Origin of the sequence: Kineococcus haloalkalitolerans, from assembly GCF_050871905.1 — a bacterium.
Lineage (GTDB): Bacteria > Actinomycetota > Actinomycetes > Actinomycetales > Kineococcaceae > Kineococcus.
Map to the genome: position 1 here is coordinate 1 of NZ_JBJLSH010000015.1, position 56,904 is coordinate 56,904.

The 56,904-nt window shown below is 77.4% G+C and carries 52 protein-coding genes, 4 tRNA genes and 1 other RNA gene (1 of these 57 only partly in view); 42 read left to right on the forward strand and 15 right to left on the reverse strand.

What is annotated here, in order from left to right; genetic code table 11:
* Positions 1 to 136: 136 nt before the first annotated feature.
* Together aceE and fdhD are read right to left on the reverse strand one after the other, a co-directional pair.
* The gene (gene aceE, locus ACRYMY_RS07835; protein ID WP_432546771.1) at positions 137 to 2,842 is read right to left on the reverse strand and encodes a pyruvate dehydrogenase (acetyl-transferring), homodimeric type; all 2,706 of its coding nucleotides are present in this window, start codon (positions 2,840 to 2,842) and stop codon (positions 137 to 139) included.
* Positions 2,843 to 2,949: 107 nt separating this feature from the next.
* Entirely contained in the window at positions 2,950 to 3,822 is an 873-nt protein-coding gene (fdhD, locus tag ACRYMY_RS07840) for a formate dehydrogenase accessory sulfurtransferase FdhD (protein ID WP_432546710.1), read from the reverse strand.
* A 147-nt stretch (positions 3,823 to 3,969) separates the two neighbouring features.
* Between fdhD and ACRYMY_RS07845 the strand changes: the two genes are divergently transcribed.
* The 6 genes from ACRYMY_RS07845 (at position 3,970) to ACRYMY_RS07870 (ending at position 7,913) form a co-directional block, all read left to right on the forward strand.
* Positions 3,970 to 4,398, forward strand: coding sequence for a DUF3052 domain-containing protein (locus ACRYMY_RS07845; protein ID WP_432546711.1), 429 nt, complete (start codon positions 3,970 to 3,972; stop codon positions 4,396 to 4,398).
* Positions 4,395 to 4,904 carry a redoxin domain-containing protein gene (locus ACRYMY_RS07850; protein ID WP_432546772.1) on the forward strand — a complete coding sequence of 170 codons (510 nt, stop codon included), beginning with the start codon at positions 4,395 to 4,397 and terminating at the stop codon, positions 4,902 to 4,904. The genes ACRYMY_RS07845 and ACRYMY_RS07850 overlap by 4 nt, the downstream gene beginning before the upstream one ends.
* A 72-nt stretch (positions 4,905 to 4,976) precedes the next feature.
* Positions 4,977 to 5,049 (forward strand) — tRNA-Val (locus tag ACRYMY_RS07855).
* Positions 5,050 to 5,097: 48 nt separating this feature from the next.
* Positions 5,098 to 6,006, forward strand: a complete 909-nt coding sequence (locus ACRYMY_RS07860) for a Nif3-like dinuclear metal center hexameric protein (RefSeq protein ID WP_432546712.1) — start codon at positions 5,098 to 5,100, stop codon at positions 6,004 to 6,006.
* A 9-nt stretch (positions 6,007 to 6,015) separates the two neighbouring features.
* On the forward strand, positions 6,016 to 6,759 hold the full coding sequence (locus ACRYMY_RS07865) for a zinc ribbon domain-containing protein (protein WP_432546713.1): 744 nt from the start codon (positions 6,016 to 6,018) through the stop codon (positions 6,757 to 6,759).
* Entirely contained in the window at positions 6,756 to 7,913 is a 1,158-nt protein-coding gene (locus ACRYMY_RS07870; protein WP_432546714.1) for a bifunctional RNase H/acid phosphatase, read from the forward strand. Before ACRYMY_RS07865 ends, ACRYMY_RS07870 begins: the two co-directional genes overlap by 4 nt.
* Before the next feature lie 25 nt (positions 7,914 to 7,938).
* Here ACRYMY_RS07870 and ACRYMY_RS07875 read toward each other — a convergent pair whose 3' ends face one another.
* From ACRYMY_RS07875 to ACRYMY_RS07885, 3 genes are all read right to left on the reverse strand, one after another.
* The gene (locus ACRYMY_RS07875) at positions 7,939 to 8,943 is read right to left on the reverse strand and encodes a glycoside hydrolase family 6 protein (protein WP_432546715.1); all 1,005 of its coding nucleotides are present in this window, start codon (positions 8,941 to 8,943) and stop codon (positions 7,939 to 7,941) included.
* A gap of 73 nt (positions 8,944 to 9,016) precedes the next feature.
* The gene (locus tag ACRYMY_RS07880) at positions 9,017 to 10,165 is read right to left on the reverse strand and encodes an SLC13 family permease (protein ID WP_432546716.1); all 1,149 of its coding nucleotides are present in this window, start codon (positions 10,163 to 10,165) and stop codon (positions 9,017 to 9,019) included.
* 19 nt (positions 10,166 to 10,184) lie between these two features.
* The gene (locus tag ACRYMY_RS07885; RefSeq protein WP_432546717.1) at positions 10,185 to 10,928 is read right to left on the reverse strand and encodes a YaaA family protein; all 744 of its coding nucleotides are present in this window, start codon (positions 10,926 to 10,928) and stop codon (positions 10,185 to 10,187) included.
* Between the two features lie 65 nt (positions 10,929 to 10,993).
* Here ACRYMY_RS07885 and rnpB point away from each other — a divergent pair.
* From rnpB to ACRYMY_RS07900, 3 genes are all read left to right on the forward strand, one after another.
* An RNA gene (gene rnpB / locus ACRYMY_RS07890) (RNase P RNA component class A) lies at positions 10,994 to 11,381 on the forward strand.
* 240 nt (positions 11,382 to 11,621) lie between these two features.
* Positions 11,622 to 12,326, forward strand: coding sequence for a sigma-70 family RNA polymerase sigma factor (locus ACRYMY_RS07895; protein ID WP_432546718.1), 705 nt, complete (start codon positions 11,622 to 11,624; stop codon positions 12,324 to 12,326).
* Positions 12,310 to 13,059: a hypothetical protein gene (locus tag ACRYMY_RS07900; RefSeq protein WP_432546719.1), complete on the forward strand. Its 750-nt coding sequence runs from the start codon at positions 12,310 to 12,312 to the stop codon at positions 13,057 to 13,059. The genes ACRYMY_RS07895 and ACRYMY_RS07900 overlap by 17 nt, the downstream gene beginning before the upstream one ends.
* Before the next feature lie 10 nt (positions 13,060 to 13,069).
* On the opposite strand, the gene ACRYMY_RS07905 is transcribed toward ACRYMY_RS07900, so the two are convergent.
* A complete protein-coding gene (locus tag ACRYMY_RS07905) occupies positions 13,070 to 13,699 on the reverse strand; it encodes a DUF6083 domain-containing protein (protein ID WP_432546720.1) in 630 nt (209 codons plus the stop codon).
* A gap of 68 nt (positions 13,700 to 13,767) precedes the next feature.
* Between ACRYMY_RS07905 and ACRYMY_RS07910 the strand changes: the two genes are divergently transcribed.
* From ACRYMY_RS07910 to ACRYMY_RS07925, 4 genes are all read left to right on the forward strand, one after another.
* Positions 13,768 to 14,823 (forward strand): 3-isopropylmalate dehydrogenase, encoded by a 1,056-nt coding sequence (locus ACRYMY_RS07910; protein ID WP_432546721.1) that lies wholly within the window; start codon positions 13,768 to 13,770, stop codon positions 14,821 to 14,823.
* 105 nt (positions 14,824 to 14,928) lie between these two features.
* The gene (locus tag ACRYMY_RS07915) at positions 14,929 to 16,026 is read left to right on the forward strand and encodes a branched-chain amino acid aminotransferase (protein ID WP_432546722.1); all 1,098 of its coding nucleotides are present in this window, start codon (positions 14,929 to 14,931) and stop codon (positions 16,024 to 16,026) included.
* 60 nt (positions 16,027 to 16,086) lie between these two features.
* Positions 16,087 to 17,364: an Nramp family divalent metal transporter gene (locus ACRYMY_RS07920; RefSeq protein ID WP_432546723.1), complete on the forward strand. Its 1,278-nt coding sequence runs from the start codon at positions 16,087 to 16,089 to the stop codon at positions 17,362 to 17,364.
* Positions 17,365 to 17,425: 61 nt separating this feature from the next.
* On the forward strand, positions 17,426 to 18,226 hold the full coding sequence (locus ACRYMY_RS07925; RefSeq protein ID WP_432546724.1) for a fumarylacetoacetate hydrolase family protein: 801 nt from the start codon (positions 17,426 to 17,428) through the stop codon (positions 18,224 to 18,226).
* A 12-nt stretch (positions 18,227 to 18,238) separates the two neighbouring features.
* Here ACRYMY_RS07925 and ACRYMY_RS07930 read toward each other — a convergent pair whose 3' ends face one another.
* A complete protein-coding gene (locus ACRYMY_RS07930) occupies positions 18,239 to 18,928 on the reverse strand; it encodes a hypothetical protein (RefSeq protein ID WP_432546725.1) in 690 nt (229 codons plus the stop codon).
* A gap of 141 nt (positions 18,929 to 19,069) precedes the next feature.
* Here ACRYMY_RS07930 and gltX point away from each other — a divergent pair, with 141 nt between their 5' ends.
* The 4 genes from gltX (at position 19,070) to ACRYMY_RS07950 (ending at position 21,044) form a co-directional block, all read left to right on the forward strand.
* A complete protein-coding gene (gene gltX, locus ACRYMY_RS07935) occupies positions 19,070 to 20,578 on the forward strand; it encodes a glutamate--tRNA ligase (protein WP_432546726.1) in 1,509 nt (502 codons plus the stop codon).
* 130 nt (positions 20,579 to 20,708) lie between these two features.
* Positions 20,709 to 20,780 (forward strand) — tRNA-Gln (locus tag ACRYMY_RS07940).
* A 53-nt stretch (positions 20,781 to 20,833) separates the two neighbouring features.
* Positions 20,834 to 20,906, forward strand: a tRNA-Glu gene (locus ACRYMY_RS07945).
* A gap of 65 nt (positions 20,907 to 20,971) precedes the next feature.
* Positions 20,972 to 21,044: transfer RNA gene (locus ACRYMY_RS07950), tRNA-Glu, on the forward strand.
* Positions 21,045 to 21,096: 52 nt separating this feature from the next.
* Here ACRYMY_RS07950 and ACRYMY_RS07955 read toward each other — a convergent pair.
* Complete coding sequence (locus ACRYMY_RS07955) at positions 21,097 to 21,816, reverse strand: IclR family transcriptional regulator (protein ID WP_432546727.1); 720 nt, start codon at positions 21,814 to 21,816, stop codon at positions 21,097 to 21,099.
* 71 nt (positions 21,817 to 21,887) lie between these two features.
* Here ACRYMY_RS07955 and leuC point away from each other — a divergent pair, with 71 nt between their 5' ends.
* The 3 genes from leuC to ACRYMY_RS07970 all read left to right on the forward strand — a co-directional run bounded on the left by leuC (position 21,888) and on the right by ACRYMY_RS07970 (position 25,060).
* Positions 21,888 to 23,333: a 3-isopropylmalate dehydratase large subunit gene (gene leuC, locus ACRYMY_RS07960; RefSeq protein ID WP_432546728.1), complete on the forward strand. Its 1,446-nt coding sequence runs from the start codon at positions 21,888 to 21,890 to the stop codon at positions 23,331 to 23,333.
* Between the two features lie 25 nt (positions 23,334 to 23,358).
* Entirely contained in the window at positions 23,359 to 23,964 is a 606-nt protein-coding gene (gene leuD, locus ACRYMY_RS07965) for a 3-isopropylmalate dehydratase small subunit (RefSeq protein ID WP_432546729.1), read from the forward strand.
* Positions 23,965 to 24,385: 421 nt separating this feature from the next.
* Positions 24,386 to 25,060 (forward strand): HU family DNA-binding protein, encoded by a 675-nt coding sequence (locus ACRYMY_RS07970; RefSeq protein WP_432546730.1) that lies wholly within the window; start codon positions 24,386 to 24,388, stop codon positions 25,058 to 25,060.
* Between the two features lie 69 nt (positions 25,061 to 25,129).
* Here the strand turns inward: ACRYMY_RS07970 and ACRYMY_RS07975 are convergent, their stop codons facing one another.
* A complete protein-coding gene (locus tag ACRYMY_RS07975; RefSeq protein WP_432546731.1) occupies positions 25,130 to 26,674 on the reverse strand; it encodes a helix-turn-helix domain-containing protein in 1,545 nt (514 codons plus the stop codon).
* Between the two features lie 149 nt (positions 26,675 to 26,823).
* Here ACRYMY_RS07975 and ACRYMY_RS07980 point away from each other — a divergent pair, with 149 nt between their 5' ends.
* Positions 26,824 to 27,867, forward strand: a complete 1,044-nt coding sequence (locus ACRYMY_RS07980; protein WP_432546732.1) for an NAD(P)H-dependent glycerol-3-phosphate dehydrogenase — start codon at positions 26,824 to 26,826, stop codon at positions 27,865 to 27,867.
* Positions 27,868 to 27,892: 25 nt separating this feature from the next.
* On the opposite strand, the gene ACRYMY_RS07985 is transcribed toward ACRYMY_RS07980, so the two are convergent.
* The gene (locus ACRYMY_RS07985; protein ID WP_432546733.1) at positions 27,893 to 29,122 is read right to left on the reverse strand and encodes a trans-sulfuration enzyme family protein; all 1,230 of its coding nucleotides are present in this window, start codon (positions 29,120 to 29,122) and stop codon (positions 27,893 to 27,895) included.
* Between the two features lie 37 nt (positions 29,123 to 29,159).
* On the opposite strand from ACRYMY_RS07985, the gene ACRYMY_RS07990 reads away from it, so the two are divergent.
* Positions 29,160 to 30,308 carry a D-alanine--D-alanine ligase family protein gene (locus ACRYMY_RS07990; protein WP_432546734.1) on the forward strand — a complete coding sequence of 383 codons (1,149 nt, stop codon included), beginning with the start codon at positions 29,160 to 29,162 and terminating at the stop codon, positions 30,306 to 30,308.
* 9 nt (positions 30,309 to 30,317) lie between these two features.
* Here ACRYMY_RS07990 and ACRYMY_RS07995 read toward each other — a convergent pair whose 3' ends face one another.
* On the reverse strand, positions 30,318 to 30,878 hold the full coding sequence (locus tag ACRYMY_RS07995; protein ID WP_432546735.1) for a DUF3515 family protein: 561 nt from the start codon (positions 30,876 to 30,878) through the stop codon (positions 30,318 to 30,320).
* A gap of 8 nt (positions 30,879 to 30,886) precedes the next feature.
* Here ACRYMY_RS07995 and ACRYMY_RS08000 point away from each other — a divergent pair, with 8 nt between their 5' ends.
* Positions 30,887 to 31,897, forward strand: a complete 1,011-nt coding sequence (locus tag ACRYMY_RS08000; protein ID WP_432546773.1) for a thiamine-phosphate kinase — start codon at positions 30,887 to 30,889, stop codon at positions 31,895 to 31,897.
* 75 nt (positions 31,898 to 31,972) lie between these two features.
* On the opposite strand, the gene rpmB is transcribed toward ACRYMY_RS08000, so the two are convergent.
* The gene (rpmB, locus tag ACRYMY_RS08005; protein ID WP_012084282.1) at positions 31,973 to 32,158 is read right to left on the reverse strand and encodes a 50S ribosomal protein L28; all 186 of its coding nucleotides are present in this window, start codon (positions 32,156 to 32,158) and stop codon (positions 31,973 to 31,975) included.
* 179 nt (positions 32,159 to 32,337) lie between these two features.
* On the opposite strand from rpmB, the gene ACRYMY_RS08010 reads away from it, so the two are divergent.
* The 12 genes from ACRYMY_RS08010 (at position 32,338) to ACRYMY_RS08065 (ending at position 43,214) form a co-directional block, all read left to right on the forward strand.
* Entirely contained in the window at positions 32,338 to 33,579 is a 1,242-nt protein-coding gene (locus tag ACRYMY_RS08010) for a GGDEF domain-containing protein (protein WP_432546736.1), read from the forward strand.
* 41 nt (positions 33,580 to 33,620) lie between these two features.
* Positions 33,621 to 35,957, forward strand: coding sequence for an ATP-dependent DNA helicase RecG (locus ACRYMY_RS08015; RefSeq protein WP_432546737.1), 2,337 nt, complete (start codon positions 33,621 to 33,623; stop codon positions 35,955 to 35,957).
* Between the two features lie 38 nt (positions 35,958 to 35,995).
* Positions 35,996 to 36,661 carry an ABC transporter ATP-binding protein gene (locus tag ACRYMY_RS08020; RefSeq protein WP_432546738.1) on the forward strand — a complete coding sequence of 222 codons (666 nt, stop codon included), beginning with the start codon at positions 35,996 to 35,998 and terminating at the stop codon, positions 36,659 to 36,661.
* On the forward strand, positions 36,658 to 38,346 hold the full coding sequence (locus ACRYMY_RS08025) for a DUF6297 family protein (RefSeq protein WP_432546739.1): 1,689 nt from the start codon (positions 36,658 to 36,660) through the stop codon (positions 38,344 to 38,346). Before ACRYMY_RS08020 ends, ACRYMY_RS08025 begins: the two co-directional genes overlap by 4 nt.
* The gene (gene rsmD / locus ACRYMY_RS08030; RefSeq protein ID WP_432546740.1) at positions 38,343 to 38,963 is read left to right on the forward strand and encodes a 16S rRNA (guanine(966)-N(2))-methyltransferase RsmD; all 621 of its coding nucleotides are present in this window, start codon (positions 38,343 to 38,345) and stop codon (positions 38,961 to 38,963) included. Before ACRYMY_RS08025 ends, rsmD begins: the two co-directional genes overlap by 4 nt.
* A gap of 9 nt (positions 38,964 to 38,972) precedes the next feature.
* A complete protein-coding gene (coaD, locus tag ACRYMY_RS08035; protein WP_432546741.1) occupies positions 38,973 to 39,491 on the forward strand; it encodes a pantetheine-phosphate adenylyltransferase in 519 nt (172 codons plus the stop codon).
* Positions 39,492 to 39,563: 72 nt separating this feature from the next.
* Positions 39,564 to 40,163, forward strand: a complete 600-nt coding sequence (locus tag ACRYMY_RS08040) for an ATP synthase subunit B family protein (protein ID WP_432546742.1) — start codon at positions 39,564 to 39,566, stop codon at positions 40,161 to 40,163.
* 174 nt (positions 40,164 to 40,337) lie between these two features.
* Entirely contained in the window at positions 40,338 to 40,919 is a 582-nt protein-coding gene (locus ACRYMY_RS08045) for a YceD family protein (RefSeq protein WP_432546774.1), read from the forward strand.
* A gap of 2 nt (positions 40,920 to 40,921) precedes the next feature.
* Positions 40,922 to 41,125 carry a 50S ribosomal protein L32 gene (gene rpmF, locus ACRYMY_RS08050; protein ID WP_369053995.1) on the forward strand — a complete coding sequence of 68 codons (204 nt, stop codon included), beginning with the start codon at positions 40,922 to 40,924 and terminating at the stop codon, positions 41,123 to 41,125.
* A gap of 16 nt (positions 41,126 to 41,141) precedes the next feature.
* Positions 41,142 to 41,906 carry a ribonuclease III gene (gene rnc / locus ACRYMY_RS08055; protein WP_432546743.1) on the forward strand — a complete coding sequence of 255 codons (765 nt, stop codon included), beginning with the start codon at positions 41,142 to 41,144 and terminating at the stop codon, positions 41,904 to 41,906.
* A gap of 19 nt (positions 41,907 to 41,925) precedes the next feature.
* Entirely contained in the window at positions 41,926 to 42,900 is a 975-nt protein-coding gene (mutM, locus tag ACRYMY_RS08060; RefSeq protein ID WP_432546744.1) for a bifunctional DNA-formamidopyrimidine glycosylase/DNA-(apurinic or apyrimidinic site) lyase, read from the forward strand.
* Positions 42,897 to 43,214, forward strand: a complete 318-nt coding sequence (locus tag ACRYMY_RS08065) for an acylphosphatase (RefSeq protein WP_432546745.1) — start codon at positions 42,897 to 42,899, stop codon at positions 43,212 to 43,214. The genes mutM and ACRYMY_RS08065 overlap by 4 nt, the downstream gene beginning before the upstream one ends.
* 27 nt (positions 43,215 to 43,241) lie before the next feature.
* On the opposite strand, the gene ACRYMY_RS08070 is transcribed toward ACRYMY_RS08065, so the two are convergent.
* Positions 43,242 to 44,558, reverse strand: a complete 1,317-nt coding sequence (locus ACRYMY_RS08070; protein WP_432546746.1) for a multidrug effflux MFS transporter — start codon at positions 44,556 to 44,558, stop codon at positions 43,242 to 43,244.
* A 216-nt stretch (positions 44,559 to 44,774) separates the two neighbouring features.
* Between ACRYMY_RS08070 and smc the strand changes: the two genes are divergently transcribed.
* From smc to ACRYMY_RS08105, 7 genes are all read left to right on the forward strand, one after another.
* On the forward strand, positions 44,775 to 48,377 hold the full coding sequence (gene smc / locus ACRYMY_RS08075) for a chromosome segregation protein SMC (RefSeq protein WP_432546747.1): 3,603 nt from the start codon (positions 44,775 to 44,777) through the stop codon (positions 48,375 to 48,377).
* A 97-nt stretch (positions 48,378 to 48,474) separates the two neighbouring features.
* Entirely contained in the window at positions 48,475 to 48,759 is a 285-nt protein-coding gene (locus ACRYMY_RS08080; RefSeq protein ID WP_432546748.1) for a hypothetical protein, read from the forward strand.
* A gap of 83 nt (positions 48,760 to 48,842) precedes the next feature.
* Positions 48,843 to 50,057 (forward strand): signal recognition particle-docking protein FtsY, encoded by a 1,215-nt coding sequence (ftsY, locus tag ACRYMY_RS08085; protein ID WP_432546775.1) that lies wholly within the window; start codon positions 48,843 to 48,845, stop codon positions 50,055 to 50,057.
* A gap of 219 nt (positions 50,058 to 50,276) precedes the next feature.
* Positions 50,277 to 51,629: an ammonium transporter gene (locus ACRYMY_RS08090; RefSeq protein WP_432546749.1), complete on the forward strand. Its 1,353-nt coding sequence runs from the start codon at positions 50,277 to 50,279 to the stop codon at positions 51,627 to 51,629.
* Positions 51,626 to 51,964, forward strand: a complete 339-nt coding sequence (locus ACRYMY_RS08095; protein ID WP_369054004.1) for a P-II family nitrogen regulator — start codon at positions 51,626 to 51,628, stop codon at positions 51,962 to 51,964. The genes ACRYMY_RS08090 and ACRYMY_RS08095 overlap by 4 nt, the downstream gene beginning before the upstream one ends.
* Before the next feature lie 318 nt (positions 51,965 to 52,282).
* Entirely contained in the window at positions 52,283 to 53,140 is an 858-nt protein-coding gene (locus ACRYMY_RS08100) for an MBL fold metallo-hydrolase (protein WP_432546750.1), read from the forward strand.
* A gap of 18 nt (positions 53,141 to 53,158) precedes the next feature.
* Entirely contained in the window at positions 53,159 to 54,235 is a 1,077-nt protein-coding gene (locus ACRYMY_RS08105; protein WP_432546751.1) for a PLP-dependent cysteine synthase family protein, read from the forward strand.
* Here ACRYMY_RS08105 and ACRYMY_RS08110 read toward each other — a convergent pair.
* Positions 54,148 to 56,469, reverse strand: coding sequence for a bifunctional diguanylate cyclase/phosphodiesterase (locus ACRYMY_RS08110; RefSeq protein WP_432546752.1), 2,322 nt, complete (start codon positions 56,467 to 56,469; stop codon positions 54,148 to 54,150). The two genes, ACRYMY_RS08105 and ACRYMY_RS08110, sit on opposite strands and share 88 nt — an antisense overlap.
* 133 nt (positions 56,470 to 56,602) lie before the next feature.
* On the reverse strand, positions 56,603 to 56,904 hold the 3' portion of the coding sequence (locus ACRYMY_RS08115; protein ID WP_432546753.1) for an OsmC family protein. The gene runs 139 nt beyond the window's last position; 302 of the gene's 441 nt are visible here — the last part of the coding sequence; the start codon falls outside the window, past its right edge — the gene reads right to left on this strand; it ends in the stop codon at positions 56,603 to 56,605.

The window sequence follows — 56,904 nt, forward strand, 5'->3', positions numbered from 1 at the left end:
GCCGCCCGGGCGGGTGGCCGGCCCCCCCCGCCCGCCCCCCCCCCCCGCCCCCCCGCCCCCCCCCGGCCCGCCCGGCCCCGCACCCGGGACGGGTGCGGGGCCTCGCGCGGAGGTGGGGAGGGGTGTCCCCGGAGCCTCAGGCCTCCCCGCCGGCGTTGCCGCTGCGGCCGGCGCGCACGTCGTGCAGGCGGTACTTGTCGATCGCCTGGCCCGGCGCGCGCCAGTCGACCTCGCCCTTGCGGGCGAGCATCTCCAGCGCCCGCACGGCCACCGACGGGCCGTCGATGTGGAAGTACCGGCGCGCCGCCGCGCGGGTGTCGGACAGGCCGAACCCGTCGGCGCCCAGCGAGGCGAACTCGCCCGGCACCCACTGGCGCACCTGGTCGGGCACCGCGCGCATCCAGTCGCTGACCGCGACGACCGGGCCGGGGGCGTCCTTCAGCTTCTGCGTGATGAACGGCACCTTCGACTCGTCGCCGGGGTTGAGGAACGCGTGCTCGTCGCAGGCCAGGCCGTCGCGGCGCAGCTCGTTCCAGCTCGTCACCGACCACACGTCGGCCACCACGCCGAAGTCGTCGCGCAGCAGCTGCTGGGCCTCCAGCGCCCACGCCACCCCGACGCCCGAGGCGAGCAGCTGGGTGCGCGGGCCGTCGCCGGAACCCTCCGAGACCCGGTGCAGGCCGCGCACGATGCCCTCGACGTCCACGCCCTCCGGCTCGGCCGGCTGGACCATCGGCTCGTTGTAGACCGTCAGGTAGTACATGACGTTCTCGGGCTTCTCGCCGTACATGCGGCGCAGGCCGTCCTTGACGATGTGCCCGATCTCGTACGCGTAGGCCGGGTCGTAGGAGACGACCGCCGGGTTCGTCGAGGCCAGCAGCAGCGAGTGCCCGTCGGCGTGCTGCAGGCCCTCGCCCGTCAGGGTCGTGCGCCCCGCCGTCGCGCCGATCATGAAGCCGCGGGCCATCTGGTCGCCGGCCGCCCAGATGTTGTCGCCGGTCCGCTGGAACCCGAACATCGAGTAGAAGATGTAGATCGGGATCATCGGCTCGCCCTGCGTGGCGTAGGACGTGCCGGCGGCCGTGAAGGCGGCCATCGAACCGCCCTCGTTGATGCCCACGTGCAGGATCTGCCCCTGCTCGGACTCCTTGTACGACAGCATCAGGTCGCGGTCGACCGACGTGTAGTTCTGCCCGTGCGGGTTGTAGATCTTCAGCGTCGGGAAGAGGGAGTCCATCCCGAAGGTGCGCGCCTCGTCCGGGATGATCGGCACGATCCGCTTGCCGAACTCCTTGTCCCGCATGAGGTCCTTGAGCAGGCGGACGAACGCCATCGTCGTGGCGACCTCCTGCTTGCCCGACCCCTTGGCGGCGACCTTGTAGGACTCGTCGCCGGGCAGGTGGACGGGGGCGTGCTGCACCCGCCGCTGCGGCACCGGGCCGCCGAGGTCGGCGCGGCGCTTGCGCAGGTACTGCACCGCCTCGTCGGACTCGCCCGGGTGGTAGTACGGCGGGCGGTACGGGTCGCGCTCGAGCTCCTCGTCGGAGATCGGGATGCGCTGGGAGTCGCGCAGGAGCTTGAGGTCCTCCAGCGTGAGCTTCTTCATCTGGTGCGTGGCGTTGCGGCCGGCGAAGTGCGGGCCCAGGCCGTAGCCCTTGATGGTCTTGGCGAGGATCACCGTGGGCTGGCCGGTGTGCGCCAGCGCGGCCTTGTACGCCGCGTACACCTTGCGGTAGTCGTGCCCGCCGCGCTTGAGGCTCCAGATCTGGTCGTCGCTCATGTCCGCGACGAGCTTGGCCGTGCGCTCGTCCCGGCCGAAGAAGTGGTCGCGGACGAACTTGCCGTTCTCGGCCTTGTACGTCTGGTAGTCCCCGTCGGGGGTGGCGTTCATGAGGTTCACGAGCGCGCCCTGCGAGTCCGCCGCCAGCAGCGGGTCCCAGTCGCGGCCCCACAGGACCTTGACGACGTTCCAGCCCGCGCCGCGGAAGAACGCCTCCAGCTCCTGGATGATCTTGCCGTTGCCGCGGACCGGGCCGTCCAGGCGCTGCAGGTTGCAGTTGACGACGAAGGTGAGGTTGTCGAGCTCCTCGTAGGCGGCCAGCTGCGCGAACCCGCGCGACTCCGGCTCGTCCATCTCCCCGTCGCCCAGGAACGCCCACACGTGCTGCTGCGAGGTGTCGCGCAGGCCCCGGTTGTGCAGGTACTTGTTGAACTGCGCCTGGTAGATCGCGTTCGCCGGGCCCAGGCCCATCGAGACGGTCGGGAACTCCCAGAAGTCCGGCATCAGCCGCGGGTGCGGGTAGGAGGACAGCCCGTTCGGCGCCGCCGAGACCTCCTGGCGGAAGCCGTCCAGCTGCTCGGCGGACAGCCGGCCCTCGAGGAAGGCGCGCGCGTACACGCCGGGGGAGGCGTGTCCCTGGATGAAGACCTGGTCGCCGCCGCCCGCGTGGTCCTTGCCGCGGAAGAAGTGGTTGAAGCCGACCTCGTACAGCGTCGCCGAGGAGGCGTACGTCGAGATGTGACCGCCGACACCGATGTCCGGCCGCTGCGCGCGGTGCACCATGACCGCGGCGTTCCAGCGGATCCAGGCGCGGTAGCGGCGCTCGACCTCCTCGTCACCGGGGAACCACGGCTCCTGCTCGGGGCCGATGGTGTTGATGTAGTCGGTCGCGGTGAGGCTGGGGACGCCCACCTGCTTCTCGCGGGCGCGCTGCAGCAGCTGGAGCATGAGGTAGCGCGCCCGGTTCTGTCCGCGCTCGTCGACGACCGCGTCCAGGGACGCGAGCCACTCCGAGGTCTCCTCGGGGTCGATGTCGGGCAGCTGGCTGGGCAGCCCGTTCATGATGGGGCCGAGCCCGGCGGGGCCGTTCCCCGCGTCGTCGCGTCTGGCCACGGTGGTGGTCCTCCCGCTGGGTCGAGGAGCCCGCGGTCAGCGGGCACCCCCCCAGGCTATTCCGAGCCGGCGCGGGCCACCTCCCCCGCCCCGGCGCCCCAGCGCAGGCGGTGGCCGCCGGCGTAGACGTTGGCGGTGGGCGGGCGCAGGAAGCCCACCAGCGTCATCCCCGCCCCGCGCGCCAGCGACACCGCCAGCGAGGAGGGCGCCGAGACGGCCGCCAGGACGGGCACGCCGGCCATCGCGGCCTTCTGCACCAGCTCGAAGGAGGCGCGGCCGCTGACGACGAGGACCCGCCCGCGCAGCGGCAGCAGCCCCTCGCGCAGCGCCCAGCCGACCACCTTGTCCACGGCGTTGTGCCGGCCGACGTCCTCGCGCAGGCACAGCAGCTCCCCGTCGGCGCTGAACAGGCCCGCCGCGTGCAGGCCGCCGGTGCGCTCGAACGCCGCCTGCGCCGCGCGCAGCGCCTCCGGCAGGCCCGCCAGCACGTCCAGGCCCACCTCGACGGGGTCGTCGGCCGCGCCCTCGTGCGGCAGGCGCGCCATGACGTCGTCGACGCTGAGCGAGCCGCACACCCCGCACGCCGACGTCGTGGTGAACGGGCGCGGCACGCGCTCGCCGGCCAGGCGCGAGCCGGGCGCGGCGGCCACCCGGACGAGGTTGAAGGTGGGCAGCCCGTCGGGCCCCGGCGCGCTGCAGTGCTGCACGCCCACGACGTCGTCCGCGCTGCGCAGCAGCCCCTCGGCGTGCAGGAAGCCCAGCACGAGGTCGACGTCGTCGCCGGGTGTGCGCATCGTCACGGTCAGCTGCTCGCCGTCCACCTCCAGCTGCAGCGGTTCCTCCACCGCGAGGGTGTCCGCGCGCGCGGTGCGGGTGCCCGCCGCGACGTCCAGCCGCTCGGTGCGCGTGCGCGTCGTGACCCGTCCCACACCGGCAGGCTGCCACGTCGCAGCGCGTCACGCCTTGCGCACCTGCCCCTTCCTCCGCTGCACTAGGAGGTCACGAGCACCGGTGACGACCGCCGGTGGGGGCGGTGCCGCGCAGCGCGGCACCACGAGAGGGAGGCAGGACAGCACGTGGGTGCGACCACGGACCCTGCGGCAGACACCGCCGCAGTGGCCAAGCTGGGCTTCAAGCCCGGCCAGCTGGTGCAGGAGTTCGGCTGGGACGAGGGGGTCGACGAGGACTTCCGCGCCGCGGTCGAGCAGCTCGTCGGCAGCGAGCTGCTCGACGAGGACGCCGACGACGTGGCCGACGTCGCGCTGTGCTGGTACCGGGACGGGGACGGCGACCTGGTGGACGCGCTCGTGGACGCCGGCACCAACCTCGCCGAGGGCGGGGTCATCTGGCTGCTGACGCCCAAGAAGGGACGCCCGGGGTACGTCGACGCCGGGGACATCGACGAGTCCGCGCCCACGGCCGGGCTGCACGCGACGTCCAGCGTGAGCGCGTCGGCCAACTGGGCCGGGACCCGGATGACGACCCCGAAGAACGGCCGCCGCTGACCCCTGCCGCGCCCGCGGGCCCGGGCGGGCCGCTCGCGCCCGGGGACGCCGTCCCCGGCGGGGTGCCCGTGCGCGACCAGTACGGCGCGCCCCTGCGCCTGGGGGAGCTGTGGGAGGACGGCCCGGCGCTGCTGGTGCTCGTCCCCGGCGCGTTCTCCACGCACTGCACCGCCGAGCTGGGTGCCCTCGTCGCCGCCACCGCGCAGTTCGAGGACGCCGGCGCCCAGCTCGCCGTGCTCTCCTGCGACCCCGTGCCCGTGCTGCGGGCGTGGGGGCAGGAGCACGGCGCGCGCTTCCCCCTGCTGTCGGACTTCTGGCCGCACGGGCGCGCCTGCCGCGCTCTGGGGGCCTTCGACGACGAGCTGGGCGTGGCCCGGCGCACCTCGCTGCTCCTCGTGGACGGGCGCGTGCGCTGGGCCCTGCACGGCGAGCACGGGCGCGCTCGCGCCGTGGGCGAGCACATGGACACCGTGCGCGACGTCCTGGCCGGCGGCGCGCCCGGCTGAGCGGGGGCCGGGGACCGGGTGGGCGCCGGGCCGGGCGACTACCGTGGGCACGCCCCGGCCGCACCGGGGCGGGGGCCCGTAGCTCAGCTGGTAGAGCACCGCGCTTACACCGCGGGTGTCGTCGGTTCGAGACCGGCCGGGCCCACCCGCCGCCGCCCCCGCTCGCCGCGGGAGGCGCCGCTAGGGTCCGGGCGTGGACACGCCGACGCCGCCCGGTCCCGCCGAGGCCCCCGCTGAGCCTCCCGCCGCCCCCTCCCTCGCCGACGTGGTGCGGCACCTGGAGACGGTCCACCCGCCGCGCTGGGCGCAGCCGTGGGACGCCGTGGGCCTGGTCTGCGGCGACCCCGAGCAGCCCGTGCGCCGCGTCCTGCTGGCCGTGGACCCCGTCGAGGCCGTCGTCGACGAGGCCCTCGAGCGCGGCGCCGACCTGCTGCTGGTGCACCACCCGCTGCTGCTGCGCCCGGTCAGCTCGGTGGCCGCCACCACCCCCAAGGGCCGCCTCGTGCACCGCCTGGTGCGGGCCGGGTGCGCCCTGTACGTCGCCCACACCAACGCCGACGCGGGCGGGCCGGGCGTCTCCGACGCGCTCGCGCGCGTGCTGGACCTGGACCACCTGGAGCCCCTCGAGCCGCTGCCGCAGGAACCGGACCGGCCCGACCTGGGCATCGGCCGCGTCGGTCGCCTGGCCGCGCCCGAGCGCCTGGCCGACTTCGCCGCCCGCGTCGCCGAGGCGCTGCCCGAGACCGAGCAGGGCGTGCGCGTGGCCGGCGACCCCGACGCGCTCGTGCAGCGCGTCGCCGTCTGCGGGGGCTCCGGCGACAGCCTGTTCGAGCGGGTGCGCGCCAGCGGCGCCGACGTCTTCGTGACCGCCGACCTGCGCCACCACCCGGCCTCCGAGGCCCGCGAGCGGGCCGCCTTCGACGCCGGCGGCGCGCCGCACCTGGTCGACGTGTCCCACTGGGCCAGCGAGTGGCCCTGGCTGGCCGGGGCCGCCGACCGGCTGGTGGCGGCCGTCGCCGCGAGCGGCCGTACCGTGGACGCCCACGTGTCCACCACGCGCACCGACCCCTGGACGGCGCGCGTCCCCAGCCGAGGAGAGTGACCCGGCCGCATGCCCAAGGCCCCGGCGATCGACCAGCAGCGCCTGCTGGACCTGCAGAGCCTCGACACCCGCCTGGCCCAGCTCGCGCACCGGCGCGCGACCCTGCCGGAGCAGGCCGAGCTCGACGCCGTGCTGGCCGAGCGCCGGACGGTGGGCGACCGCCTCGTCGCCGCCCGCACCCTCGTCGGTGACGCCGAGCGCGACGTGGCCCGCGCCGAGGCCGCCGTGCAGCAGGTGCGCGACCGCGCCGACCGCAACACGAAGCGGCTGGAGTCCGGGCAGGGCAGCGCCAAGGACCTGCAGGGCCTGCAGCACGAGCTGGAGTCCCTGGCCCGCCGCCAGTCCGTGCTGGAGGACGAGGAGCTGGAGGTCATGGAGCGCCTGGAGCAGGCGCAGGCCGCGGCCGCCGAGCTGGCCGGGCAGGACGCCGAGCTGGAGGCGCGGGCCGTGGAGGTCACCAGCCGCCGCGACGCCGCCCTGGAGGAGATCTCCGGCGAGGAGCGCGCGGCGGTGGCCCGCCGCGAGGCCGTCGCGATGACGGTCGAGGACGCCCTGGTCGCCCTGTACGAGAAGGTCCGCGCCCCGCGCGGGGGCGTGGGGGCGGCGCTGCTGCGCGCGCGCCGCTGCGAGGGCTGCCGCCTGGAGCTGAACGCCTCCGACCTGGCCGCCACCCGCGCCGCCGCCAGCGACGAGGTCGTCTTCTGCGAGGAGTGCGGGCGCATCCTCGTCCGCACCGACGAGTCGGGGCTGTGAGCGCCCGCTCGCTGCGGGTCGAGGCCGACGGCGGGTCGCGCGGCAACCCCGGCCCGGCCGGCTACGGCGCGGTCGTCAAGGACGCGGACACCGGTGAGGTGCTGGCCGAGGTCGCCGAGGCGATCGGGCGCGCCACCAACAACGTCGCCGAGTACCGCGGCCTCGTCGCCGGGCTGGAGGCGGCCGCGGCCCTCGACCCGGGCGCGCGCGTGGAGGTCCGGATGGACTCCAAGCTCGTCGTGGAGCAGATGTCGGGCCGCTGGCAGGTCAAGCACGCCGACATGAAGGTCCTGGCCCAGCGGGCCCGCGAGGTCCTGCCCGCCCGGCAGGTGTCGTACCGCTGGGTGCCGCGGGCGCAGAACTCCCACGCCGACCGCCTGGCCAACGAGGCGATGGACGCCGCCGCCGCGGGGCGCACCTGGCAGCGTGCGAGCGGGACCGCCGCCCCGGCCAGCGCCCCGGCCAGCGCCCCGGCCAGCGCCCCGGCCAGCGCCCCGGCCAGCGCCCCGGCCAGCGCCCCGGCCAGCGCCCCGGCGGGGGAGGAGCGGGGCCCGCGCACGACCCTCGTCCTCGTCCGGCACGCCTCCACCGCGCTGACCGAGCAGCGGCGGCTGTCGGGCCGCTACGGCGCCGACCCGGAGCTGTCGGAGCGGGGCCTGCGCGAGGCCGCCGCCGCGGCGGCCAGCCCCGAGGTGCGCGGCGCCGACGTGGTCGTCACCTCCACGCTGCGCCGCTCCACGCAGACCGCGCGCGCCGTCGCCGCGGCGGTGGGCGCCGACGTCGTCGTGGACCCGCAGTGGGACGAGACCGACTTCGGCGAGTGGGACGGGCTGACGGCCGCGGAGGTCGTCGAGCGCTGGCCCGCCGAGCACGCCGCCTGGGACGCCTCGCCCCACACCCCCTGCCCCGGCGGGGAGTCCCTGGCCGTGGTGGAGCGGCGGGTCGCGGCGGCGCGCGCGGACCTGCTGCGGCGCTGGGCCGGCCGGCGGGTCGTGCTGGTCAGCCACGGGGACCCGCTGCGGGTGCTGCTGCGCTCCGCGCTGGGAGCCGGGCCGCAGCTGCAGCGGCGCATCCACCTCGACCCGGCCTCGCGCACGGTGCTGCGCTACAGCCCCGACGGCGTGGCGGAGGTCCTGGCCGTCAACCGGGTCTGAGGCGCCGACCCCCGGACCCGCGGTCTCACCAGGCGCGGCGCTGCACCAGGCCCACCGCGTAGGCGGGCCAGAAGCGGCCGGCGGCCGGCTCGCCCCGGCCGCAGTCCCCGTCGGACTCCCCGGGCGCCTTGACCCACAGCAGCGCGTCGACCTCCGGGGCCGGTCGCGCCGACAGGGGCGGTCGCCCCAGCGCGCGCCCCGGCGGGTTGCACCACGGGTCGCCGCCGGTCGCCGGACCCCGGCCGTTGCGCGAGGTGTCGACGACGAAGCGCGCCCCGCCCGTCAGCGCGCTCACGCGCAGCCCCCAGGCCACCTCGTCGGCGGTGCTGCGGGCGTTGGAGACGTTGGTGGCGAAGCCGCGGGCCCCGGCGACACCGGCCCGCCGCAACCGGGCGGCGGCCTCCTCGGCAGGCAGCCAGTCCGAGTGGCCGCCGTCGAGGTAGACCAGGGTGGCCGGGTGGGCCGTCAGCTCCCGCACGGCCCCGCGCAGCAGGGCGTAGCGCTCGGCGCGCGCGGCCCCGTCGAGGCAGTCCAGCTGACCGAGGCTGTCCGGCTCCAGGACCACGACGGCGCGCTGAGGGCCCAGGGCGCCGGCCACGGCCGCCGACCACGCGCGGTAGGAGGCGGCGTCCGCGCTGCCGCCGGCCGACCAGCCCCCGCAGTCGCGGTGCGGGAGGGCGTACAGGACGAGCACGGGCACGGTGCCCCCGGCGGCCGCGGCGGCGACGACCTCGCGGGTGCGGTCGGCGGCCCGCTGCGGCGACAGCCAGGAGCCCAGCCACACGGCGGTGGGCTGCGCGGCGAGCACGTCGAGGGCGTCGGCCTCCGCGGCCGAGCCGGCAGCGGGGGCCGCGGCGGCCGCCCGCGCCGCCTGGCGGTCCGCGCTCACGTGCAGCCGCACCCCCTGCGGGGGGGAGGGGGGCGGGGCGGCCCCCCCGCCCAGGCCCGCTGCGGCCAACAGCGCCAGCAGCACGAGGCGAGCGGGAGCACCGGCACCCGCCCGGCGGCGGCGGCGGGGACGGCGCGGCACCCGTCCACGCTGGCACGGAGCCGGCGCTCACGGGCCCGCCCGGCGCCGGTACCGCCCGGGTGGAGCAGCCGGTTCAGGCGGTCAGCTGCAGGGCCGCGACCCCGGCCAGCACGCACGCGGGGGCGCCCAGCAGCCCCAGCAGCGCGAACCGCGCGCGCCCGACGGCCACGCCGCGGGAGCGGCAGCGGTCCAGCCACAGCAGCGTCGCCAGCGACGCCCACGGCGTCACCAGCGGGCCGAGGTTGACGCCGACGAGGACGGCCACCAGCCGCGCGGGGCTGCTCGCGAGCGGCTCGACGGCCAGGTAGGCGGGCAGGTTGTCGACGAGGTTGGCCGTCACCGCCGACGTCGCCGCCAGCCGCAGGTGCGCCGCGAAGCCCTCCCCGCCGCCCGCCACGGGCGCCAGGACGTCCGCCAGCCCGTGCTCGCGGGCGGTCTGCACGACGAGGAACAGCCCGGCCACCAGCACCACCGTGCGCCACGGCAGCAGCGCGGGCCGCAGCGCCGCCCGGTCGCGGCGGGCCGCCACCGCCACCAGCACCAGCGCGGCGACGGTCGCGGGGACGACGGGCTCGACGCCGCTGACGAACGCCGGGGCCAGCAGGCAGCACACGACGAGGGCCGTGCGGAACGAGACGGGGTCGACGGGCGCGGCAGGCGGCGGGGCGGGGTAGCGCCCGCGCAGGCGGCGGTGCTGGGTCAGGGCCAGGACGGCCACGGCCGTGCCCGCGCCCGCCAGGAACGGCGCCCACGTCAGGCCGACGAAGGCGCGCACCCCGCCCGCGCCGAGGTCGTCCAGGGTGGACAGCGCCAGCAGGTTCGTCAGGTTGGAGACCGGCAGCAGCATCGAGGCGGTGTTGGCCAGCCACACGGTCGTGAAGGCGAACGGCAGCGGGTCCAGGCGCAGCTGCGCCGCCAGCGACAGCACCACCGGGGTCAGCAGGACGGCCGTGGTGTCCAGGGACAGCACGACGGTGGCCGCCGTGCCGAGGGCGACGACGAGCAGCCACAGCAGCCAGGTGCGACCGCGACCGGCGCGCGCGGCCCGGCGCGCGGCGGCGTCGAAGACCCCGGCCCGGTCGGCCAGCTCGGCCACCACGGTGACGGCGAGCAGGAAGCCCAGGACCGGCCCGGCCCGCTCCGCGACCTGCGCCAGGCCGTGGCCGCTGAGGGCGCCGGTCAGGACGCACAGGGCACCGGTCAGGCCGGCGAGCCACCACACCGCGCTCGTCCGGCCCGGCTCAGGCGGCGTCGACGTCGAGCGTCCAGCTCGCGCCGCGGCGGGCCGGTGGGACCAGCTCGACGGCGAAGGCCTCCGCGACCGCCGCGTGCAGGGCGGCGACGGTGCGCGGCGGGCGCCCGGGCCGGGTCAGCAGGTGGCGGGCGACGAGGCCGCGGACGCGCTTGGCGTCGTGCGAGACGACCGCGCCGCCGCGCCGGACGCGCACGGCCGCCGTCCGCCCCGCCGTCGCGGCGTCGGGGACCCAGGCGGCGGCGTAGGCGGCGGAGCGGCAGTCCAGGACGACGCCGGCCGGGTGCAGCACCCGCTCCAGGTGCGGGCGCCAGAACCGGGCCAGCGGGCCGGGACCCGGCAGGTCGGTGCCCATCGACAGCCGGTAGCCGGGCACGCGGTCGCGCGGGTGCAGCAGCCCCCACAGCGCCGAGACGACGAGGACGCGGCGGGCGGCGGCCGCCGGCAGGGACGGCAGGTCCAGCGCGTCGAACAGCACGCCGCGGTAGACGTCGGCCGCGGGGGCGGCCGGGCGCGCGCGCAGCGTGGTGTTGGCGGCGACGACGTCCGCCAGCGCCGGGCCGGTGCCGAGCACGGCGGCGGCGTCCGGCCGGGCCGAGACGGCCGCCAGCGCGTCCAGGACGGTGGCGCGCGCCGCGGTGAGGTCCGGGTGCGACAGGCGCTCCAGCGCGACGGGGCGCCCGCGGTCCGGGCCCGCCCACTTGGTCTCCGAGGGCGGCAGCAGCACGAGCACGGGCGGGGACCCTACCCACGCCGGCTGTGGGCCTGCGCGGGGCCGCCGCTACCATCGGCGGCGGACGAGTCGGCCGGGCGGTCGCGTCGGCCGGTGCCCCCCGGGGTGCCGGTCGCCGAGGAAAGTCCGGACTCCACAGGGCAGGGTGGTGGGCAACGCCCACCCGGGGTGACCCGCGGGAAAGTGCCACAGAGAGAAGACCGCCTACCCCCGCGCGAGCGGGGCGGCAAGGGTGAAACGGTGGTGCAAGAGACCACCAGCGCACCGGGTGACCGGTGCGGCTCGGCAAACCCCACCCGGAGCAAGACCAGACAGGCAGCGTCCGAGGGCGGCCCGCCCGAGCTGCCGGGTAGGTCGCTGGAGGCGTGCGGTGACGCACGTCCGAGAGGGATGGCCGCCGCCGGCGCGCTCGCGCGCCGGGCACAGGATCCGGCTTACAGGCCGGCTCGTCCCCACCCGCTCACCGCGCGCGGCAGCGCGCGTCCGTCGTGCGCGGGCCCGGACGGGACCTCCCCTCCGGGCCTCGTCCGGGACCCGCGCTGGTGGGGGGTACGACCGGGACCCTGCGTGCGTTCACGATCACGGCGCGTCGATCTGGGATGGGTGTGAACGCGCCGCGCCCGCCTCGCGTACTCACCTGCGACGGGGTGTCGGTACGGTCGGGCGGGTCCGCCCGGAGCGCGAGGTGCTGGTGTGGCGGTGGTGACGTGCGGGGAGGTGGCGGCCGTGGCCCGTCCGGGGTGGCGGGGCCGCCGCGGGGCCCCGCTGCGCGCCGTCGACGTGCGCGACACCGCTCCCGGCACGGCCTCCGGCGCCACCCCCGACGCCGACCCCGGGTCCGGCGCGGGCGGCTTCGACGTCGACGCCGCCTACCGCGAGGAGGCCGGGCCGCTGCTCGCCTTCGCGGTCAACGCGCTGGGGGACCGGGCGGCCGCCGAGGACGCCCTGCAGGAGACGTTCGTGCGGGCCTGGCGCGCCCGCGAGCGGTACGCGCGCGACGAGGGGTCGGTGCGCACCTGGCTGTTCGCCATCGCCCGCAACGTCGTCGTCGACGCCCACCGGGCCCGCCAGCGCCGCCCCCGCCCCGTCGACCCGGCGACGGCGGCCGAGCCCGCCGGCGCGTCCGCCGGTGCCGCCTCCGCGCTGCCCGGAGTGGTGCCGGGCGTCGTGCGCGACCCGGCCGCGGCGAGCGTCGACCGCCTGCTCGTGCACGAGGCCCTGGCGCGGCTGTCGCCCGAGCACCGGCAGGTCGTCGTGGCCGTGCACCTGCGCGGCGCCGGCTACCAGGAGCTGTCCGCGGTGACCGGTGTCCCGGTCGCCACGCTGCGCACGCGCATGCACCACGCCCTCAAGGCGCTGCGCCGGACGCTGGAGGAGGGGGGTGAGCGGCGTGGCTGACGAGCGCGACGACCCCGCGGGCGAGGACCCCGCGGCCCAGGACCGGCGCGCCGAGCTGCTGGGCGCCGCCGCCGTCGGCGACCTGAGCCCCGCCGAGGCGCGGGAGCTGGACGCGCTGGCCGCGGCCGACCCGTCGGTGGCGGAGGAGCTGCGCGCGCACCGCGAGGTGCTCGCCGCGCTGCCGCCGCGCGGGTCCGGGTGGGACGAGCCCGTGCCGCCGCCCGGCCCGGTGCTTCCCGGCGGCGCGACCGGGGCCGGCCCGGCCGCGGCGCCCGCGGGGGCGCTGCACCGGCGGCGCACCGCCTCGCGCTGGGTCGGCGCCGCCGCGGCCGTCGTGGTCGGCGCCGGGATCGGCGCGGGCGCGGTGACGGTGGGCCGCGAGGTCGCCGACCGGCCCGTGCAGGGCCCGCCGGGCACCCTCGGCGCCGTGGAGGAGCTGGTGGTCCTCGGCGAGCCCGAGGGGGTGCGCGCCGACGTCGCCCTGGTCGCCCACACGTGGGGCACCGAGACCGTCCTGGACGTCGCCGGCCTGCCGGCCGGCCGCGAGTACGCCGTCGTCCTGGTGCGCGGGGACGGCGCGGAGGCGGGGTCCGGATCGTTCCTGGGCAGCCGGGTGCCGGTGGAGTGCCGGCTCAACGCGGCGGTGCTGCGCGAGGACGTCGCCGCGGTGGAGGTGCGCGACGAGGACGGCGCGCTGGTGCTGCGCTCGGAGGCGCCCGCCGTGGCGGGCTGAGCCGCCGCGCTCAGGCGCCGGACGGGCCCGGGTCGTCGAGGAGGTCGTCGCGGGGGCCGTCGGGCGCGTCGTCGCGGCGGTCGCGCCCGCGCCGGTTGGCGGCCCACAGCTGGTGCAGCCGCGCGTTGCCCGGTGCCTCGGCGTCGGCGCACACCAGCGCGTGCGGCACGCGCGCGCCGACCCGGTCCGGGTCGTCGCCCGCGGCGGGCGCGGCCCGGCCGTCCACGACCTCCCAGCGCGCCCCCGGCGGCACCGCGGCCGCCAGCACCGGCTCGCGCGCCAGGTCCACGTGCCCGTCCCCGGAGCGGTCGTCGCCGTCCCCGGCGCGGTAGCGGTGCACCACCGCGCCGCAGCGCGCGCACACCTCCTCGGTCCACGGACGGGCGGCCGCCAGCCGCGCCATCCGCCGCACGTGCGCCAGCACGGTCCCGGCCTGCTCGCCCAGCGTGGGCGGCAGCCCCACCGGCGCCGGTGCCGGCGCCTCGACCGGCGGCGGGCCGGAGCGCGCCGCCGCGAAGCGGGCGGTGCACGCGGCGCAGACGGCCACCCGCACCCCCAGGCGCTCCTGCACCGCCACCTCGTCACCGCTGGAGCAGAACTCGCACACCGGGACGGGACCGGCGGCGCTCGCGGACGTCACGGGCCCATCGTGCCGCGCGCCCGGGTCGGCGCGGCCGGCGGCGCGCGGGCCTGGCTAGGCTCGCGCGCATGGCGGACACCCTGCGGCTCGCGGTCATCCCCGGCGACGGCATCGGGCAGGAGGTGACCGCCGAGGCGCTGAAGGTCCTGCGCGCCGTCGTGGGCGGCGCGGGCCCGCGGGTGGAGACCACCGAGTACGACCTGGGCGCGCGGCTGTACCACCGCACGGGCGAGACGCTGCCGGACAGCGTGCTGGCCGAGCTGCGCGGGCACGACGCGATCCTGCTCGGCGCGGTCGGCGACCCGACGGTGCCCAGCGGCGTCCTGGAGCGCGGGCTGCTGCTGCGGCTGCGCTTCGAGCTGGACCACTACGTGAACCTGCGCCCCTCGAAGCTGTACCCGGGGGTGCCGACGCCGCTGGCGGACCCGGGCGAGGTGGACTTCGTCGTCGTGCGCGAGGGCACCGAGGGCCCCTACGTCGGCAACGGCGGGGCGCTGCGCGTGGGGACCCCGCACGAGATCGCCACCGAGGTCAGCGTGAACACCGCCCACGGCGTCGAGCGCGTCGTGCGCGACGCGTTCCGCCGCGCGCAGGCCCGCCCGCGACGGAAGCTCACCCTGGTGCACAAGCACAACGTCCTCGTGCACGCCGGGCACCTGTGGCGGCGCACGGTCGAGGCCGTGGGCGCGGAGTTCCCCGAGGTGGCCGTGGACTACCTGCACGTGGACGCCGCGACGATCTTCCTGGTCAACGACCCGTCCCGGTTCGACGTGGTCGTCACCGACAACCTGTTCGGCGACATCCTGACCGACCTCGCGGCCGCCGTGACGGGCGGCATCGGGCTGGCCGCCAGCGGCAACGTCAACCCCGACCGCACGGCCCCCAGCATGTTCGAGCCCGTGCACGGCTCCGCGCCCGACATCGCGGGGCAGCAGCTGGCCGACCCGACGGCCGCGGTGCTGTCGGTGGCGCTGCTGCTGGACCACCTGGGCCTGGCCGAGGCGGCCGCCCGCGTGGAGTCCGCGGTGAGCGCCGACCTGGCCCGCCGCGCGGCCGGCGAGGTGCCCGCCCGGCGCAGCACCCCGCAGGTGGGCGACGCGCTGGCGCAGCTCGCCGCCGGCTGAGGCGCGGGGCCCCGCGCGGGCCCGGGGCGGGCGCGGGACGACGGAGTACCGTGCCGGGAGCGCCCGCACCGGGCGCGCCCGCCCGCAGCCGAGGAGACGACGCGCATGAGCGCCGAGACCACCGCCGTGAAGTTCCCGCTGACCGCCTCGGCGGCACCGGTAGCGGCGGAGCGTCGCGCGCAGGTGCTGGCCGCCCCCGGGTTCGGCAAGCACTTCACCGACCACATGGCCACCGCGACCTGGACCCCGGAGGACGGCTGGCACGACACGGCCGTCGTCCCCTACGGCCCGCTCTCGCTCGACCCGGCCGCGGCCGTCCTGCACTACGCGCAGGAGGTCTTCGAGGGCATGAAGGCCTACCGCCGCGAGGACGGGTCGGTGTGGGCGTTCCGCCCGGCCGCCAACGCAGCCCGGATGGCGCGCTCGGCGCGGCGCCTGGCGCTGCCGGAGGTCCCGGAGCAGATGTTCCTGGAGGCCGTCACCTCGCTGGTGCGCGCCGACGTGGAGTGGGTGCCCAGCGGCGGGGAGTCCTCGCTGTACCTGCGCCCGTTCATGGTCGCCACCGAGGCGTTCCTGGGGGTCCGCTCGGCCCGCGAGGTGAGGTTCCTCGTCATCGCCTCCCCGGCCGGCTCGTACTTCACCGGCGGCGTCAAGCCCGTCTCGATCTGGCTGTCGCAGGAGTACACGCGCGCCGCCCTGGGCGGCACCGGGTCGGCGAAGTGCGGCGGGAACTACGCCGCCTCGCTGGCCGCGCAGGAGGAGGCCGCCGCGCACGGCTGCGACCAGGTGTGCTTCCTCGACGCCGTGGAGCACCGCTGGGTCGAGGAGCTGGGCGGGATGAACCTGTTCTTCGTCCACGACGACGGCACGATCGTCACGCCCGAGCTGACCGGCACGATCCTGGAGGGCATCACCCGCGCCTCGATCCTGGAGCTGGCCAAGGACCTCGGCCACGAGGTCGTCGAGCGGCGGGTGGGCGTGGACGAGTGGCGCGAGGGCGTCGCCTCCGGGCGCATCACCGAGGTGTTCGCGTGCGGCACGGCCGCGGTCGTCACCCCCGTGGGGCGCCTGGTGTCGCCGGAGGGCGAGGTCGTGCACGGCGCCGAGGCCGGCCCGGTGACGACGGCCGTGCGGCGCACGCTGCTCGACGTGCAGTACGGGCGCGCCGCCGACCCGCACGGCTGGACGACCCGCCTGGTCTGAGCCGGCCGCACCGTCGCCGCGCCCGGCGCGCGGCCCGAGGGGGGAGCGAGCGTGGGAGCGGTGGACGGTCCGACGGGCGAGGTCGACGCGGGCGCGCGCCGGCGCCGGTGGCGGCTGGTCGGCCCCGGCATCGTGGTGGCCGCCACGGGTGTCGGGGCCGGCGACCTGGTCGCCACCCTGGTGGCCGGCGGCCGCTTCGGCTACGCGCTGCTGTGGGCGGCGGTCGTCGGCTGCGTCGTGAAGATCGTGCTGGCCGAGGCCGTCGGCCGCTTCCACCTGGCGACGGGCTCCACCCTGTTCGCCGGGTGGCGCTCGCTGGGGTCCTGGACGACCGCCTACTTCGGCGTCTACGTCCTGGTGTGGGGCTTCGTCTACGGCGCCTCGGCGATGACGGCCTCCGCGCTGCCGCTGGCCGCGCTGTTCGGCGGGGACCTCAAGCCCTGGGCGGTGGGCTGCGGGGTGGCCGGACTGCTGCTGGTGGGGCTGGGCCGGTACGCGCTGTTCGAGAAGGTCGTCACCGTCTGCGTCGGCGTGATGTTCGTCGTCGTGGTGGGGCTGGCGGTCCTGCTGCTCGTCGACCGCGTCCCGGGCGCGGCGGGCGGGTTCGCCCAGGGCCTGCCGGAGGGGTCCACCGTCTACACGCTGGGCCTGATCGGCGGGGTGGGCGGCACGATCACGATGGCCGCCTACGGCTACTGGATCAACGCCAAGGGCTGGCGGGACAGCACGTGGATGCGCGTCATGCGCTGGGACAACCGCGTCGCGTACGCGACCACGGGCGTGTTCGTCCTGGCGATGGTGGTCGTCGGCGCCGAGCTGGTCCACGCGGTCGGCGCCGACATCACCTCCGGCGACGCGGGGCTGCTCGACCTGGACGAGCTGCTGCGCGAGCGCTACGGCGGCGTGCTGTCGGCCGTCTTCCTCGTCGGGTTCTTCGCCACCTCGTTCTCCTCGCTGCTGGGCGTGTGGAACGGGGTGAGCCTGATGGTCGCGGACTTCTGGGCGAACCTGCGCGCCCCGGCCGGGCAGGAGGCCAGCGCCCGCGTGGCCGACGGCACCGCCGAGCGCAGCGCGCCGTTCCGGCTGTTCCTGCTGTGGCTGACGTTCCCGCCGATCGCCCTGCTGTTCCTCGACGAGCCGTTCGGGCTGATCGTCGCCTACGGGGTGCTCGGCTCGTTCTTCCTGCCGTTCCTGGCGGTGACGCTGCTGCTGCTGCTCAACTCCGACCGGACCCCGCGCGAGCACCGCAGCGGGCCGGTGAGCAACGTCGCCCTGGCCGCCAGCGGGCTGCTGTTCCTCGTGCTGTTCGTCGACCAGCTCACCGACCTGGCGGGGTGAGCCGGCACCGGCCCGCGGCGGCCCGGGCGGCGCTCGCGGGGGTCGTCACTAGGGTGGGCGCATGCGCATCGCGAGGTTCACGGCCGGCGGGTCCGACCCGCGCTACGCCGTCGTGGAGGGCCCGGCCGGCGAGGAGGAGCTGCTCGTCGTCTCCGGCGACCCGCTGTACACGCCGCTGAACCCGACGGGGGAGCGGGTGCCGCTGGAGGACGCGCGGCTGCTGGCCCCGGTGATCCCGCGCAGCAAGGTGCTGGGCATCGGGCGCAACTACGCCGCGCACGCGGAGGAGCTGGGCAACGAGGTCCCCGACGAGCCGCTCGTGTTCACCGTCCCGAACACCTCGGTGGCCGGCCCGGGCGACCCGGTGGTGGTCCCGGCGTGGGCGGGCGAGGAGCTGCACTACGAGGGCGAGCTGGCCGTCGTGGTGCGCCGCATCTGCAAGGACGTCCCGCGCGAGCGCTGGCGCGAGGTGGTCTACGGCTTCACCGTCGCGAACGACGTGACGGCCCGCAGCCTGCAGGGCCCGGACAAGCAGTGGTGGCGGGCCAAGGGCGCCGACGGGTTCACCCCCATCGGTCCCTGGATCGAGACGGAGCTGGACCCGGCCGACGTGCGGATCACGACGCGGCTGGTGGACGGCGAGGAGTCCCGCCTCGTGCAGGACGGGCGCACCTCGCTGATGGTCCACGACCTGGGGGCGATCATCGCCCACGTCAGCAGCGCCATGACGCTGCTGCCCGGCGACGTCCTGCTGACCGGGACCCCCGCGGGGGTCGGGCCGGTGCGCGCCGGGCAGCGCGTCGAGGTGGAGGTCGAGGGGATCGGGACGCTGGCGAACCCGTTCGTCGCCCCGGGCGTCTGAGCCCTCCCGGGCTCAGCCCTCGGCGAGGGCGATGACCAGCGTGTCCGTCGCGGTCTGCTTGGAGTAGTCGTCGGCGCCGGGAGCGCTCTGCTCGAGCACGTCGTAGCTGATGACGAGCTCGACGCTGCGCACGCCCTCGGGCACGGCGGGCACGACGAACGACGTGGAGTACCCGTAGGGGGCCATCGCCAGGTAGCCGGGCGCCTGGCGGGCGACGTCGTCGTAGGTGACGGGCGCGCTGACGGCCCCGGAGGCGTCGACGGCCGTGGAGGTGACGCTGACGCGGCTGATGTAGGCGCGCTTGTCGCGCTTGCCGGTGCCCAGCCCGTCGCCGGTCAGGGTGGCGGCGAGGCTGACGGGCTTGGCGGCCCCGTGCGTCCACAGCGACTTGTCCAGCGTGCTCCAGTAGTCGACCGCGAGGCCGAGGCCGCCGGCGCGCAGCTCCCGGTGCGCCGAGCCGAGCGCCAGGTCGTCGTGGACGGGCTCGACGGCCACGGGGGCGACGGCGGGCTCGACGGTCGCCTCCGCCGGCGCGACGGTCGTCTCCGCGGTGGCGGGTGCCGTCCCGGCCGCGGCCGGCGCGCCGAGCGCGTCGACGGCCGAGCAGCCGGAGAGCGCCAGCACGAGCGGGGCGAGGACGAGGGCGGCGCGGGCGCCGGTGCGGCGGGCGCGCGGGACGGGACGGGACGTGCGGTGGCGCACGGTGCCTCCTGGGTCGCGGAGCGGGGTGCGGGTCCCCACGACCGTGACACCGGTGACCGTCCGTGAGCGAGGGCTCCCACCCGGACGGCCCACCCGTGACGCTGAGCGACCACCCTGGTGGGTGCATATCCTGGGCCGGCCATGACTGAGACGCCTGCTGCTCCCGCCTCCACCGCCGTGCGCGTGCGGTTCTGCCCCTCCCCGACCGGGACCCCGCACGTGGGGCTGGTCCGCACCGCCCTGTTCAACTGGGCGTACGCGCGCCACACCGGCGGGCAGCTCGTCTTCCGCGTCGAGGACACCGACTCCGCGCGCGACAGCGAGGAGAGCTACGCGCAGATCCTCGACGCGCTGCGCTGGCTGGGCCTGGACTGGGACGAGGGCCCGGAGGTCGGCGGCCCGCACGCGCCGTACCGGCAGAGCCAGCGGCGCGAGCTGTACGCGGACGTGGTGCAGCGCCTGCTCGCCGCCGGGCACCTGTACGAGTCGTACTCCACGACCGAGGAGGTCGACGCGCGCCACCGGGCCGCCGGCCGGCCGACGGCGCTGGGGTACGACAACCACGACCGCGACCTGACGCCCGAGCAGGTCGCGGAGTTCCGCGCGCAGGGCCGGCAGCCCACCCTGCGCCTGCGCGTGCCGGCCGACCGCGACTACTCCTTCGACGACCTCGTGCGCGGGCGCATCGAGTTCAAGGCCGGTTCCTTCCCCGACCCGGTCCTGGTGCGCGCCAACGGCGAGCCGCTGTACACGCTGGTGAACCCCGTGGACGACGCACTCATGGGCATCACCCATGTGCTGCGCGGGGAGGACCTGCTCAGCTCCACCGGCCGGCAGCTGGCCCTGTACGACGCCCTCGTCGACATCGGCGTCGCGCAGGCGGTCCCGCGCTTCGGGCACCTGCCGTACGTGACGGGCGAGGGCAACAAGAAGCTGTCCAAGCGCGACCCGGAGTCGAACCTCTTCCACCACCGCGACCGCGGGTTCGTGCGCGAGGGCCTGCTGAACTACCTGGCCCTGCTCGGGTGGGGCATCGCCGAGGACCGCGACGTCTTCACCGTCCAGGAGATGGTCGCCGCCTTCGACGTGGCCGACGTCAACGCCTCCCCGGCCCGCTTCGACGTCGCCAAGGCCGAGGCGATCAACGCCCAGCACCTGCGGATGCTGGCGCCGGAGGACTTCCGCGAGCGGCTGGTGCCGTACCTGCGGGACGCGGGCGTGCTGGGCGCCGAGCCGACCGCCGAGCAGCGGGAGCGCCTGGCCCTGGCCGCCCCGCTCGTGCAGGAGCGCATGACGCTGCTGGGCCAGGCGCCGGGCATGCTCGGCTTCCTCTTCGCCGCCGACGAGGACGTGGTCCTGGAGGAGGACGCGCTGGCCGCGCTCAAGCCGGAGGCCCCCGCCGTCGTCGACGCGGCGCTGGTGGCCCTGGAGGAGCTGCCGGAGTGGACCACGGAGCGGGTGGAGGCGGCGCTGCGCGCGGCCGTCGTCGACGGCCTGGGGATCAAGCCCAAGTTCGCCTTCGCGCCGGTGCGCACGGCCGTGACCGGCCGGCGGGTCTCCCCGCCGCTGTTCGAGTCGATGGAGGTCCTGGGCCGCGACTCCTCCCTGGCGCGCCTGCGCCGGCTGCGCGCGGTCCTCGAGCAGCGCTGAGGCCCGGCACCGTCCCGCCCCCGGGCCCCGTCCGCCCCCGCTGCGCGCGGCGGGGGCGGATTTGGGCGGCGGGCCGCGGCTGGGCTACAGTCGTCCTCGCCCGGGCGGTCCGCCGGTCGGGTGATCACCATGGGGTATGGTGTAATTGGCAGCACGACTGATTCTGGTTCAGTTAGTCTAGGTTCGAGTCCTGGTACCCCAGCGCGCGGCAGCGCCGATCACCGAGGAACGTCGACCGGTGCGCTGAGCAGCTAGGGCCCCGTTGTGTAGCGGCCTAGCACGCCGCCCTCTCAAGGCGGTAGCGCGGGTTCGAATCCCGTCGGGGCTACTCCAGCTCCCCACCTCCGGGTGGGGACCGCTGGCCCGGTCCGCCTCGGCGGCCCGGATCGCTGGGGCCCCGTTGTGTAGCGGCCTAGCACGCCGCCCTCTCAAGGCGGTAGCGCGGGTTCGAATCCCGTCGGGGCTACGTGGAAGGCCCCCGGTCACCGACCGGGGGCCTTCGTCGTCCCCGGCGACCCTCAACCCGCTGCGGGTCGCAGGGCGGCCGAGAAGGCCTCCGCGGTGCTCACCACGGCGTCGGCGTGCCGACGCCCCGGGTGGCGCCCGAAGCGCTCGGCGGGCCCGGAGACCGACACGGCCGCGACCACGCGTCCCGACGGCCCGCGCACGGGGGCGCTGACGGAGGCGAGCCCCGGCTCGCGCTCGCCGCTGGAGTGCGCCCACCCGCGCCGGCGCACCCCGGACAGGGCCGCTGCGTCGAAGCGGGCGCCCAGGAGCTCCACCGACAGCCGCTCCGGGTCGTCCCAGGCGAGCAGGACCTGGGCGGCCGAGCCGGCGGCCATCGTCATCGAGGCGCCCACGGGGACGGTGTCGCGCAAGCCGTGCAGGCGGTCGGCGGCCGCGATGCACACGCGGTGGTCGCCGTGCCGGCGGTACAGCTGGGCGCTCTCGCCCGTGGCGTCGCGCAGTCCGCTCAGCAGCGGCCCGGCGACGGCGACCAGGCGGTCCTCGCCCGCGGCGGCCGCCAGCTCGGCGTGCCGGGCGCCGAGGACGAAGCGGCCCTGCAGGTCGCGCCCGACGAGGCGGTGGTGCTCCAGCGCCACGGCCAGGCGGTGGGCGGTGGGGCGCGCCAGCCCGGTGGCGGTGACGAGCTGGGCCAGGGAGGCCGGTCCCGCCTCCAGCGCCCCGAGGACGCGCACGGCCTTGTCCAGCACGCCGACTCCGCTACTCTTGTCCACGGACCGATACTGACGTCTCAGGACGTGAGACGCAAGGACCGCCCGGCGGGCGGGAGGACCGGAGGGGACCGATGGGACGCACACTGGCCGAGAAGGTGTGGGACGAGCACGTCGTCCGCCGCGGGGCGGACGGGGAGCCGGACCTGCTCTACATCGACCTCCACCTCGTGCACGAGGTCACCAGCCCGCAGGCCTTCGACGGGCTGCGGCTGGCCGGGCGCCCCGTGCGCCGGCCCGACCTCACCATCGCCACCGAGGACCACAACACCCCCACGGTGGGCATCGACCTGCCCATCGCGGACAGGACCTCGCGCACCCAGATCGAGACGCTGCGCCGCAACTGCGCCGAGTTCGGCGTCCGCCTGCACTCCCTGGGCGACGCCGAGCAGGGCATCGTCCACGTCGTCGGCCCGCAGCTCGGGCTCACCCAGCCCGGCATGACCGTCGTGTGCGGGGACTCCCACACCTCCACCCACGGCGCGTTCGGCTCGCTGGCCATGGGCATCGGCACCAGCGAGGTCGAGCACGTCCTGGCCACCCAGACCCTGCCCCTCAAGCCGTTCCGGACGATGGCGATCACGGTGAACGGGCGGCTGAAGCCGGGCACCACGGCCAAGGACGTCATCCTCGCCGTCATCGCCCGCATCGGCACCGGCGGCGGGCAGGGCTACGTCCTGGAGTACCGCGGCGAGGCGATCGAGGCCCTGTCGATGGAGGGGCGCATGACGATCTGCAACATGTCGATCGAGGCCGGCGCCCGCGCCGGCATGGTCGCCCCCGACGAGACGACCTTCGCCTACGTCAAGGACCGCCCGCACGCACCCACCGGCGCCGACTGGGACGCCGCCGTGGCGCACTGGCGCACGCTGCGCACCGACGACGACGCGGTCTTCGACGCCGAGGTCGTCCTGGAGGGCGAGGAGATCGAGCCGTTCGTCACGTGGGGCACCAACCCCGGCCAGGGCGTCCCGCTGTCCGGGTCCGTGCCGGACCCGCGGCGCATCGGCGACGACGGCGCGCGCCAGTCGGTCGAGCGGGCGCTGGAGTACATGGGGCTCGAGGGCGGCACCCCGATGCGCGACATCGCCGTGGACACCGTCTTCATCGGCTCGTGCACCAACAGCCGCATCGAGGACCTGCGCGCGGCCGCCGACGTCCTGCGCGGGCGCACCAAGGCCGAGGGCGTGCGCGTCATGGTCGTGCCCGGCTCGGCCCGCGTGCGGCTGCAGGCCGAGGCCGAGGGCATCGACGTGGTCTTCAAGGAGTTCGGCGCCGACTGGCGCCACGCCGGGTGCTCCATGTGCCTGGGGATGAACCCCGACCAGCTCGCCCCCGGCGAGCGCTGCGCCTCCACCTCCAACCGCAACTTCGAGGGCCGGCAGGGCAAGGGCGGGCGCACCCACCTCGTCAGCCCGCTCGTGGCCGCCGCCACCGCCGTGCGCGGCACCCTGTCCTCGCCCGCCGACCTGGAACCGCCGGCCGCCGCTGCGGCCGGCGCCCCCCGGCCCGTCGCCTGAGCGCCCGCACGAGGAGGAGCACACCGTGGAGAAGTTCACCGTCCACCGCGGCGTCGGGGTCCCGCTGCGGCGCACCGACGTCGACACCGACCAGATCATCCCGGCCGTCTACCTCAAGCGGGTCACCAAGACCGGCTTCGAGGACGCGCTGTTCGCCGCCTGGCGCGGCGACCCGTCGTTCGTCCTCAACCAGGACGCCTACCGCTCGGGATCGGTGCTGGTGGCCGGCCGCGACTTCGGCACCGGCAGCTCGCGCGAGCACGCCGTCTGGGCGCTGCGCGACTACGGGTTCCGCGTCGTCCTGGCCCCCCGCTTCGCGGACATCTTCCGCGGCAACTCCGGCAAGCAGGGGCTGCTGACCGGGGTCGTCTCCCAGGAGGACGTCGAGCTCATCTGGAAGGCGCTGGAGGCGCGTCCGGGCACCGAGGTGACGGTCGACCTCCTCGAGCGCACGGTCCAGGTGGACGACTTCACCGCGCCCTTCGAGGTCGACGACTACGTGCGCTGGCGCCTGCTGGAGGGCCTGGACGACATCAGCCTGACGCTGCGCCACGCCGACGCCGTCGAGGAGTTCGAGGCCGCCCGCCCGTCGTGGAAGCCGCGCACGCTGCCGGCCCGCACCGCCTGCTGAGGCCCGCCCCCGCAGCGGCCCGGCCCCCGCGCCCCGGTCCCCGCCCGACGGCGGGCACCGGGGCGCTCGTGCTTCCGGAAGCGTTGCGGTGCAACAGGTCCGTGGCGCTGGCGGTGGGCAGTCGTTGGGGGGCAACGGGCTCGCCGGCGGCCCGGGCAGGCTCCGCGCGGACCGGCCGGAGCCCCGCCCGGTGCCCGCTCGCTGGCCGTCACCGGTTGCAGCGCAAGCGGACTGGGCCGCTCGCGCGCCGTGTCCCTGGTGGACGGCGGTGATCGGCGGTCGTACCGTTGCCCGCGTCGGGCTCCTGCTCGGCCTCGCAGCACCCGTCCGGACGGCCTGCGGGACAACCTGCCGGACGCACCGCTGCCCGCCCCGCCGCACGGCGCGGGCGCTGCGGGGCACTCGCTGAGGAGGAGCACCCGTGAACAAGTCGGAACTGGTCGACGCGCTGGAGGAGCGGCTCGGGGGTCGCAAGCAGGCCACCGCGGCCGTGGAGGCGCTCGTGGACACCATCACCCTGGCCGTCGCCAAGGGCGAGAAGGTCGCCATCAGCGGCTTCGGCACCTTCGAGAAGCAGGCGCGAAACGCCCGCACGGGCCGCAACCCGCGCACCGGCGAGGCCGTCAAGATCAAGAAGACCTCCGTGCCGCGGTTCCGCCCCGGCACCGCCTTCAAGGAGGTCGTCGCCGACACCAAGGCGCTGCGCGCCTGGACGGCCTCGCTGAAGGAGAAGGGCGTCGCCACCGGCGCCGCCTCCCGCCCGGCCGCCGGCGCCGCGGCGCAGAAGGCCGCTCCCGCCGCGCGGGCGGCCACGGGCCGCACGAGCACCGCCACGTCCACCCGCCCGACCGCCCGCACGGCCGCCTCCCGCCCGGCCACCCGCACGAGCGCGACGGGCGCCGCCGCGAAGACCACCGCCGCGAGGACGACGGCCGCCAAGACCGCGCCCGCCAAGACGACCGCCGCGAAGACGACGGCCGCCAAGACGACTGCGGCGAAGACGACGGCCGCGAAGACGGCGACGGGCACCGCGAAGACCGCCGCCAAGCAGACCACCGGCCGCGCCCCGGCCAAGCGGGCCGCCAAGAAGGCCTGAGGGGCCCCGCCCCACGACGACGCCCCCCGGCCGTTCCCGGCCGGGGGGCGTCGTCGTCGGTGGGACCGCTCAGGCGTCGCGGAACGTCTCGATCTGCGCGCCCAGCGGCACCAGGCGCTCGGCGAGCTGCTCGTACCCGCGGGCGATGATGTCGACGTTGCGCAGCACCGAGGTGCCCTTGGCGGCGAGCATCGCCAGCAGCAGCACGACCGCCGGTCGCAGCGCCGGCGGGCACAGGACCTCCGCGCCCGACCAGCGCGTGGGGCCCTCGACGAGGACCCGGTGCGGGTCGAGCAGCTTCACGTTGGCCCCGAGCCGGTTCAGCTCCGTCAGGTAGATGGCCCGGTTGTCGTACACCCAGTCGTGCACCGTGGTGGCGCCCTCCGCGCTCGCGGCGATGACCGCGAAGAACGGCAGGTTGTCGATGTTCAGGCCGGGGAACGGCATGGGGTGGACCTTGTCGATCGGCGCCTTGAGCGCCGAGGGGTGCACCGTGATGTCGACCAGGCGCGTGCGGCCGTTGGCGGCCGGGTACTCCGGGGACAGCTCGTAGCGCAGCCCCATCTCCTCCAGGATCGCCAGCTCGATCTCGAGGAACTCGATGGGCGCGCGCGTCACCGTCAGCTCGGAGTGGGTGACGATCGCCGCGGTCAGCAGGCTCATCGCCTCGACCGGGTCCTCGGAGGGGGAGTAGTCCACGTCCACGGCGATGTCGGGCACCCCGTGCACGACGAGGGTCGTCGTGCCGATGCCGTCGATGCGCACGCCGAGCTTCTCCAGGAAGAAGCACAGGTCCTGGACCATGTAGTTCGGGCTGGCGTTGCGGATGGTCGTCACGCCGTCGCGGCGGGCCGCGGCCATGAGGGCGTTCTCGGTCACGGTGTCGCCGCGCTCGGTCAGCACGACCGGGCGGCGCGGGGCGACGGAGCGGTCGACGACGGCGTGGTAGTTGCCCGTCGTGGCGGTGATGCTCAGCCCGAACGGGCGCAGCGCCACCATGTGCGGCTCGACGGTGCGGGTGCCCAGGTCGCAGCCGCCGGCGTAGGGCAGCTGGAAGGTGTCGTGGCGGTGCAGCAGGGGCCCGAGCATCATGATGATGCTGCGGGTGCGGCGCGCGGTCTCGCCGTCCATGGCGTCCAGGTCGAGGGCCTCGGGGACGTCCAGGACGAGGTCGGACTCGTCGACCCACTCGTAGCGCACGCCGATGCTGGCGAGGACGTCGAGGATGCGGTGGATCTCCAGGATGCGGGCGACGCCGCGCAGCGTCGTGCGGCCGCGGTTCAGCAGCGCGGCGCACAGCAGGGCCACGCCGGCGTTCTTGCTCGACTTCACGGCGATGCTGCCCGACAGCTGGCACCCGCCGTGCACGCGCAGGTGCGTGGGGCCGGGCCGGCCGAGGGAGACGATGTCGTCCTGCAGGGCGTGGCCGATGCGCTGGAGCATCTCGATGGAGACGTTCTGCTGACCGGACTCCATGCGGTGCACGGCGCTCTGGCTGGTGCTCAGGCGCTCGGCCAGCTGGGTCTGGGTCAGTCCGCGGTGGCGGCGGGCGTCCCGGATGAGGGCGCCGACCTCGGACAGGTGGTCGCTCACGGGCTCGGTGGAGACTGCCATGCCCGCCACCGTATCTCACATCTGAGATATCTCCAGGACCCCGATCGGCGTGTCGGGCCAGTCACCGAACGTGATGACGTGCTGCCCGCCCGCCCCGGCGCCGTGCACCGGTGCCGGGCCGGCCCGCTCCTGGTCCTAGCGTGGCAGCCGTGCCCGCTGTTCCCCGCCACCCCCGCCCCTCCCACGCGCGTGTCGCGGTCCTGGGTGCCGGGTCGTGGGGCAGCGCGTTCGCCCTCGTCCTGGCCGACGCCGGCCGCGACGTCGTCCTGTGGGCCCGGCGCGCCGAGGTGGCCGACGAGGTGCGCGAGCGCCACCGCAACAGCGCCTACCTCGGTGACGTGGAGCTGCCCGGCCGCGTCGACGCCACCGCCGACGTCGCTCGCGCCCTGGACGGCGCCGACCTCGTCGTCCTCGCCCTGCCCCTGCAGCGCCTGCGTGAGCACCTCGCCGCCTGGCGCGACCTGCTGCCGCCCGTGCCGCTGGTCTCCCTGGCCAAGGGCGTCGAGACCAGCACCGGCCTGTTCGGCACCGAGGTCGTGCGCGACGCCACCGGCGCCGGCCCCGAGCGCGTCGTGGCCGTCTCCGGGCCCAACCTCGCCGCCGAGATCGCCCGCCGCGACCCCGCCGCCGCCGTCGTCGCCTGCCGCGACGAGCGGGTCGCCGCCGCCGTCGCCGACGCCTGCGCCGCCCCCGCCTTCCGCCCGTACCTGTCCACCGACGTCACCGGCGTCGACGTCGCCGGGGCCCTGAAGAACGTCGTCGCCCTGGCCGTCGGCGTCACCGAGGGCGCCGGGCACGGCGCCAACGCCCGCGCCGCCATCCTCACCCGCGGCCTGGCCGAGACCACCCGCCTCGGCGTCGCCCTCGGTGCCCGCGAGGCCACCTTCGCCGGTCTCGCCGGCGTCGGCGACCTCGTCGCCACCTGCGGCTCGCCGCTGTCGCGCAACCACCGCGTGGGCACCGCCCTGGGCCGCGGCGCCGACCTCCAGACCGCCCTGGCCGCCGCGGGCGGCACCGCCGAGGGCGTGGCCAGCGCCCCGGCCGTCCTGCGCCGCGCCGAGCGCGCCGGCGTCGACCTGCCGCTGACCCGCGAGGTCGTCGCCGTGCTGCGGGCCGAGAGCACCCCCGCCCAGACCGCCGGGCGGCTGCTGGCGCGCGCCCGCACCCTCGACGGGCCCTGGCCGCTCGCCTGAGCGGCCGGGTCCGCCCGGCCCGTCCTCAGGCGCGCGGCGCCACCCGGTCCAGCGCCTGCGCCAGGTCCGCCCACAGGTCCTCGAGGTCCTCCACGCCCACCGACAGGCGCAGCAGGTCCTCGGGCACCACGCCCGGCTCCCCGGCGTGCCGGCGGCGGCGCTCCACCAGCGACTCCACCCCGCCCAGGCTCGTGGCCGGCACCCACAGCCGCACCGCGTCCACCACGGCGTCCGCCGCGGCGGCGCCCCCGGCCACCTCGATCGAGACGATCGCGCCGAAGCCGCCCATCTGGCGGGCCGCCAGCGCGTGCCCGGGGTCCTCCGGCAGCGAGGGGTGGCGCACCCGCGTCACCGCCGGGTGCTCGCGCAGCCGGCGGGCCAGCTCCGCGGCGCTCGCCTGCGAGCGCTCCAGCCGCAGCGGCAGCGTGCGCAGCCCGCGCAGCGCCAGGAACGCCTCCAGCGGCCCGGGGACCGCCCCGTGCAGCGTGCGGTGCCGCAGCAGCGCGTCGCGGTGCGCCGAGCCCTCCGGCACCACCACGGCACCCATCACCACGTCGGAGTGGCCCGAGAGGAACTTCGTCACCGCGTGCACGACGACGTCGGCGCCCAGCTCCAGGGGCCGCTGCAGCAGCGGCGTGGCGAAGGTGTTGTCCACCACGACGACCGCGCCGCGCTCGCGCCCGGCCGCGGCCAGCGCCGCGATGTCGGCGACCTCCAGCAGCGGGTTCGTCGGCGACTCCAGCCACAGCGCGACCGGGCCCTCGACCTCCGCGAGCACCGCCCGCACGCCCTCCACGTCGGTGATGTCGACGTGCCGCACGGCGACGCGGCCCTGCTCGGCCAGCAGCGCCGTCAGCGAGTGCGTGCCGTTGTAGGCGCCGTGCGGCACGAGCACGGTGCCGGTCGCCGGCAGCAGGTGCAGCGCGGCGGCCACGGCCGCCATCCCGGAGGCGAACGTCAGCGCCTCGCCGCCCTCCAGGGCGCCCAGCGCCTCCTCCAGCGCCGACCACGTCGGGTTGCCGAAGCGGCCGTAGCCCATCGTCGCGCCCTGGGGACCGGCGGTGGCGCCGGTGACCAGGGAGCCGCCGCCCACGTACGTCGCCGACAGCGACACGGGGACGTTGAGCTCGGCGTCGTGGGCGCGCGGCGGGCGGCCGGCGACCACCGCGACGGTGGCGGGGGACAGCGGGCGCGGCCCGGGGGTGTCGCGCTGGTCCTGGGGGTCGCGCTGGTCCTGGGGGTCCTGTCGTGGCACGGCAGGAGACAACCACACCGCCGGTAGGGTCCCCGCGATGACTCCCTCCGGCCCGAGCGCGAAGCCCCGCGTCGCCGTCCTCTTCGGCGGCCGCTCCTCCGAGCACGCCATCAGCTGCGTGACGGCCGCGAGCGTGCTCGCCGCCGTCGACCGCACCCGCTACGACGTCGTGCCCATCGGCATCACGCGCAGCGGGCAGTGGGTCCTCGTCGACGACGACCCCGAGCGCCTGCGCATCGTCGACGGCAAGCTGCCCGAGGTGCCCGCCGCCGGGGAGCGCGTCGCCCTGGCGCAGGACGTCGACGCGCGCGCCCTGCACCGGCTCGACGTCCCCGCCGTGGCCGCGGACCTGGGGGTGGACGTCGTCTTCCCCCTCCTGCACGGCCCCTACGGCGAGGACGGCACCCTGCAGGGCCTGCTGGAGATGTCCGGCACCCGCTACGTCGGCTCCGGCGTGCTCGCCTCGGCCGCCGGGATGGACAAGCAGGCCATGAAGACGATGCTCGCCGGCGCGGGCCTGCCCGTGGGCCCGTGGTGGTGGGGCACCGCGCGGCGCTGGGAGGCCGACCGCGAGGCCTGCCGCGCGGAGGTCGCCGCCCTCGGCCTGCCCGTCTTCGTCAAGCCCGCCCGCGCCGGCTCCAGCATCGGCATCACCCGGGTCGACGAGCCCGGGCAGCTGGACGCCGCCGTCGACGCCGCCCTCGAGCACGACCCGAAGTTCCTCGTCGAGGCGCGCGTGAGCGGCCGCGAGGTCGAGGTCGGCGTCCTGCAGGCGCCCGACGGGACCCTCACGGCCAGCCTGCCCGGCGAGGTCGAGGTCGTCGACGGGCGCGCCTTCTACGACTTCGAGGCCAAGTACCTCGACGCCGCCGCGGTGCGGATCAGCTGCCCGGCCGACCTGCCCGCCGACGTCACCGACGCCGTGCGGCGCACCGCCGTCGAGGTGTTCGCCGCGATGGGCGCCGAGGGCCTGGCCCGCGTCGACCTGTTCGTCGACGTCGACCCGGTCCCGGGCGAGGGGGGCGACGGCGCCGCCCGGGTCGTCGTCAACGAGATCAACACGATGCCCGGGTTCACGCCCACGTCGATGTTCCCGCAGCTGTGGGCCGCCTCCGGCGTCTCCTACGAGGAGCTGGTGGACCGCCTGCTGCAGCAGGCCCTGCACCGGCCCGCCGGGCTGCGCTGAGCGGTGCGCTCACAGGCAGGTGCGGGTCTGCCGGATCGCGGCCACCGGCCCGGCCAGGTCCACCAGCTGCGCCGTGGCGCCGCTCGCCCCGGCGGCCCCCGCGTCGCCGAAGCGGACCGTGACCTCCACGGCCGGCTCGCGCCCGTAGGTCAGGAAGCGCACCGCCCGGTCGCTGCGGGCGTCCACGACCCAGTCCACCGAGGACTCCGGGTCCGGCCCGACGGGCACGCACTCCTTCGTGGTGGGGCCCAGCACCTGCGCGCCGCAGCGCAGGACGACCTCGCGGCCACCGGGACCCTCCCACACCGCCACGCCCGCGGCGCCCTGCGGGACGCGGCCCAGGACGCCCAGGCTCGCGGGCAGGTCGTCCAGCAGCGCCGCGCACTCCGGGGCGCCCGCGGCCGGGGCGGCCTCCACGCCCGACGTGCCGCTGCGGTAGGCCCACAGCGCGCCCGCCGCCACGGCGAGCACGACCAGCGCGACCCACAGGCGCTGGCGGGCCGGTGCGGGCGGGGCGCTCGCGGCGTCCGCCCGCCCGGGCACGCCGCCGCCGGGAGCCGGGGACGTCATCGGGAGGCATCGTGACACCCGCCGGACCGCTGCTCGTCGGGGACCTCGACGAGCAGGGGCTGCTGGACCGCGTCGTGCCGCTGCTGCCGCGCGAGGCCCTCGTCGGCCCCGGCGACGACGCCGCCGTCGTCGCCGCCCCCGACGGGCGCGTGGTCGTGACGACCGACGTCCTCGTCGAGCACCGCGACTTCCGCCGCGACTGGTCCAGCGGCGCGGACGTCGGCTGGAAGGCCGTCGCGCAGAACGTCGCCGACGTCGCCGCGATGGGCGCGCGCTGCACCGGGCTGGTCGTCGCGCTCGGTCTGCCCGGGGACGTCGAGGTGGCGTGGGTGGAGGACTTCGCCCGCGGGGCCGCGCAGGCGTGCCGGGCGCTGGGCGCCGTCGTCGTCGGCGGCGACCTGTCCGGCGCCGCCGAGGTCGTCGTCTCCGTCACCGCCCTCGGCGACCTGGCCGGGCGCGCGCCCGTGCTGCGCTCCGGGGCGCGCCCCGGGGACGTCGTCGCCGTGGCCGGTGAGCTGGGGCGCTCGGCGGCCGGGTGGCACCTGCTGCGCGCGCACGGGCCCGGGGGGCCGGACGGCGCGGGCTGGGGCGCCGCGGCCGACCTCGTGACCGCGCACCGGCGCCCGGTCCCGCCCGTGGCGGCCGGCCCGGCCGCCGCGGCGGCCGGGGCCGGCGCCCTCATGGACGTCAGCGACGGCCTGCTGCGCGACGCCGGGCGCACCGCCGCCGCCAGCGGCGCCGACCTCGACCTGGACCTGCGCGGCGGCCCGCTGGGCGCCTGGTCCGCGGCGCTCGCCGCCGCCACCGGGGTGGACGCCGCCACCGCCGACGGCTTCGTCCTCACCGGGGGCGAGGACCACGCCCTGCTGGGCTGCTTCCCGCCCGGCGTCGTCCTGCCGGCCGGCTTCCGGGCCGTCGGCCGGGTCGTGGCCCCGCGCGGTGGTGCGCCCGCCGTCACGGTCGACGGCTCGCGCTGGGACGGGCCCGGCTCCGGCTGGGACCACTTCGCCCGCGGGTGACGGGCGGCGTGAGCGGCCCCGGACGCGACGAGGGCCGCCCCCCGGGTGGGGGACGGCCCTCGGCCGGTCAAGGGGTCAGCGGGTGACCTTGCCTGCCTTCAGGCAGGAGGTGCACACGTTGAGGCGCTTGGGGGACCCGTTGACGGTCGCCCGGATCCGCTGGATGTTCGGGAGCCACATCCGGTTGGTCCGCCGGTGCGAGTGCGAGACGCTCTTGCCGAAGCCAGGGCCCTTGGCGCAGACGTCGCAGGTGGCAGCCACGGGGAACTCCTGGGGTCGATCCGATGGGGTGTGCGCGCCGGCTCCCGAACGCTCGGGCGGGCGACGCGACGGCGCCCGGCCGTCCGGACACCGCGGACAACCATAGCCGAGGCGCGCCCGTGCCCGCGAACCGCCCGTCCGGCCCTGCAGCCGTGGACCGCCGCTGCCGATGGACGGACGTGGACCAGCCGTCGACCTCGCAGCCGTCGACCCCGCTGCCGGCGCGGCGCCGCAGCGGCGGGCCGCGCTGGTGGACCCCGCGCGAACCCGTGGCCGCCACCCGCGTCGTCGGGCTCCTCGCGCTGTGCGGCGCCCTCTACAGCGTCGTCAACGGCCTCGTCTCGCCCGAGGTCCTCGGCCAGCGCCCCGGCGGCTGGGCCGCCACCGTCGGCGCGGCGGCGGTGATGGCGCTGGCCAGCGCCTGGCCCGTCGCCCGCCCCGAGCGCTGCCCCGGGTGGGCGGCGGCCCTGCTCGCCTCCGGCGCGGGCCTGCTCGTCCTCCTGCTGGACGTCTTCACGCAGGACACCTCCTTCGGCGCGCAGGTCTACCTGGGCTGGCCGGCGCTCTACGCCGCCTACCACCTGCGCCGCGCGGCGGCCTGGCTGATGACCGCGCAGGCCGTCGTCGCGAACGCCGTCCTGCTCGCCGTGCTGGAGGGGGCCGCGGCCGTGGCCCGCGACGTGCCCGCGCACCTGGCCACCTTCGCCGTCGTCACCGCGATGCTCACCGGCGCCCGCGACCGCACCGACCGCCTGGTGAACCGGCTGCGCCACGACGCGGGCACCGACGCCCTGACGGGGCTGGCCACCCGCCGCGTCTTCGACGCCGTGCTCACCGAGCACCTGGCCGCCGGGCGCGCGTGCGGCGTCCTGCTGGCCGACGTCGACCACTTCAAGCGCGTCAACGACGTCGACGGCCACGCCGCCGGCGACGCCGTCCTGCGCGCCGTCGCCGACCAGCTGCGCGCGGTGTGCCGGCGCGGGGACGTCGTGGCCCGCTACGGCGGCGACGAGCTGGCCGTCGTCCTCGTCCACGACGAGCACGACCCCGACGGCGGGCCGCTGCGCGCCGACGCCCTGCACGCCGTGGCCGAGCGCTTCCGCGCCGGGGTCGCCGCGCTGCGCCTGCCCCGCTCCCCGCTGGCCCCGGCCGACGGCGTCGACGCGCTGCGCCCGACCGTCAGCGTCGGCCTCGCCGTCAGCGTCCCCGGCGACGCCGGGCACCCGCCGGCCCCGCACCAGCTCGTCGCGCGCGCCGACCAGGCCCTGTACGCCGCCAAGCGCGCCGGCCGCGACCGGGTCGCCCGCGCCGGGCACACCGCCGACGCCGCGCCCGGGCCGGCGCCGCGCGTGCCCGCCCCGGCCCCGGCCGCGGACACCTCGCCCCTCACCGTCCGCAGCACCGTCCACGAGCGCCGGTGAGCCGCGGCGGGGCTGTGGGCGCGCCGCAGTAGCCTGCCCGCGTGGACGAGCTGGACGCACCGCTGTCCAGCCGCCTGGGCGCGCGCACGGCCGCGCTGCTGGCCGAGGAGCTGGGCCTGGCGACCGTGCGCGACCTGCTGTGGCACCTGCCCCGCCGCTACGTCGAGCGCGGCCAGGTCACCCCCGTCGGGGACCTGGAGGCCGGCGAGCAGGTCACCGTCGTCGCGCGCGTGCAGGAGGTCGCCGCCCCGCGGCCCATGCGCGCGCGGGCCGGTGCGCTGCTGCAGGTCACCCTCACCGACGGGCGCACCCCGATCGGCCTGACGTTCTTCGCCCGCCACGTCAACCAGTTCGCCCACCACCGCCGCGAGCTCGTGCCCGGGCGCACCGTCGTCGTCTCCGGCAAGGTCGAGCGCTTCCGCCACTCCCTGCAGCTGGCCCGCCCGGACTACCAGGCGCTGCCCGACGGGGTCGACGACGCCGGGGTCGTCGTCGACCGTCCCGTGCCGCTGTACGCGGCCACCGGCAAGGCGGCCAGCTGGAAGGTCGAGAAGGCCGTGCGCGCCGTCCTGGACCCCCTCGACGAGCGCGCCGACGGGATCCCGGACGTCCTGCCGGCCGAGCTGGTGGCCCGCCACGGCCTGCTGGGCCCGCTGGCCGCGCTGCGGGCCGTGCACGCCCCCGACACCCGCGAGCACCTGGCGGCCGGGCAGCAGCGGCTGCGGTACGAGGAGGCGTTCGTCCTGCAGACCGCCCTGGCGCAGCGGCGCCACGAGGCGGCCGCCGAGCGCGCCGTGGCCCGCCCCGGCCGCGCCGGCGGGGTGCTGGACGCCTTCGACGAGCGGCTGCCGTACCCGCTGACGGCCGCGCAGGCGCGCGTGGGCGAGGAGGTCGCCGCCGACCTGGCCCGCGACCACCCCATGCAGCGCCTGCTGCAGGGCGACGTCGGCGCCGGCAAGACCCTCGTGGCGCTGCGGGCGATGCTGCGGGTGGTCGACTCGGGCGGCCAGGCCGCGCTGCTGGCCCCCACCGAGGTGCTGGCCGCCCAGCACCTGCGCTCGCTGACCGCCGCCCTGGGCGACCTGGCCCGCGGCGGGCTGCTCGGCGGCGACGAGCGCGGCACCCGCGTCGTGCTGCTGACCGGCTCCCTGGGGGCCGCGGCCCGGCGCGAGGCGCTGCTGGCCGCCGCCAGCGGCGAGGCGGGCATCGTCGTGGGCACGCACGCCCTGCTGCAGGAGCACGTGCAGTTCGCCGACCTGGGCCTGGTCGTCGTCGACGAGCAGCACCGCTTCGGCGTCGAGCAGCGCGACGCGCTGCGCCGGCGCGGCGGGCGCACCGCCCACCTGCTCGTCATGACCGCCACCCCCATCCCGCGCACCGTGGCGATGACCGTCTTCGGGGACCTGGAGACCTCCGTCCTGGACGAGCTGCCGCCCGGGCGCGCGCCCGTGACCACCACCGTGGTGCCGCTGCAGCGCACCTCCTGGGTGGACCGGGTGTGGGAGCGGGTCGCGGAGGAGGCCGCGCGGGGCCGGCAGACGTACGTGGTGTGCCCGCGCATCGGCGAGGAGCCCACCGACGGTCCCGACGCCGCCGCGAGCGCCCCCGCGAGCGTCCCCGCGGCCGCGGACCTGGAGCCCGGTGCCGACGCGCTGTGGGACGAGGAGCCGCCGGAGGAGGAGCCGCCCGCCGGGGGAGCCCAGCGCCCCGCCGCGGCCGTCCTGGACGTGGTGCGCACCGTGCGCGAGCACCCCGCGACCAGCGGGCTGCGCACCGAGGTGCTGCACGGGCGCCTGCCCGCCGCGGAGAAGGAGGACGTCATGCGCCGCTTCGCCGCGGGCGAGGTGGACGTCGTCGTCGCCACCACCGTCGTCGAGGTCGGCGTCGACGTGCCCACGGCCTCGGTCATGGTCGTCGTCGACGCCGACCGGTTCGGCATCTCCCAGCTGCACCAGCTGCGCGGGCGCATCGGCCGCGGCGGGCTGCCCGGCACCTGCCTGCTGCTGACCGGGGTGGAGGAGGGCTCCGCGGCCGGCAAGCGGCTGAAGGCGCTGGCGGCCACCACCGACGGGTTCGCGCTGGCCCAGGTCGACCTGGAGCAGCGCCGCGAGGGCGACGTGCTGGGCGCCGCGCAGTCCGGGCGGCGCACCTCCCTGCAGCTGCTGAGCGTGCTGCGCGACGCCGACGTCATCGCCGAGGCCCGCCGCGACGCCACCGAGCTCGTCACGCGCGACCCGGCGCTGACGGGGCACCGGGCGCTGGCCGCCGCGGTCGCCGAGCGAGTCTCCGGAGACACCGAGCTGTTCTTGGGGCGGGGTGGACCCCCCGGGCGGCGCGCGCCCCCCGCACGTCCGGGCCGCGGTCCGAGCCGCTGCTGAGCCTGCGGGAGCTGTCCGTCGGCTGGAGCGCCGAGCCGGTGTGCGCCCCCGTCACCGTGGACGTGGCCGCGGGGGAGGCGGTGTGCCTGGTCGGCGCCAACGGCGCCGGCAAGTCCACCGTCCTGCGCGCGGTCGCCGGCCTGCTGGAGCCGCTGGCCGGTCAGGTCCTGCTGGACGGGCAGCCCGTCGACGAGCGCTCGGCGTCCTTCCGCCGCCGGGTGGCCTGCGTCTTCGACGAGGACGCCTGGTTCGCCGAGCTGTCGGTGGCCGAGCACCTGGAGCTCGTCGCCCGCGGCCACGGCGTGCGCGACGTCGCCGCCGTCGTGGACGCCGAGCTGGCCGCGCAGCGGCTGGAGGGGGCCGCGGACCAGCTGCCCGTGTCGCTGTCCAGCGGGCAGAAGCGCCGCCTGCTGCTGGCCGCGGCGCTCGTGCGCCCGCGCGCGCTGCTGCTGCTCGACGAGCCCGAGCAGCGCCTGGACCCGCCGGGCCGCGTCGCGCTGCTGGAGCGGCTGCGCGCCGAGCGCGACGCCGGCACCGCGCTGCTCGTGGCCACCCACGACACCGTCCTGCTGCGCGGCCTGGCCGACCGCGCGGTCGTCGTCGACGACTCCGGGGACGCCGGGGACGCCGGGGACGCCGCGACCGGCTGCCGGGTCGTGGACGCCGAGGAGGCCGCCCGCGTGGTCTCGGACCCCGTCGCGTGAGCGCCCGCACCGACCCCGTGGCCGTCCTGCCCGGCCCCGCCGCGGGCGCGGCGCTGCCCACGCGCCGGGACCTGGTCCGCGACGCCAGCCCCGCGCGCGCCCTGCGCGGGCTGCGCACCGCCCTCACCGACACCTACACGACGGTGCTCGAGGTCGGCATCGCCACGCTCCTGCTGCTGGGGGCCAGCTCCTCGCTGCGGCAGGCGCTGCAGCGGGGGCTGGCCGAGCCGGCCGCCGGACCCGGCCCGGTCACCAGCACCTCGGCCGTGGCGGCCGCCGCCGGGCTGGCCGTCGCCGCCGTCCTGATGCTGCTGGCCGCGCTGTGCCGGCTGGGTCCGGTCAGCCTGCCCGCCGCCCCGACGACGTGGTGGACGCCGCTGCCGGTGGCGCGGGAGGCGCTGCTGCGGCCCGTCGTGCGCCGGCGCGCGGCCGCGCTGGCCGCCGCCGGGGCGCTGACGTGCGCGTGGGCGGCCTCGGTGGCGCTGGGAGCCACCGGGACGGCCGGCGCGGGGGCGGTCGTCGCCGCCGTGGCGGGGGCGGCTGTGCTGGGCGCCGCGCTGGCCACCGGCGGCCTCGCGCTGCTGCTGCCGGTGCTGGTGCGGCACCCGGCGCGCGCGTCCACGCCGCGGCTGCTGCGGCGCGCGGCCGCCCTGGACGCCGCCGCCGCGGCCCTCGTCGTGCTCCTGGCCGTCTCCGCGGCGGCCGCGGTGCCGGTGGCGTCCGTGCCGCCCGGCGCGCTGGCCGTCCCGGCGGCCGCTGCGGCCCTGGCCGCGCTGGTGGCCCTGGCCGGTCCCGGGCGCCGCGCGCACCGCGACGCGGCCCGGACCCCGGCCGCGGCCCTGCGCCGGGGCTCGGCCCGCCTGACGAGGCTGACCGCCTCCGTGCTGCAGCTGGACCTGCGCGAGGTGGGGCGGGCGCTGGCCGCCGACGGCCCCTCCCGCGTGCGCTCCGCCCGACCGGTCGGCCGGCGCGCGCCGCGCGTGCGGGGGCCGCTGGGGGCGGTGCTGGCCGCCGACCTGCTCCTGCTGCGCCGGCAGCCGCGCCGACCGGCCACGGCCGCCGCGCTGGCGCTCGTCCCGCTCGTCGTGGCGGCGGCCACCGCCGCCCACCCGGGCGTGGTGGCGCTGCTGCTGTGGGCGGCCGGGTACGCGGCCGCCACCACCCTGTCCGAACCGGCCCGCAGCGCGGTCCTGGTGCCCGCGGCGGTGCGCGCCCTGCCGGTGGACGCCCGCGCCGTCCTCCTCGTGCGGCTGCTGCCGGTCGCCGTGCTGTGCGCGCTGTGGGGCGCGCTGGCCGTGCCGCTGGCCGCGACGACGTCGGGCCTGGTCACCGCGAGCGGCCCCACCGCCTGGTGGGCGTGGGCGCTGCTGGGGGCGCTGGCCGGGCCCGGCTGGGCGGCTGCGGCCCTGCGCGGGGCGCTGCGCCCGGACCCCGACCTGTCGCGCCCGCAGGTCGTCACGGCGATGGGCGCCGTGCCCACCGCCGCCGTGGCGGCGGTCTCCACCGGCCCGGACCTGGCGGTCCTGGCGACCCTGCCGCTGCTGCTCGCGCTGCTGGCCGGCGGCGCCGTCGGCCTGGTCGTGGAGGGCCAGGTGCTGGCGACGCTGGCCGCGGTGGCGATCGGCTGGGGCTACGCCGCGGCGCGCGCCCGGGCCCGCGAGCCGCGCGCCGGGGCCGCCTCGTGACCCGCATCGTCGCCGGCGCGGCCGGCGGGCGGCGGCTGAAGGTGCCACCGGGGCAGACCACCCGGCCCACCAGCGACCGGGTGCGCGAGGCGCTGTTCTCCGCGCTGGAGGCCGCCGGTGCCGTCCGCGGCGCGCGCGTGCTCGACCTGTACGCCGGCTCGGGCGCGCTGGGCCTGGAGGCCGCCAGCCGCGGCGCCGAGCGCGTCGTGCTCGTCGAGGCCGACCGCCGGGCCGCGCAGGTGGCCCGCGCCAACGCCGCGGCGCTGGCCCTGCCGGGGGTGCGGGTCGTCGCCGACCGCGTCGAGCGCCACCTGGGCGCCGCGGCGGCGGCGGGGGAGCGGTACGACCTGGCCCTCCTGGACCCGCCCTACCCCCTGGGCGAGGACGAGCTGGCCGCCGTCCTGGGCGCGCTCGCGCCCCTGCTGGCGCCCGGCGCCACCGTCGTGGTCGAGCGCAGCACCCGGTCCCCGCGCCCGCGCTGGCCGGACGCGCTGGAGCCGGGCCGCGAGCGCCGCTACGGCGAGACCGCGGTGTGGACGGCCCACCGCGCCGACGACGCGGACGACGACCGCGACGGCGGCGGGGGAGAGGACGGCGACGGGCGGACGGACGGCTAGGGTCCGCGCGTGGACGCCCCCACCGCCCGCCGCTGCGTGTGCCCCGGCAGCTTCGACCCGGTCACCGTCGGGCACGTCGACGTGGTGCTGCGCGCCGCCGCGATGTTCGACGAGGTCGTCGTCGGGGTGGCCACCAACCCCGCCAAGCGCGGCCTGTTCGACGGACCCGAGCGCGTGGCGCTGGTGCGCGAGGCGCTCGCGGGCTCCGGCGACCCGCGCGCGGCGCGGGTGCGGGTGGAGGAGTTCGCCGGCGGCCTGCTCGTCGAGCACTGCCGCCGCGTCGGCGCGGACGTCGTGGTCAAGGGCCTGCGCGGGGGCACGGACTACGCCTACGAGCTGCCGATGGCGCTGATGAACCGGCACCTGGCCGACGTGGAGACGGTGTTCGTCGTCGGCGACCCGCGCTTCGAGCACGTGTCCTCCAGCCTGGTCAAGGAGGTCGCCCGCCACGGCGGCGACGTGCGCGACCTCGTCCCGGCCGCGGTGCACGGGCCGCTGCTGCGGCGACTGGGCGGCGAGGGCGGCTGAGCGCCCCTCCGGGTGTGGGCGGGGCCCCGGCGCGGGCGGCGGCACGGCAGGATGGCCCGGTCCCGGTCGTCCGTGAGGAAGCAGGTAGTCGTGGAGGTGCACGAGAAGCTCGGCGAGCTCGCCGCGCTCGTGTCGGGGGCCCGGGCGGTCCCGCTGTCCTCGTCGGTCGTCGTCGACCGCGAGCAGGTGCTGCGGCTGGTCGCCGAGGTGCGCCGGCTGCTGCCGGCGGAGGTCCAGCAGGCCGGCGACGTGCTGGCGCAGCGCGACGAGGTGCTGGAGGCGGCCCGCGAGCAGGCCGACCACGTGCTGGCCGAGGCGCGCGCCCGCGCCGAGGAGCTCACCGACTCCCAGGCCGTCACCCGCGCCGCCCGCGAGCGCGCCGAGCACATCGTCACCACGGCCCGCGAGGAGGCCCACCGGCTGCGCGTGGACGCCGACGCCTGGTGCGACGGCAAGCTGGGCGACTTCGAGGAGGAGCTGGAGCGCCTGCAGCAGCAGGCCCGCCGCGGCCGCGAGCGGCTGAAGGTGCGCACCCCCGGCGAGGACCCCGCCGGTCAGGGCGCGACCGGGGCGGCCGACGGCGCGGCGGGGCCGGACGCGGCGCCGGCGGCCGCCGCGGAGGGGGGCGCCTCGGCGGCCCCGCGGCCCGGGGGCGCGAGCCCCGCCCGCTGAGCGCCGGCGGCGCCCACGACGGCGATCGCGGCGCGATTGGGTGAGCGGGCACCTGCTCGGCTACCCTTGACCGCGGCCTCGACGCCCGTGGTGCTCACCGCGCGCGGCGGGGCCGACTGGTGCGTCCCGCGCACCACCCGCAGTCGTCGTCTGGAGGACGGTCCCGTGAGCAAGGTGCAGGAGGGTCGGCTCGACCCGTCCGCGCCGCTGGTGCTGTCCACGCACGAGCTGGGGCGGCGCCCCGGGTCGATGCGCACGTACACCGCCACCGTGCCCGCGCCCGCCGACCTCGGCATCGCCGTCATCGGCGTGCCGGAGGGCAGCGACCTCGACCTCGACCTCCGCCTGGAGGCCGTGATGGAGGGGGTGCTGGTCTCGGGGACGGTGCGCGCGACCGCGGTGGGCGAGTGCGTGCGCTGTCTCACCGAGGTGACCGAGGAGGTCACCGTCGAGGTGCAGGAGCTGTTCGCCTACCCCGGGCGCACGCCCGCGGAGGTCGCCGACGACGAGGACGAGGTCCGCGAGGTCGCCGCCGGCGAGCTCGTCGACATCGAACCCGCCGTGCGCGACGCCGTCGTGCTGGAGCTGCCGTTCCAGCCCGAGTGCGGCGGCGTGTGCCAGCAGGACTGGGAGATCGGGGTCTCCGAGCAGACCCCGTCCCCCGACCGACCGGCGGACCCGCGCTGGTCCGCCCTGGAGGGCCTGCTCGCGCAGCAGCCCGACGAGAACCCGTCCGGATCGAGAGAGAAGAGCTGATCGTGGCCGTCCCGAAGCGGAAGATGTCCCGCAGCAACACCCGGTCGCGCCGCGCGCAGTGGAAGGCGTCGGAGGAGACGCTGGTCCGCAGCACCCAGCGCGGCCAGGCCGTCTACGCGCGCCCGCACCAGGCCCGGGTCGTGACCGACTCGGCCGGCACCCCGCTGTACCTGGAGTACAAGGGCCGCAAGGTCAAGGACCTCTGAGCTGAGCTCGGAGGAGGTGGTCGGCTCCCGGCCGGCCGGCGTGCGCAACCACGTGGACGCCGACCGGCTGGAGGCCGACCTCGGCGTGTCGATCGACCGCCAGCTGCTCGTGCAGGCCTTCACCCACCGCTCGTACGCGTACGAGCACGGAGGGCTGCCGACGAACGAGCGGCTGGAGTTCCTCGGCGACGCCGTGCTGGGCCTCGTCGTCACCGACGAGCTGTACCGCCGCTTCCCCGACGTGCCCGAGGGGCGCCTGGCGAAGCTGCGGGCGTCCGTGGTGAACATGCGCGCCCTGGCCGACGTGGCCCGCGGCCTGCGGCTGGGCGAGTCGGTCCGGCTGGGCAAGGGCGAGGAGACCACCGGCGGTCGCGACAAGTCCTCGATCCTGGCCGACACGCTCGAGGCGGTCATCGGCGCCGCGTACCTGTCGCTGGGCCTGGACACCGCGCGCGCGTTCGTGCTGCGGCTGGTGACCCCGCTCGTGGAGGCCTCCGAGCGGCTGGGCGCGGCCGGCACCGACTGGAAGACGGCCCTGCAGGAGCTGACCGCGTCCTCGGGCCTGGGTGCCCCCTCGTACGTGGTCACCGACTCCGGGCCGGACCACGCCAAGAGCTTCCGCGCCGAGGCCGTCGTCGCCGGCACCCCGCTGGGCGAGGGCGCCGGGCGCAGCAAGAAGGAGGCCGAGCAGCAGGCCGCCGCCGCCGCGGTGAGCAGCCTGCGCGAGGCCGAGGCCGCGCGCTCCGTGCGCTCGGGGTCCTCCGAGCGCGCCGAGCGCTGAGGCGCCCGGAGGACGCGCCGTGCCCGAGCTGCCCGAGGTCGAGGTCGTGCGCCGCGGCGTGGCCCGCTGGGTCGCCGGCCGCCAGGTGCGCTCCGTGGAGTTCCGGGGCGAGCGGGTGGTGCGCCGCCACACCGCCGGGCCCGCCGACGCGGCCGCCCGCCTGGAGGGCACCGTGCTCGCCGACGCCGTGCGGCGCGGCAAGTACCTGTGGCTGCCGCTGGCCGGGCCGGGGGAGCCGGTGGGCAGCGGGACGGCCGAGCCGACGGGGGAGGCCCTCGTCGTGCACCTGGGCATGAGCGGGCAGCTGCTCGTGGAGGCCGAGGACGCCCCCGAGGAGAAGCACCTGCGGGCCCGCTGGCGCTTCACCGACGGCGGCCCCGAGCTGCGCTTCGTGGACCAGCGCACCTTCGGCGGCGTCGCCGTGGTGCCGCTGGCCGAGGACCCGTCCGCCGTGCCGGGTGCGCCGGCGGGCCGCTGCGAGCACCCCGGGTCGCCGTGGGCGGCGCTGGTGCCGCAGCCGGTGACGCACATCGCCCGCGACCCGCTGGACCCGGCCTTCGACGACGCCGACCTGGCCCGGCGCCTGCGCGCGCGCACCACCGAGGTCAAGCGGGCCCTGCTGGACCAGACGCTCCTGTCGGGCGTGGGCAACATCTACGCCGACGAGGCGCTGTGGCGGGCCCGCCTGCACGGCGCCCGGCCCACCCGCACCCTGCGCCGCGCTCAGGTGGACCTGCTGCTGGCCGGGCTGCGGGAGGTGATGAGCGCCGCCCTGGCGGCGGGCGGGACGAGCTTCGACTCCCTGTACGTCAACGTCAACGGCGCCAGCGGCTACTTCGACCGCTCCCTGGCCGTCTACGGGCAGGCGGGCCGCCCGTGCCCGCGGTGCGGTTCGCCGGTGCGCCGCGACACCTTCATGAACCGCTCGTCCTTCACCTGCCCGGGCTGCCAGCCGCGTCCGCGCACCGCCGGCGTCCGGGCGAGGACCGCGTGAGCGGGGCTCAGGGCCAGTCCGCGGGCGGCGACGGGGCCGAGCGCGTGACGGCCTTCGTCTCCGGGACCGTGCAGGGCGTGGGCTTCCGCTGGTGGGTGCGCTCGCAGGCGCTGGAGCTGGGCCTGGCCGGCAGCGCGGCGAACAAGACCGACGGGCGCGTGGAGGTCGTGGCAGAGGGTCCGCCGTCCGCGCTGGCCGAGCTGCTGTCCCGGCTGCGCGCGGAGCCGTCGGCGCACCGGCGCCCCGGGCGCGTCACCGCGGTCGTGGAGCACCGCGGCGCCGCTCGCGGGGTCGGCGGGTTCGAGACCCGCTGACCCGCCCCGGGACGGCGCGCGCCGCGCTCAGGCGGCGGCGGGGCCGGGCACCCGCCGCGACCACGGGCGGGCGACGGCGAACAGCGCGGTCGCCGAGACCGCGGCGGCGCCGAGCATGACCACGGCCATCGGCACGGCGGAGGCCTCCCCGGCCAGCCCGACCAGGGGCGACACGAGCGCCGCGAAGCCGAACTGCAGGGCGCCCTGCACGGCCGAGCCGGTGCCGGCCGCGAAGCGGACCTGCTCGATGGCGAGCGCGGTGGCGTTGCCGAACGTCAGGCCCGCCGCGTACATCGTCAGCCACAGCAGCGGCAGCACCAGGGCGGTCGGGGAGCCGAGCAGGAAGACGGCCGCGCCCATCGCGACCGCGCACGTGATCTGCAGCGACACCCCCGCGGTCAGGACGGTGCGCGGGTCCAGCCGGCGCAGCAGCAGCGCCGAGCTGGAGCTGCCGGCGACGATGCCGAGGGCGTTGGCGGCGAAGGCGACGGAGAACCAGCCGGTGCTCAGGCCGAGGACGTTGGTGAACACGAACGGCGCGGCCGAGACGTAGGCGAAGATCCCCGCGAAGGCGGAGGTGACGGTCAGCACGTACCCGACGTAGCGCCGCCGCGACAGGACCCGCCGGGCGGTCGCCGCCACCTGCGCCGCGCCGCCGCTGTGCCGGCGCTCGGCGGGCAGCGTCTCGGGCAGCAGGAGCAGCACCGCGAGCGTCATGACGAGGGACGCGGCCGCGATGACGCCGAAGATGCCGCGCCAGCCGACCGGGCCGGCCAGCACGCCGCCGAGGATCGGGGCGACGACGGGGGCGACGCCCTGGATGACGGCCAGGGTGGAGAAGGCGCGGGCCGCGGCCCGGCCGGAGGAGACGTCCGCGACGACGGCGCGGCCGATGACCAGCCCGGCCGCGCCGGAGAAGCCCTGCACGAAGCGGGCCACGACCATCACGGCGATGGAGGGGGTCAGGACGCACACGACCCCGGCGGCGAAGCACGTCGCGGCCCCCAGCAGGAGCAGGCGGCGCCGGCCGAGGCGGTCCGACAGCGGGCCGAGCACCAGCTGCCCCAGCGCCATGCCGGCCATGAACGTGGTCAGCGTCAGCTGCACCGCCGTCGCCGAGGTGGACAGGTCCCCGCTGATCGCCGGGAACGCCGGCAGGTACATGTCGATGGACAGCGGGCCGATCGAGCACAGCAGCGCGACGACGAGCAGGACGCGCAGCGGCACGGTCCGCTCGGCGGCCGGGCCGGGGGCGCTCGCGCCGGGGGCCGTCAGGGGGGCGAGGGGGACGGGGCGGGGGCGGGGCAGTCGCGCGCGCAGCGACGCGACCGTGGGGGTCGACACGGGTGTCCTCTCGGCTCGGGAGCGGTCGTCCTCGGTCCGCCCGTCTCCGGACGGTCGTCGGCCTCGGACGACGGTGTCCTGGAGCCACGACCGTCGTACCACGGGACGGGGGGTGATCGCCCGTCCGGCGCGCGCCGCGGACCGCCGTGCGCCGCCCGTCCCGCGGCCCGCGCGGCGCGCCGGTGCGGGCGCCGGGCGTGGTTAGGCTCGACGACCGTGCACCTGAAGACCCTCACCCTCAAGGGGTTCAAGTCGTTCGCCTCGGCGACGACGCTGCGCCTGGAGCCGGGGATCACGTGCGTCGTCGGCCCCAACGGCTCCGGCAAGTCCAACGTGGTCGACGCCCTGGCGTGGGTGATGGGCGAGCACAGCGCCAAGACGCTGCGCGGCGGCAAGATGGAGGACGTCATCTTCGCCGGCACGACCGGCGCGTCGGGCCGCGCGGCGCTGGGCCGCGCCGAGGTCAGCCTCACGATCGACAACTCCGACGGCGCGCTGCCCATCGAGTACGCCGAGGTGACGGTCACCCGCACGATGTTCCGCACGGGCGGCTCGGAGTACGCCATCAACGGCGCCCCGTGCCGGCTGCTGGACGTGCAGGAGCTGCTGAGCGACTCCGGCATCGGCCGCGAGATGCACGTCATCGTCGGCCAGGGGCAGATCGACGCGGTGCTGCGCGCCTCCCCGGAGGAGCGCCGCGGGTTCGTCGAGGAGGCCGCCGGCGTCCTGAAGCACCGCCGCCGCAAGGAGAAGGCGCTGCGCAAGCTGGACGCGATGGAGGCCAACCTCACGCGGGTGGCCGACCTGGTCGTCGAGGTGCGCCGCCAGCTGAAGCCGCTGGGCCGGCAGGCCGAGGCCGCGCGGCGCGCGCAGGTGGTGCAGGCCGACCTGCGCGACGCCCGCTGCCGGCTGCTGGCCGACGACCTGGTGCAGGCCGCGAGCGCGCTGCAGCGCGACGAGGCCGACGAGGCGGCGCTGAAGGCGCGCCAGGCGCAGGTGGAGGCGGACCTGTCGCAGGCCGCGGAGCGCCTCGCGGCCGCCGAGGCCCGCGCAGCGGCGGCCGCGCCGGAGCTGGCCCGGGCGGTGGAGACGCACCACCGGCTGCAGGCGCTGGCCGAGCGCCTGGGCGGGGTGCGGGCGCTGGCCGCCGAGCGGCTGCGCCTGCTGGCCGCCGAGCCGGAGGAAGCGGCCGGGCGCCGCGACCCGCAGGAGCTGGCGCGCTCGGCGGAGCGGGTGCGGGCGGAGGAGGCCGAGCTGGCGGGACGGGTGGCCGCCGGCCGCGCCGCGCTGGACGAGGTGCTCGAGCGGCGCGCGGCCGCGGACGCCGCGGCGCTCGCGGAGGACCGGCGGGTCGCGGCGGCGCTGCGCGCGGCCGCGGACCGGCGCGAGGGCCTGGCCCGGCTGCAGGGGCAGGTGGCGGCGCGGCGCTCGCGCCTGGAGGCCGCCGAGGCGGAGGCCGAGCGCCTGGCGCAGGCGCTGGCCGAGGCGGAGGAGCGCGGCGGCGCGGCCCGCGAGCGCTTCGCGGCGCTGGAGGCGCAGGTCGCCGGCGTGGAGGAGGGCGAGGAGGACCTCGACGCCGAGCACGAGCGCGCCTCGGCCGCGCTGGCGGAGGCCGAGGAGGCCCTGCGCGCGGCCCGCGAGGAGGAGCGCGAGGCGGAGCACGAGCGCACCAGCTGGCGCGCCCGCCACGAGGCGCTGGAGCTGGGCCTGGCCCGCGGGGACGGGGCGGGCACGCTGCTGGCGGCCGGGGACCGGCTGTCCGGGGTGCTGGGCTCGGTGGCGGCGCTGCTGAGCGTCGAGCCGGGCTGGGAGCAGGCCGTGGCGGCGGCGCTGGGCGCGGCCGCCGACGCGGTGGCGGTCGCCTCGCCGGCCGACGCGGTGGCGGCGCTGGAGCACCTGAAGGACGGTGACGCCGGGCGGGCGCACCTGCTGGTGGCGGGCGCCCCGGGCGGCGCCCCCGACGACGGGCGGGAGCCGCCGGTCGCCCGCGGGCCGCTGCCGGCCGGTGTCCGCCCCGCGCTCGAGCTGGTCACCGCGCCGGGCGAGCTGGGCGCGCCGCTGGCCCGGCTGCTGGGCGACGCCGTCGTGTGCGAGGACCTGGCCGCCGCCCGCGAGGTCCTCACCGTCCGCCCGGACCTGGTGGCCGTCACGCGCGCCGGCGACCTGCTGGCGGCGCACCGGGCCGCGGGCGGGTCCGCGTCCGCGCCGAGCCTGCTGCAGGTGCAGGCCGCGGTGGACGAGGCCGCGGACGCGCTGCGCGCGGCCGAACGTCGCGGGGAGCGGGCCGCGGGGGCCGTGCGCGCGGCCGAGGGGGCCCGCGCGGCGGGCGAGGAGCGCGTGCGCGCGGCGCTGGAGCACCTGCACGAGTCCGACGCGCGGATGAACGCCGTGGCCGAGCAGCTGGCCGAGCTGGGCGCGGCCGTGCGGTCGGCCGCCGCGGAGGCCGAGCGGGCCCGCACCGCGCGCGCGGCGGTGGTGGAGCGGCTGTCGGCCGACCGCGCGGAGCTGGAGCAGCTCACCGAGCGCGCGGAGCTGGCCGCGGCCGCCCCCGACGAGGACGGCGACGTCGGCACCGACGAGCGCGACCGCCTGGCCGAGGCGGCCCGCGCGCTGGGCCGGGAGGAGACCGAGGCCCGGCTGGCGCTGCGCACGACGGAGGAGCGGGCGCGGGCGCTGGCCGGGCGCGCGGACGCCCTGGAGCGCCAGGCCGCCGAGGAGCGCGCGGCGCTGGAGCGGGCGGCGGCCCGCCGGGTGCGCCGGGCCCGGCAGGCCGAGGTCGCCACCCGGGTGCGCGAGGGCGCCGAGCGGGCGCTGGCCGTGCACGCCGCCTCCGCGGCCGAGGCCGCCGCCCTGCGCACCGCCGCCGAGGAGGCGCGCGCCCGCTTCGCGCAGGAGGTCAGCGGTGCCCGCGGCGCCGTGGAGGGGCTGCAGGCCGAGCAGCAGCGGCTGGGCGACTCCCGGCACGCCGACGAGGTGGCCCGCGCGCAGCAGCGCTGGACCGTCGACCAGCTGCGCCGGCGGGCGCTGGAGGAGCTGGGCACCGATCCCGACGCGCTCGTCGAGGAGTTCGGCCCCGACCGTCCCGTCCCGCCCTCGCCGCCGGCCCCGGGTGACCCGGTCCCGCCGGAGGGCGCCGAGCCGGCGGAGCGCCCGTACGTGCGCGCCGAGCAGGAGAAGCGGCGCCGCGCGGCCGAGCGGGCGCTGGCCCAGCTGGGCACGGTGAACCCGCTGGCGCTGGAGGAGTACGCGGCGATGGAGGAGCGCCACTCCTTCCTCGTGCAGCAGTCCGACGACCTCAAGCGCTCGCGCGAGGACCTGCTGGCCATCGTCCGCGAGGTGGACGAGCGGGTGCAGCGGGTGTTCGCCGAGGCGTTCGCGGACGTCGCCGCCCAGTTCGAGGTGGTCTTCGGGCGGCTGTTCCCCGGCGGGGAGGGCCGCCTGGTGCTCACCGACCCCTCCGACATGCTCACCACGGGCATCGAGGTGGAGGCGCGTCCGGCGGGCAAGAAGGTCAAGCGCCTGTCGCTGCTGTCCGGCGGGGAGCGCTCGCTGACGGCCGTGGCGATGCTGGTGTCGATCTTCCGCGCGCGCCCCAGCCCGTTCTACGTGCTGGACGAGGTCGAGGCCGCGCTGGACGACGCGAACCTGGGCCGGCTGATCACGCTGTTCGAGGAGCTGCGCGGGTCGAGCCAGCTCATCGTCATCACGCACCAGAAGCGCACGATGCAGGTCGCCGACGCCCTGTACGGCGTGACGATGCGCGGGGACGGCGTGTCCACGGTGGTCAGCCAGCGCCTGCGGGAGCCATCACCCGCGTGACCGGTCGGTGACTCTCAGGTGAGGTATCCATCACGGAGAGGTGACGACACGGCGGGTCCGGTGGTGCGGCGCGGGGCGCCGGTGCATCGTGGGACGCGTGGTGCTGACGACCTTGATCGTGACGTTCGTCCTCGTCGTGGGGCTCGCGGCGGCGGTCCTGCTCGTCGTCGCGGCGCCGCCGCTGCGCGCGAGCGGCAACCGCTGGATCGCCCGCTACGACGCCTGGTGGGAGCGGGTCTCCCCGCGGGTGCACGCCACCCGGGCCCGCGTGCAGCACCGGGCGGTGACGATCGCCCGTCCCGTCGTCGAGGACGCCGCGGCCCGCCTGCAGGCCCAGCGCGCTCGCCGCGCCGACGAGCGCGAGACCGCCCACCAGCACTGAGGCCCGCGCCGGTCGCGGACCGGCGCTGAGCCGGCGCGGAGCACCGTCCCCACCGGTCTGGGAGGATCGCGCCCGTGGAAGCGATCGAGATCGTCATCGCCGTCGTCGTGCTCGTCGCCCTCGCCGGGGTGGGCGCGGTCGTGGGTCTGGTCCGGCCCCGCCGCCGCCGCGACTCCTTGGCCCCGCGCGAGGCCGAGCAGGCCGGCCGCTCCAGCCTGGGCCCCCGCTCCGACGAGCTGCCGCTGCCCGGCGTCGGCGACGACGCCGAGGTCCCGCGCGACTCCCCCTCGCGCGCGGTGGACACCGTCGACCTGCCGGACGCCGGTGGCGACGACCCCGCCGCCGCGGCCCCCGCCCGCGAGCTGGACCGCCCCGCCGCCGCCGCCGGCCGCCTGGTGCGGCTGCGCGAGCGCCTGGCGCGCTCCAACTCCGCCCTCGGCCAGGGCCTGCTGGCGCTGCTGTCGCGCGACAGCCTCGACGAGGCCACCTGGGAGGAGGTCGAGGAGACCCTCCTGCTGGCCGACGTCGGCTTCGGCCCCACCACCGAGATCGTCGACAGCCTGCGCGAGCGCGTGCGCGTCCTGGGCACCCGCGAGCCCGAGCAGCTGCGCGCCCTGCTGCGCGAGGAGCTGCTGAAGGCCGTCGGCACCGACGTCGACCGGAGCCTGGCCACGACCCGCCACGACGACCGTCCCGCGGTCGTCATGGTCGTCGGCGTCAACGGCACCGGGAAGACGACGACCGTCGGCAAGATCGCCCGCGTGCTCGTCGCCGAGGACAAGGACGTCGTCCTCGGCGCGGCGGACACCTTCCGCGCCGCCGCCGCCGAGCAGCTGGCCACGTGGGGCGAGCGCGTCGGCGTGCCGACGGTGCGCTCCGAGCGCGAGGGCGCCGACCCGGCCTCGGTGGCCTTCGAGGCCGTCAAGACCGGCATCGACGCCGAGGCCGACGTCGTCCTCGTCGACACCGCCGGGCGCCTGCAGAACAAGGCCGGCCTCATGGACGAGCTGGGCAAGGTCAAGCGCGTGGTGGAGAAGCACGGCCCCGTCGACGAGGTCCTGCTCGTCCTGGACGCCACGACGGGGCAGAACGGGCTGCGCCAGGCCGCGGTGTTCTCCGAGGTCGTCGACGTCACCGGCATCGTGCTGACCAAGCTGGACGGCACCGCCAAGGGCGGCATCGTCGTGGCCGTGCAGCGCTCGCTGGGCGTGCCCGTCAAGCTCGTCGGCCTGGGCGAGGGGCCGGACGACCTGGCGCCCTTCGAGCCCGAGGCGTTCGTCGACGCCCTGATCTCCTGAGGACGGGCGGACCGGTCACAGCGCGGTGACGGCCCGCTCACGGGGCGGTGGCGGCAACACGATGTTCACACGGGGGCCGCCGCCGTCACAGGACCGAAACACGAGGGGGCGGCGCCCGTAACGCGCAGGCCCCACGGTGGGGACCGCCCCGAGCCGCGCCCCCGCGCGGCGCCCCACCCCCCGCCGGCCCCCCGCCGGCCTCGTGGAAGGCCCTGTTGCATGGAAGCGGAGCTCAACTCCGGCGACACCGCCTGGCTGCTCACCAGCGCCTCGATGGTGCTGCTGATGACCCCCGGACTCGCGATGTTCTACGGCGGCATGGTCCGCGCCAAGAGCGTCCTGAACATGATGATGATGAGCTTCGGCGCCCTCGGGCTCATCTCCGTCCTGTGGGTGCTGTACGGCTACTCGATCGCCTTCGGCAACGACGTGGGCGGCGGCCTGCTCGGCGACCCGTTCGAGTACTTCGGCCTCAACGGCCTGATGGGCGACGACCCGTCGGTCACCTACCCGAACATGATGTTCGTCGGCTTCCAGGCCGTCTTCGCGATCATCACGGTCGCCCTCATCTCCGGCGCCATCGCCGACCGCGCCAAGTTCGGCGCCTGGATGGTCTTCGCCGGTGTGTGGGCGACCCTGTGCTACTTCCCGGTGGCGCACTGGGTGTTCGCCTTCACCTCCGACGACGGCTCCTACGTCGGTGGCTGGATCGCCAACCAGCTCGAGGCCCTCGACTTCGCCGGCGGCACCGCGGTCCACATCAACGCCGGCGCCGCGGCCCTGGCCCTGGCCCTGGTCCTCGGCAAGCGCAAGGGCTTCGGCCGCGAGCCGATGCGCCCGCACAACCTGCCCCTGGTCATGCTCGGCGCGGGCCTGCTGTGGTTCGGCTGGTTCGGCTTCAACGCCGGCTCGGCCGTGGCCGCCGACAACGTCGCCGCCATCGCCTGGACCAACACCCTCGTCGCCACCGGCGCGGCGATCCTCGGCTGGCTGCTGACCGAGCGCTTCCGCGACGGCCACCCCACCTCGCTGGGCGCCGCCTCCGGCGCCGTGGCCGGCCTCGTGGCCATCACCCCGGCCGCCAACGCCGTCAACCCGGTCGGCGCGATCCTGCTGGGCGCCGTGGCCGGCGTCCTGGCGGCGCTCGCGGTCGGCCTGAAGTACAAGCTCGGCTACGACGACTCCCTGGACGTCGTCGGCGTCCACCTCGTCGCCGGCCTGTGGGGCACCATCGGCATCGGCCTCGTCGGCAGCGCCTCCGCCCCCACGGGCGAGGCGGGCCTGCTGTGGGGCGGCGGCGCCGGCCTGCTCGGGCGCCAGACGATCGGCGCCGTCGCGGTCATGGTCTTCTCCTTCGTGATGGCCTGGATCATCGGCACGATCATCCAGAAGACGATGGGCTTCCGCCTGGACGAGGAGGACGAGGTCGCCGGCATCGACCAGGTCGAGCACGCCGAGACCGGCTACGACTTCAGCGCCCTCGGCGGCGGCGGCGGGAGCCGCCTCGGCTCGCACGCCCCCACCACCCGTCCCGGCGCCCACTCCACCGGCACCTCGGAGGTCTCGGCATGAAGCTCCTGACCGCGGTCATCAAGCCGCACAAGCTCGACGACGTGAAGTCCGCCCTCGAGGCCTACGGCATCCAGGGCCTGACCATCTCGGAGGCCTCCGGCTACGGCCGCCAGCGCGGGCACACCGAGGTCTACCGCGGCGCCGAGTACACCGTGGACCTCGTGCCCAAGGTGCGGGTGGAGGTCCTCGTGGAGGACGTCGACATCGCCGACGTCGTCGAGGTCGTCGTCAAGAGCGCCCAGACCGGGCGCATCGGCGACGGCAAGGTGTGGACGCAGCACGTCGAGGACGTCGTGCGGGTGCGCACGGGCGAGCACGGCCCGGACGCCCTGTGAGCGCTGCCGTCCCGGGCGGGGTCGCCTCCCCGGGCGCGGGGAGCGCGCGCTGAGCGCTGACCTGCGCACCGAGAGGCTGGCGATGGCGGTGGGGGGGGGGGGGGGCCCCCCCCCCCCCCCCCCCCCCCCCCCCCTCCCCCCCCAAACCCCCCACCCCCCCCCCACCAGCGCCCACCCCCACCACCCCCCCCCCCGCCCCACCCCCCGGACGACCCGCGCGGCCCCCCCCCCCCCCGGGGCCCCCCCCCGGAGGGCCGCCCGGGGGCCCGGCCCCCCGCCCCCCCCCACCATGGGCGGGTGCCCGGAGGACCCCTCGCGGTGGCTCGGACCTGCCGCACCTGCGCCAACCAGTGCTCCCCGTCGGTGCGCCCGCCCGCGGTGTGCCCGGTGTGCGAGGACGAGCGCCAGTACGTGCCGTCGAGCGGCCAGGCGTGGACCACGCAGGAGGAGCTGCGCGCCGAGGGGCACCGCACCCGGCTGAGCGAGCTGGAGCCCGGTCTGCTCGAGCTGACCGTGGAACCCCGGCTCGGGATCGGGCACCGCGGTCTGCTCGTCCGCACCCCGGCCGGCGCGGTGCTGTGGGACCCGCCGGGCTACCTCGACGACGCGGCCCTCACCGCGGTGCGCGACCTCGGCGGCCTGCTGGCGGTGACGCGCAGCCACCCCCACCTCGGCGGCGCCTTCGGCGAGTGGAGCCTGCGCTGCCCCCGGCCGGACGGCTCCCCCGCTCCCGTGCAGCTGCCCCGGCGCGACCGGCGGTGGCTGCTGCGCCCCGACCTCGAGCGCCGCGGCGCGGTCCGCTGGTGGGAGGACCGGCAGGAGCTCGCGCCCGGCGTCACGCTGGTGCGCTGCGGCGGGCACTTCGCCGGCAGCGCCGTGCTGCACGTCGCGGGGGCCGCCGGCGGCCGCGGCGCCCTCCTCGTCGGGGACACCCTCATGGTGCTCCCGGGCGGCCGCCGGGTCTCGTTCATGCGCAGCTACCCGATGCTGCTGCCGATGCCCGAGCGCCACCTCGACCGGCTGCTCGCCGCCCTGTCCGGCCTGCGCTACGACCGGCTCGTCGGGGGGTTCCCCGGTTCTGGCGTCGACCGCGACGCGCAGCGGGTCGTCGCCGACAGCGCCCGGAGCTACCGGGACTGGCTCACCGGCCGGGCGGTCGACCCCGACCAGGACTGACCCCGCTACGGTCGCGGGGTGGACGGTCGCGGGGTCGCCGGGGACGCGCGCGCGTGGGTGCACGAGGCCGTGCGCCTCGTGCAGGCCGACGGCAACCGCAGCGCCGACACCCACCTGCGGGTGTTCCCGCTGCCGCCCGCGTGGGGCGTGGACCTGTACCTCAAGGACGAGTCGACGCACCCCACCGGCTCGCTGAAGCACCGCCTGGCCCGCTCGCTGTTCCTCTTCGGCCTGGCCAACGGCGACATCGGGCCCGGCACCACGCTCGTGGAGGCCTCCAGCGGGTCCACGGCCGTGTCCGAGGCGTACTTCGCGCGGATGCTGGGGCTGCCGTTCACGGCCGTCGTGCCCCGCTCCACGGCCCCGGCCAAGCTCGGGCTGATCCGCCGCCAGGGCGGGCGGGTGCACCTGGTCGACGACCCCGGCGCCGTGTACGCGGTCGCCGAGGAGCTCGGCGCGCGGCCCGGGCACCACTACCTGGACCAGTTCGGGCAGGCCTCCACCGTCACCGACTGGCGCGGCAACAACAACATCGCCTGCTCGATCTTCGAGCAGATGGCGCTGGAGCGGCACCCCGAACCGGCGTGGATCGTCGTGGGCGCGGGCACCGGCGGCACCAGCGCCACCATCGGGCGGTACTGCCGCTACCAGCGGCACGCCACCCGCCTGGCCGTCGCCGACCCGGAGGGATCGGTGTTCGCGCGGGCGTGGCGCACCGGCTCGCGGGACGTCACCGGGCCCGGCTCGCGGATCGAGGGCATCGGCCGGCCGCGGGTGGAACCCTCGTTCGTGCCGGGCGTCGTCGACGAGGTCGTCACGGTGCCCGACGAGGAGTCGGTGGCCGCGGCCCGGCTGCTGCACGAGCGGCTGGGGGTCCGCGCGGGCGCCTCGACCGGCACGAACCTCGTCGTGGCGCTGGACCTCGTGGACCGGATGTGCCGCGAGGGCCGTGCGGGCAGCGTCGTCACCCTCATCTGCGACGACGGCGACCGCTACCTGGACACCTACTACGACGACGCGTGGGTGGCCGCGCGCGGCTGGGACCTGGCCCGGGCCCGCGCCCGCCTGGACCCGCTGGCCCCGCCGGTCGCCTGAGGGTCCTGCCCCGCGTCCCCTCCCACCGCCGGCTCGGGGGCCGGCGCGGGCAGCGGGCCGGGACGGGCCAGGTGGTAGCCCTGCGCCAGGTCCACGCCCAGCTCGCGCAGCACCGCCAGCTCCGCGGCCGTCTCGACGCCCTCGGCGACGGTGCGCGCGCCGGTGGACGCGGCGAAGGCGGCCATCGCGGCCACCAGGGCGCGCTGCGGCGGGTGCCCGTCCAGGTCGCGCACGAGGCTGACGTCCAGCTTCAGCAGGTCCGGCACGAGCGCCAGGACGTGCCGCATGCTCGCGTACCCGGCGCCGGTGTCGTCCACCGCCACCCGCAGGCCCGCGGCCCGCAGCGGGGCCAGCGCCGCCCGCAGCGCGGAGTAGTCGTCCACCGGGACGTGCTCGGTGATCTCCACGACGACGCGCCCCAGCGGCAGCGGCGCCAGCAGGCGCGCGAACGCGGGCGCCAGGACGGTGGCCGGGGAGGCGTTGAGCGCCAGGAAGCCCGGCTGGGCGTCCAGCGCGGGCAGCGCGGCGCGCGCCGCCGCCAGCTCGAGCTCCTGGCCCGCCCCTGCGGCGGCCGCGTCGGCGAACCAGCGGTCGGGGGGCGTGCCGTCCGGGAAGCGGCTGAGCGCCTCCACGCCGGCGCTCGCCCCGGTGGCCAGGTCCACCACCGGCTGGAAGACCATGCGCGGGCCGCCGGCCGCGCGCAGGTCGTCCAGGCGGCGGCGGACCGCCCGGCGGGCGTCGTCCTCGCGGTCCTGCCCCTCCGCCAGCTCGACCACGGCCCCGGCGACGGCCTGCAGGACGCCCGCGTCGCGCTCGCGCAGCTGCGGGTCCGGGCGCAGCGAGACCGTGCACAGCGTCCCGTAGAGGCTGCCGTCGCGGCGCAGCAGCGGCACCCCCACGTAGGAGCGCAGGCCCCACGCGCGGTGCCCGCGGGAGTCGGCCCACGGCGCTGCGGCCAGGTCGGGCACGACGACCGGCTCGCGGGTGGTGGCGACGGTCTGGCACAGGCTGCCGTCCAGCGGCTCGACGTGGCCGACGGCGACCGGCAGCGGGTGCGGGGAGACGAGGTTGCGCAGCCGCCGGTGCGCGCCGTCGCCCGTGTCCACGAGGGTGCTGACGTAGGCCAGGTCGGCGCCCAGCTGCTCGCGCACGGTCGCCAGCAGGGCGTCGACCGGGTCGTCGCCGGCCGCGCCCGCGAAGGCGGTCCGGGGGGACGTGGCAGCCGGTGCGGGCGCGGGAGCCGCCACGGCGGTCGGGGCGGGAGCCGCCGGGGCGCCGCGCCCGCGGCGCGCCGCCTTCTCGGCGTACATGGCCGCGTCGGCGCGCGCCCAGGCCTCCGCCAGGTCGTCCGGGCGCCGGCGGGCGGCCACGCCCACCGACACGCCCGCGCCCGCCCCCCTCAGTGCCGCGCGCAGGTCCTCCGCCAGCCGGCGCGCACCGGCCGCGTCCGTGCCCGGCAGCAGGAGGCCGAACTCGTCCCCGCCCAGGCGGGCCACGAGGTCGCGGGCGCGGACCCGGCCGGCCACCAGGGTCGCGACCTGCTGCAGCAGCAGGTCGCCGGCGGCGTGCCCGTGGTGGTCGTTGCGCTCCTTGAGGCCGTCGACGTCGAGGACGACCACGGCCGCCGTGGTGGCGTGCCGGCGCGCCCGCGACTCCTCGGCCCGCACGGCCGCGTCCCACGCGCGCCGGTTCGCCAGCCCCGTCAGCGGGTCGGTGGCGGCGGCCCGCTCCGCGCGCTCGGCGCGGCGGGCCTCCTCGGCCAGGGCCAGCTCCTGGTGCAGCAGCAGCCCCAGGGCCGCGGCCTGCACGCGCACGGCGGGCAGGAGCTCCTCCAGGTCCGGCACCTCCTCGCGCCCCACGCCGCACACCGTGCCCAGGACCTGCCCGGCCGGTGACAGCAGCTGCACCGAGAGGGTGGCCCCCACGACGACGCCCCCGGTCTCGTGGGCGGCGTAGGCCGACGCGACGTCCGGGCGCAGGGCGACGCGCCCCACGGCGGCCGGGGCCCCGCCGCGCGCGACCATCCGGCAGAAGCTGGTGCGCCACGGCGTGACGGCGCCCGGCACGTGGTGGGGCACCGCGGGCGGCTCGGCGACCGCCAGGACGACGTGGTCGTCCCCGTCGCGGCGCGCGACCCACCAGTGGTCCAGGCCCAGGCGCCGGCGCAGGTCGCCCAGCACGAGGGTGGCGGCCGCCGCGAAGTCCGCGGCGCCGCCGCTCGTCACCTCTGGCACCCCACGGTCGTCGTCACCGCCGCGGCGGCGCTTGAGGGCCGCGCGCCAGGCCGGTGCCGGAGCCACCCGGACGCGCGAGCGCCCGGCCCCCCGCGGGGACCGGGCGCTCGTGGTCGAGGTCGCGCGCGGGACCTCAGGAGTCCAGCGAGGCGTCCAGCGAGATGTCGACACCGGTGAGGGCCTTGGAGACCGGGCAGGTCTCCTTGGCCGCCTGCGCCGCCTCCGCGAAGCCGTCGGCGTCCAGGCCGCTGACCTCGCCGCGCACGGTGATCTTGATGCCGGTGAGGCGGAAGCCCCCGGCCGGGTCCGGGCCCAGCGAGACGTCGGCGGTGACCTCCAGGCTCTCCGGGGTGCCGCCCGCCTCGGCGAGCAGCGCCGACAGCTGCATCGCGTAGCAGGACGAGTGCGCCGCCGCGATCAGCTCCTCGGGGCTCG

Bases quoted from the DNA above. Each gene is read 5' to 3' on its own strand.
- aceE (WP_432546771.1), bottom strand. From the start codon at position 2,842: ATGAACGGGCTGCCCAGCCAGCTGCCCGACATCGACCCCGAGGAGACC.
- ACRYMY_RS07865 (WP_432546713.1), top strand. From the start codon at position 6,016: ATGCCCAAGGCCCCGGCGATCGACCAGCAGCGCCTGCTGGACCTGCAG.
- ACRYMY_RS07910 (WP_432546721.1), top strand. From the start codon at position 13,768: ATGGCGGACACCCTGCGGCTCGCGGTCATCCCCGGCGACGGCATCGGG.
- ACRYMY_RS07915 (WP_432546722.1), top strand. From the start codon at position 14,929: ATGAGCGCCGAGACCACCGCCGTGAAGTTCCCGCTGACCGCCTCGGCG.
- ACRYMY_RS07925 (WP_432546724.1), top strand. From the start codon at position 17,426: ATGCGCATCGCGAGGTTCACGGCCGGCGGGTCCGACCCGCGCTACGCC.
- gltX (WP_432546726.1), top strand. From the start codon at position 19,070: ATGACTGAGACGCCTGCTGCTCCCGCCTCCACCGCCGTGCGCGTGCGG.
- leuC (WP_432546728.1), top strand. From the start codon at position 21,888: ATGGGACGCACACTGGCCGAGAAGGTGTGGGACGAGCACGTCGTCCGC.
- ACRYMY_RS07975 (WP_432546731.1), bottom strand. From the start codon at position 26,674: ATGGCAGTCTCCACCGAGCCCGTGAGCGACCACCTGTCCGAGGTCGGC.
- ACRYMY_RS07990 (WP_432546734.1), top strand. From the start codon at position 29,160: ATGACTCCCTCCGGCCCGAGCGCGAAGCCCCGCGTCGCCGTCCTCTTC.
- ACRYMY_RS07995 (WP_432546735.1), bottom strand. From the start codon at position 30,878: ATGACGTCCCCGGCTCCCGGCGGCGGCGTGCCCGGGCGGGCGGACGCC.
- ACRYMY_RS08090 (WP_432546749.1), top strand. From the start codon at position 50,277: ATGGAAGCGGAGCTCAACTCCGGCGACACCGCCTGGCTGCTCACCAGC.
- ACRYMY_RS08095 (WP_369054004.1), top strand. From the start codon at position 51,626: ATGAAGCTCCTGACCGCGGTCATCAAGCCGCACAAGCTCGACGACGTG.